Source organism: Pseudomonas sp. FG98 (genome assembly GCF_057808595.1).
The window spans coordinates 1-42,444 of sequence record NZ_JBMDIJ010000055.1 but is presented as its reverse complement, the minus strand read 5'-3'; the positions used below and the strand labels follow the sequence as shown (position 1 = coordinate 42,444).

Genomic DNA, 42,444 nt, shown 5'->3' with positions numbered 1-42,444 from the left:
GACCGCTAGCGCGGTCCATCGCAGCTAAAGCAGCTCCTACCTGGACCGCGTCGCACAAGTGTTTTGATAAGCCGGAAGATGTGTAGATACCCATGCCCTTCGCTTGTTGAAACGCGCCAATGCCGCGGCGAGCCCATCACTCAAACCGGCGAAATAGTCCCCAACGCCCCAATCACGATTGCCAGTGCCAGAAACCCGAACAGAAAAATCGCCATCTTGCCCATCACTGCCTCCGCTTGCCGAGAATCGCGGCCTCACCGAAACGGTGATCAGCCGCCCAGACAACCCGGACCCGAAGCGCCCGCTCCGCCCTGGAGCCGTCTGCATGGGGCCTATTCTCGGCAAACGGCTGTTTGCATAACAGATTCAGAAAGCACAGAAAAATACGGATCAGATCAGAAGCGGAAGTGCCCCACCATCACATGCAACTGAGTGCTCAGGTGGCTCAGTTCGGTACTGGCCGCAGAGATCTCGGCGCTGGCCGTGGCCGATTCCTCGGCGGTCTCGCGGACCCGGGTCACGCTCTGGTTGATTTCCTCGGTCACCGCCGCTTGCTCTTCCGCGGCGGTGGCAATCAGTTCGCTCATCTGCTGGATATTCGAAACCTGGCGGGTGATGTGCTCCAGCGCCGTGCCGGTATCGCGCACGCCGGTCACCGAGGCATTGGTCTGCTCCAGGTTGGTCTGCATCATGCCGGTGCTTTCGTTGGCGATGTGCTGCAGCTTGATGATCAGTTGCTCGATCTCGCTGGACGAGGCCTGGGTGCGCTGGGCCAGGTTGCGCACCTCGTCGGCGACCACGGCGAAGCCGCGCCCCGCCTCACCGGCACGGGCGGCCTCGATGGCGGCGTTGAGGGCCAGCAGGTTGGTCTGCTCGGCCACCGCCTTGATCACATCGAGGATCGCGCCGATACGACCGCATTCCTGTTGCAGGCGGCCCAGCGACTCGGCGGAGATACCCACGCCATTGGCCATCGCCTCGATCTGGCGGATCGCCTGCTGGGACAGGGCCAACACGCTGGTCACCTCATGGTCGGCGCCCTTGGCGGCGCTGGCGGCCTCCTCGGAGTTGCGCGCCACTTCCTGCACCGTGGCAGCGATCTCGTTCATCGCCGTGGCGACCATATCGGTTTCGTTGCGCTGGCTGTCGATGCCTTCGCGGGTGCTGCTGGTGATCGCAGCCAGTTGCGAAGCCGAGGCAGCCAGTTGCTGCGAGCCGCAACCGATTTGCGAAATCACCTCGCGCAGGCTGGTATTCATGGTGTTCAGCGCGCGCAGCAGCACGCCCAATTCATCGCTGCGCTCGACCTTGATATCCACGGTCAGGTCGCCGCCGGCGATACGCTGCGCGGCCTGTACCGCCTGGCGCAGCGGAAAGACGATCTGCCGACTGATCAGCAAGGCGACGACTATGCCGCACAGGATCGCCACCAGGCTGATCACCGCCAGCAGCATATGGGTGCTCTTCACCTGCTCCGCCGCACGCTCTTCCTCGGCGTAGTAGAGGGTATTGGCACCATCCTGCAATTGCGACAGCAACTGGTTGGCGGCGCTCAGTTCGGCCGCCGAGCGTGCCTGCTCGCGGGCTTTGCCGTAACGCTCGAGGTCGGCCTGGAGCTTCTGCGCGGCGGCCAGGTCCTGGGCCGGCCAGCGGCCTTCACGGGCGTCCAGCACCAGTTGATCGAAACCTTCCTTGAGCTTGGCATGGTGCTCCTGGTGCAGGGCCTGGTGCTGGGCATCGCCGCCCAGGGCCAGGTTGTAGTTGGCCTCGCGGGTAAACACGATCTCGTCGAACAGGCCGCTGATAAAGCTGATGCGCTTCAGCGAAGCACTGCTGTTCTGCAAGCCGAAGCCGCCGAGTAACGACAGCAGCAAGGCTAAAGACAACAGCAGGCCGAAGCCGAGGCCCAGTTTGCGGGTAACGCTGAGGTTCTTCAGCGTGAATGCCTGTGACATACCTTTCTCCAACCTGTGAGTTCGCCCTGGCCGGGCCGCAGGTGACGGTGACCGATCAGTGTTCTGTCTTGACGCCGCAGCCATCGGGGAGCGGAACCCGTGCGAACGGCACGGGCCCTGGTGCACAGGAGTGTTCCGGAGGGGGTTCACGCGCTGGGCATCCATGCGGTTCCCCAAGGGCGGGAAACCTCTTTTTGCCCGGGCTTCCAATGCCCGGCATTACCCTACTTATAGTAAGGAAATGGTAACATCCGCAAACGATTGATCTCAATATGACACTATTGTCTGTTCGCGGCTATTCATCGCGTCAACGTGGGCATGAAAATGTCGGATTGAGCCCCAGCGGCAGAGCTGCATGGCGCCTGCAGATCGATCCACCGCCAAGGAAGGAACAATGAGCGAGAACCGAAAAGAACTTATCGATCAAGGCATTATGCAAACCCGCAACCTCGCCGAATGCCTTGCCGTAGACCAGCGGACATTGGCCGCGAGCATTGCCCCGCAGCTCGACGGGACACTGGGCAAGGCCCTTGTGGAGGCTGCCCAGGCCAGTCATTCACTGGGTATCTCGAAAAAAGTTGCAACAATTGGCCAGGCATTGGGCCAATGGCTGGAGGCCGCTTCGCCGCAGTCCCGGGACCAACAGCACAACCTGCTGTTCAATCATGCTTCCGATACCGTACGCGGCTGGTCTGCCTTCGCCAACGCCTGGACGCTGCGCGACGATGGCGTCGAGTCAGCCGTGCAAAGCCAGTTGCGCTTCGCCACCGATAGTCACTTCGGCGTACGCGAATGGGCCTGGCTGGCCCTGCGCCCGCAACTGGCGGGCGACCTGCCCCACAGCCTCGCCCTGTTGCAACGCCACAGTACCTCCAGCGACCCGCTGGTGCGCCGCTTCTGCATCGAGATCCTGCGCCCGCGCGGAGTCTGGTGCGAACACATCGCCCGCCTCAAAAGCGAACCGGAGATTGCCGAAGGGCTGCTGGTGCCGCTACTGGCGGAAGCCGAAAAATACCCCCAGGACTCGCTGGCCAACTGGCTCAACGACGCCAGCAAGACCCGCCCCGACTGGGTCGTCCGGCTATTCCAGCGTTATCCGCCGGCGTGCAAGGCATCGAAGCGCATCTACACCCGCGCTACCCGCAGCCTGCCCGCGACTGCCTAGGCGGTGGCGAGACAATGCAGCAAGTGTTCGAGCAACTGCGGGCGCCACAGCGGATCATCCAGCATGCGCGCCAGCAACCCCTTGTGCGGCGCGTCCGGCACCACCAGCAGCGCCCGCGATTCTGCATTGACTGCCGAATCGTACAGGCGCTGGGGAATCTCCAGCGGAATCACCTCGTCCGCCCCGGCCGCGATCACCAGCAGACGCCCGCGGAAACGCCCGAGCATGCCCCAGGCATCGCTGCCGTCCCAACTGCGTGGCTGGCGGATCCGTTGCGAGAATGCGGGACCGAACGGCACCCCGTAGACCTCGGCGTGATAGATGCCCGGCACCACCAGAACCAGGCCACGCGGGGCGAAACGCTCGGCCAGACGCACCGCGTTGTAGGCGCCCATGCTCGCGCCGATGATCGCGGTCGGCGTGCGCGACGCCTCGATCACTGCACGGGCCTGCTCTTCGCGATCGCGCAGCGAGGAGCCGGCCATGACCCCACCGGTACTGCCGTGACCGATGCAGTCGAAGGCGGTGGAACCAATGCCGTGCTGCCAGAGCTGATCGCGCAGTCCGGAGAAGACACCAAGATGCCCCTCTCCACCGCCATGGATCGCCAGCAAGTGGCAGTCGCCTGCGCCGGGACGGTGATCGACATGCAGCCGCCGTCCTGCGTAATGAACATCCGGGGTCATGTGAAACGACGAGGAATCAATCGCCCCCGCCCCCTCACTCCACAACCCCCACCGGATAAACAAACGCATTCACATCATAAAAAGGCGTCCGCTGATAAAACCAGTTCAACCGCGCCTTCGGATCCGCCGCAAACCCGGCATCGTCCTTCAACTTCCTGTCGAACTCCGCCCGCAACCCCGCATCCTCCTCCAGCATCTTCCGCGCCATCGGCTCCATCACATATTCCTCCGGCTCCTCGGCCGCGATCAGGGTCGAGTTGAAGAAGCCCCAGGACCAGAACGAGTCCGGGCTTTCCGGGTGCAGCAGGTTGATCGCCAGTACGCCGAGCGGCTGATCGGTGTCGATCACCACCGACCCTGCCGGGAAGGTCTGCAAGCGCTGGAACGGCTTGCCCGTGCCGCTGACCAGCAGATGCCCTTCGTAGCCGGGGATTTCGTTGCTTTGCGTCCGGTCCGGCTCGAAACCGCCCGCCACCTTGACGTTGTCCATGCGGTACAGCTGCACCGCCACCGCCGTCGGTTTGTCGAGGGTACGCATGGCAATGCCATGGGCCTTGAGGCGGGCGATCACCTCGCGCCATTGCGCCGGGACGATGTACTGCTTCGGCCGCTTGACCACCAGGTCCGGCTCGGTGTTGCCGGTCACCGGTACTTCGAGGGTTTTCGGCTGGTTGCTCCAGACGATGGTCTTCGCCCCGGTGATCGGCGAGGTTTCGTAGCGGTAGTCGCCCACGGTGAAGGGCACGGTTTCCGGCTTGCCGGGTTTCCAGGTGAGGACGACGTCCTGCTGCGCGGCGAGCCGGACGCGGTCCTTGTCGATGGCGGCGCGTAGCGAGTCGGCCTGCTCGCCTATGACCTGGAACATCGCCTTGAGCATCACGTAGTTGCCCAGCACCTGGGTGCGGTACGGGTGCAGGGCGTGCTGTTCGATGAGGATCGAGGGGACGTTGCGGATATCGCCGTACTGGTTGGAAAAGCGCGCCAGGTCAGTGCGGTATGGGTAGTAGCCCTGGGTCGGGTCCTGGTTGTCGTTGAAGCTGATGCATTCATGCACCACATGCCCCTCGCCTTGCAGCGCCTGGTACACCGGTGCACGCATGACCTGGTCCATCCAGGCGCTGCTGGCCGGCGACCAGCCATTGCCGTTATGACAGTAGGAACTGTCATACGGGTACATGGCGCCGTCGGTGGAGTGGGTGTCGGCGAAGAAGCTCAGTTCGTAGTGGTTGAACACCCAGGCGACATTGCGGATCTCGGCGCTGTCGAGCTTGGTGAAGTCGCGGTTGAGGTTGTAGTTCAGGCCGTTGACCCGCCAGCCGGCGATGTCCGGACCGTTCTGGTTAATCCGGCCGTAAGCGCTGCGGCGCACATCGCCGTCGATGTTCAAGGTCGGGATGAAGAGGATATTGACCCGCTCCAGCAACGCGGCCAGGGGCTTGTCGCCTGCGGTCATGTCGCGCAGCAGCATGAACATGGCGTCCTTGCCGTTGGACTCTCCGGGGTGGATCTCGGCCTCGACAAAAATCGTCGGTTTGCCGCTCTTCTTCAGGCCTTCCGGAGACTTGTCGGCAGACAGCGAAACCACCGCCAGCATCATCGGGTAGCCTTCGGCGCTCTTCTCGGGCAATTCACTCAGTGCCACCTTGCCGCCCGAAGCGGCGGCCAGCTTGCGCAGCCAGGCGCGGGTTTCTTCGTAGGTGCTGGTGTGCTTGAAGTCGCTGGCCTCAGCCACGGTGATCAACGGGTTGTCGGCCTTGGCGATATAGCGCGTGCTGCTGATCTGCTGCTCGAACATCGGCGGCAGGATGCGCTGCTTGGCCGCCTGCGGGTAGCCGCTGTCGTCGATATAGGCCGGGGCCGAGGGCAAGGCAGCCAGCGCGGCGGGGCTGGCACCCAGCAGCAACGCGGCAAAAAAACGGTTCGAATGCTTCATGGGGAGTCCTTTCTCGCACAGGAACTGGCAACCTTAGAACACATTGCCAAAGGTTACGAGGGACGGATCAGCCATGTTGCACAACCTGTTCGAGGGCATCGCCGAGGCGGCGCTGGAAGAGCGTTTCGATGACCTGCTCAAGCGCCCGGGGCTGCGTATCGAGCGCATCGTATCCACCGGGCAGTGCAGTCCGGAGGGGTTCTGGTATGACCAGGCGGAGGGGGAATTCGTGCTGGTGCTGAGTGGCTCGGCGGGCTTGCGCCTGGAGCATGAGGCCGAGGTGCGGGTGCTGGGGCCGGGGGATTTTCTGGATATTCCGGCGGGATGCAAGCATCGGGTGGAGTGGACCGAGGCTGGCCAGCCAACGGTGTGGCTGGCAGTGTTTTATGCAATGAATTGAAGGGCCTCATCGCTGGCAAGCCAGCTCCCACAAAGATCGCATGCGCCGCGAAACCTGTGGGAGCTGGCTTGCCAGCGATGAGGCCCCAGAGAGCAAAACAGCTCTCAGACCGCCCGCAACATCCCCCGATCCACGATGAAGTCGATCAAGGTCTGCAACCCATGCCCGGTTTTCAGATTGGTGAAGGCCCACGGCCGCTCCGGCCGCATGCGCCGGGTGTCACTTTCCATCACTTCCAGCGAGGCGCCGACATAGGGCGCCAGGTCGATCTTGTTGATCACCAGGAAGTCCGATTTGGTGATCCCCGGCCCGCCCTTGCGCGGGATCTTCTCGCCTTCGGCGACATCGATGACGTAGACGGTGAGGTCGGCCAGTTCCGGGCTGAAGGTGGCGCTGAGGTTGTCGCCGCCGCTCTCGACGAAGATCACTTCCAGGTTGCCGAACTTGCGCGCCAGCTCTTCCACCGCCGCCAGGTTCATCGAGGCGTCCTCGCGGATCGCGGTGTGCGGGCAACCGCCGGTTTCCACGCCGACGATACGCTCGGGCTCCAGGGCGCCGGCCTCGGTGAGGATGCGCTGGTCTTCCTTGGTGTAGATGTCGTTGGTCACCACGGCGATTTCATAGTGGTCGCGCATGGCCTTGCACAGCGCTTCGAGCAGCGCGGTCTTGCCGGAACCGACCGGGCCGCCGACACCGACACGCAGTGGTTGCTTGTAGCTTTGCATAGGGAATTCCTCAGGATCGGAACAATCGGGTGTATTGGGTTTCGTGGCGCGCCGAGGCAATCGCCAGCAGCGGCAGGCCGCCGCCCAGTTCGTCATCGCTCAGCACAAGGGCGCGCTCCAGCACCGTGCACAAGTCTTCGGACAGGTCGCGCAGCAGGCTTTGCGCCGCCTGCTGACCGAACGGTACCAGCTTGACCCCGGCCATTACCGCGCCTTCCAGCCAGCTGAAACCATGGCCCAGCAACAGGTCGCGCAAGGGGATCTGCCAGTGCGCCGCCAGCCAGGCCATGCCGCCCAGTTGGGTCAGCTCCAGGCTGGCGCGCCACTGCGGCGCCTGGCCCAGTTGCCAGCCATCGAGCATGCGCGCCAGGGCCGCACCGCGCTGGCGTTCCTCGGTGCGCAGCTCGGCAGTTTCGCGGTTGGCCAGGAGAAAGCGGCTCCAGTGGGCGAAGGCCTCGGCATCGTCGGCCTCGCAGGCTTGATACAGACGCACCAGCAGCGGCCAGTCGAGATAGCCGAGGGTGTCGTCGATCTGCTGCCGCTGCCAGGCGCGAAAACCTTCGGCGCCCTTTACCCAGCCCGCCTCCACTGCCCATTCCAGGCCCTGCGAATAGGTGAATCCACCCACCGGCAAGCCCGGACTGGCCAGTTGCAACAGGCGCAACAGCTTCAGGTCACTGCTCATCAGCCCGCCACGATCAGCGCCGCGCCGGCCAGCAGGCCGCCGCCGAAGGCCTGCTGCAGGCGCTGGTGACGGCGCAGCAGGCAACCCACGGCAAAGCCGGCCAGCAGCAACAGGCCGCTGACGGTGACGAAGCCGGCGCTGAACAGCCAGAAGGCACCCGGGCTCGACTCGACGCCATGGGCCCAGCCATGGAACAGGGCGAATACCGGCATCAGCAGCGACAGCAGGAGCTGACGGCGTGGCAGAAGCATGGCCACGGCAGCCACCAGCAGCGAACCGAAGATCATCTGCTCCATGCCGATCACACCACCGAACAGATGACCGAACACCGCGCCAGCGAACATCGCCGCCAGGGTCAGGCCCGGCAGCACCAGATTGCGTCGGGTCAGCGCCGCCAGCACGCCGGTGCCCAACAGCATCAGCAGGTGGTCGAGACCGGTCAGCGGGTGCAGCAGACCGTCCTGCAGCGGGTTGGCATCGTGGCCGGGGTGGGCGAAGGCCGGCACGGCGACCAGCAGCAGGGCAAGGGCGAGAAACTTCTTCATGGAGGACTCCTTGTTGTAATTCACAGCGCCTGCGCAGGCAGGCGGACGAACAGATGATCGGAATGGTTATGGCTGTGCGGTGCGCTCTGGTAGGCACCGGCCTCGGGTTCGAACGGTGCTTGCTCGACCCGGACCTCCAGGCCGAAGCCGCGGACCATGTCGTCCAGCACATAGTCATGCTGGTAGCGCAGGAACCCCGCCTCGACCTGCAACGGCACATGGCGGTTGCCCAGGTGATAGGCACAACGGGCCAAGGCCAGCGGATCGTCGGAACGCACGGTGGAGACTTCCTCGGCAGCGGCGATCACGCGGACCACCTCGTCGCCGGCCTCGTCCGTCAGCAGCTCGCCGCCACGGATCAACTGGCCGCGCTCCAGCATCAGCCCGGCATCGCGGCCATCGTCGAGGGTGATGCGCACCCGGCTCTTGATCCGGACATCCAGGCTCAGGGTGGCGGTGGCCGTCGCGACGCCCTCGCCCACCTTGCGGGTCAACAGAATCATGGGATCTCCTTCTCAGAACAAAAAATAACGCTGGGCCATCGGCAGTACCGTGGCCGGCTCGCACACCAGCAGCTCGCCATCGGCGCGCACCTGGTAGGTCTGCGAATCCACTTCGATATTCGGCATCAGGCCGTTGTGCACCATGTCGCCCTTGCGTACCGTGCGGCAGCCATGGGCCAGGCCGATCAGGCTGCGCAGGCCGAGTTGCTGGTGCACACCGCGATCAAGCGCCTCGCGGGACAGGAAGGTCATCCGCGTGGCATGTCGCGCCTGGCCAAGGGCGCCGAACATCGGTCGGTAATGCACGGGCTGCGGGGTCGGGATCGAACCGTTGATATCACCCATGGGCGCAGTGGCGATCATCCCGCCCTTCACCACCAGGGCCGGTTTGACCCCGAAGAAGGCCGGCGACCACAGCACCAGGTCGGCCAGCTTGCCGGCCTCCAGCGAGCCCACCTCATGGGCGATGCCATGGGTCAGCGCCGGGTTGATGGTGTACTTGGCGATATAGCGCTTGACCCGGGTGTTGTCGCTGTACGAAGAGTCCCCGGCCAGCGGACCGCGACGCAATTTCATCTGGTGCGCTACCTGCCAGGTGCGCAGCACCACCTCGCCGACCCGGCCCATGGCCTGGGAGTCCGAGGACGTCATGGCGAAGGCACCGAGGTCGTGGAGGATGTCCTCGGCGGCGATGGTCTCGCGGCGGATGCGCGATTCGGCGAAGGCCACGTCCTCGGCGATGCTGGTGTCCAGGTGATGGCAGACCATCAGCATGTCGAGGTGCTCGTCCACGGTGTTCACCGTGTACGGCAAAGTCGGGTTGGTGGAGGACGGCAGCACGTTGGCGAAGCTCGCCGCGCGGATGATGTCCGGCGCATGGCCGCCACCCGCGCCCTCGGTGTGGAAGGTATGGATGGTGCGATCGCCGATGGCCGCCAGGGTGTCCTCGATGCAGCCGGACTCGTTGAGGGTGTCGGTGTGGATCGCCACCTGCACGTCCATTTCCTCGGCCACGCCCAGGCAGCAATCGATGGCCGCCGGGGTCGAGCCCCAGTCCTCGTGCAGCTTGAGGCCCACCGCACCGGCAGCGATCTGCTCGCGCAGGGCCTCGGGTTGCGAGGCGTTGCCCTTGCCCAGCAGGCCGATATTGATCGGCAGCTCATCGGCGGCCTGGAGCATGCGCGCCAGGTACCAGGGGCCGGAAGTGCAAGTGGTGGCGTTGGTGCCGGTGGCCGGCCCGGTGCCGCCGCCGATGAAGGTGGTGATGCCGGAGGTCAGCGCTTCTTCCACCTGCTGCGGGCAGATGAAGTGGATATGCGAGTCGATGCCGCCGGCGGTGACGATCTTGCCTTCGGCGGCGATCACCTCGGTGCCCGGGCCCACCGGCAGGGTCACGCCGGGCTGCACGTCGGGGTTGCCGGCCTTGCCGATGCCGAAGATGCGTCCGTCCTTGACCCCGATATCGGCCTTGACGATGCCCCAGTGATCGATGATCAGCGCGTTGGTCAGCACCAGGTCCATGGCTTCGGCGGCGAGCATCTGGCCCTGGCCCATGCCATCGCGGATCACCTTGCCGCCACCGAACTTCACTTCCTCACCGTAAATGGTGAAGTCCTTCTCCACTTCCACCCACAGCTCGGTGTCGGCCAGGCGCACGCGGTCGCCGACGGTGGGGCCGAACATGTCGGCATAGGCCCGACGGGAAATCCGGCTCATGCGCCCACCTCCAGCTTGCCCATGACCTTGCCCTGGAAGCCGTAGACCTCACGCTTGCCGGCGTAGGCCACCAGGGTCACGCTGCGCGACTGGCCGGGCTCGAAGCGCACGGCGGTGCCGGCGGGAATGTCCAGGCGATAGCCGCGGGCGGCCTCGCGCTCGAACACCAGGCAGTCGTTGACTTCGTAGAAGTGGTAGTGCGAGCCGACCTGTACCGGGCGGTCACCGTGGTTGGCGACGCTGACGCTGATGGTCTCGCGGCCGGCATTCAGTTCGATATCGCCGCTGGCGGCGACCTGTACTTCTCCGGGAATCATCCTGCACTCCTAGACGATAGGGTCATGGACGGTGACCAGCTTGGTCCCGTCGGGAAAGGTCGCTTCGACCTGGACGTCGTGGATCATCTCCGCCACGCCTTCCATCACCTCGTCGCGGCCCAGTACCTCGCGACCGAGGTTCATCAGCTCGGCGACGGTGCGGCCATCACGGGCCCCCTCCATCACTGCCGCGCTGATCAGCGCCACCGCTTCCGGGTAGTTGAGCTTCAGGCCGCGGTCCCGACGGCGCTCGGCGAGCAGCGCGGCGGTGAACAGCAGCAGTTTGTCTTTCTCTCTCGGGGTCAGCTCCATGGTCGCTCTCTCAGGTGGCCCAGATCCGCGGCGGGCACGGTGCCAGGCCGGTAATGGCCGGACGCAGTGCACACCACAGGCGCATCAGTGTGGATTGAAGGCGTTGGTTGTCGTGGTCCAGCAAGCGGACCACCAGCAGTTGGCCGAGCAGGGTCGCCCCGGCCGGTACAGGAAGGTGCTCGATAAGGGTGCGCGCCTGCTCCAGCAGCTCCGGGGTGGCGGGCGCGGCGCAGAAGGTCGCTTGCAGCGGATAGCCGCCGAGCTTGTCCAGGCTGGCGCCGTCGACCCGCAGGCGCTCCTGCAGGCCCGGATCGTCAGGCATATCGACTTGCAGGCGGCTGTCGACGGCACCATGGCTGAAGCGCTCGTTCATCACCGGACGACCCAGGCACAAGGTCTCCCAGGCCAGCAATCGAGCACCAGGCGCCAGGCTGAAGCGGTTTTCCAGACGGGCGCGGGCACCGGGGAAGCAGATATTGCCGTGGGGCAGCCACTCCAGAGTGCTGCCCTCGGCCAGATGGAAATGCTGCTTGAGCAACGACACCGGGCCGGCGCTGCGATAGAACTTGGTCGCCCCGGGCATGGTCAGCAGTGCATGGCTGCCGGGTTCCAGGTGCACGTCGAGGGTCAGGCGGTCACCGCCGACCACGCCACCGGGCGGGTGCAATACATAGACATGACAGGGTGCACCTTCCGGATAAAAAGGCCGCTGCACCAAAAGAGGTCCGAAATGACGTCGCGCACCAATACAGGTCTTCCCGCCACGCTCGACAAAACGCAACTTCAGCTCGGCGCTCCAGCCCGTGGTGGTGTCCACGGGCGGAAGCTGTTCGGGTAGGGACATTCCAGCGCTTCCGGCAAACGCCGCGTTTACTGGCTCGGAACAAGCATTTCCGGGCCTTCGCGGCTGATGAAGAACCTCTGCGCGGCCTGGTTATGAGCGGCGTTGCGCAGAGCTGATCGATCGATCAGCAATCGTTGGAAGCTGTAAAAGCATATTGCGGGCCAGAATGGCGCATGTAGGGGATTTCCTGCGCGAGAAGTGCACCGGTATGGACAACTGCCACTGAGGCCGACTGCCGTTCACCGGGAAATTCCCCACCACGAAAGATGGCTCCTACAATTATTGACGCCTTTTCCTACATCCCTTTTCCCCCTTCTTATCTATAAAACGTCCCCGTTGCGAAAGCTGTATGCATCCTCACAAGCCGCTGCACTAACTGCATCCGTGAGTGTCCGTTCATTAGTCGTGTGTCCGTCACGGCCCACCACGAGGGATTCATTCATGTTCGACATCATCAGGAAGCACTGGCTATTCCTCATGCCGCTGCTTGTCTTCGCCACCTATTACCTGCCGCAGAACGTGATCGGCTTTGCCCGTTATCCGCTCGAGCCGGTCATGACCCTGTTCATCGCCCTGCTGACCAGCGCCCTCAGCTTCATCCTTGCCTATCGCTGGCTGCCGGTGGCCTGGGCCGACCGGCTCGCGGCAGCGCTAAACCTGCCACGGCGCCCCGACCTGATCATGGCGTTCATCGTCGTCCTCTACGTGCTGACGCTCTGGGCAGTGTGCAGCGCCGCAGAACGGGTGCCCTTGCTCGCCGCATTGCAGGGAGCCAGTGCCGAGCAACTGGCCCACTATCGCAACACCTTCATGCGCGGCCAGACCGGCAATGCCGGCCTGGTCAACTACAGCTTCGCCATCCTCAGCCAAGCGCTGATGCCGCTGCTCATCGCTCACGCCTGGTGGCACGGAAAACGCTGGCGGTACCTGGTGCTGGTGCTGTTCATCCTTGGCACCTCACTGTCGCTGTCCAAGGCGGCACTTCTATGTGTTTGCGTGCCCTTGATGGCAGTCTGGCTGATGCGCGGCAAATGGATGAACCTGGCCACCACCGCACTGTTCTTTGTCCTGAGCGTCGCCATGATGTACGTGCTGGCCAGTGGCAGGATCGCCACCTTTTATCCAGTCGAGGCGCCGGCGAATACCCCCATGGCACTGATGCCCGTCGCCGCCCTCGAGGTCAACTATCCCGTGCCGATGTTTCCCACGAACGCCGCGTCGCAACCGCTGCATCATTGGTTTTCGGTAATGCTGGTGCAGCAACAGAAGCAGAAGCAGGTGGTCGTGGAGCCTCCCGCAATGCTTTCCGACGTACCTGAGCAGTACAGTGTGTTCGGCCGTGACAGCCAGTTGGCCCTGATCGCCAACCGCATCCTGTGGATTCCCTACATCACCGCCGTAGATTGGTTCCGCTATCAACAGGAGAGACTGCACGGCGACTATGTGCTGGGGCGCTCGATTCGCCCGCTGGCCTGGGCCCTTGGCCTGAAGCATATCCACCTGGAACGGGAAGTGGCTGCACTGCAATGGGGCGGCGCAGGCGGCTCGACTTCCAACGCGGTGTTCTTCGCCGATGCCTGGCTGAACTGGGGTGTCTTCGGCGTCGTCCTGTACTCGATGCTGCTGGCGCTGACCATCAAGCTGATCAGCACCTCGGGCAATCCGCCCCTGGTCGCGGCCAGCGCCTTTCCGGTATGGATTGCCTGCTTCGCGGCATTACCGCCGGTGTACCTCAGCGGTGGACTCGGATTTCTGTTGGTGTTTGCGCTGCTTGCCCGTCGGCCTGTTGATACGGGGGCAGAAGGACGCCTGCCAGGAAAGCGCATCAAGGCTGCCTGACGCTTGTCTTGATTGTTGCCGCGCTCTGGAGATCGAGCGCCCGCGGGCCGCGTTCGATCTCAACGAAGAAACTTCGCCTGCGCCACCAGCCCCTCCACGTAAGCAGTTTGCGGACGATCAAGCACCTCGCCGCAGGCGCCCTGCTCGATGATCCTGCCGTCCTTGACCACCACGACCCGGTCGGCAATCGCCCTGACCACACCGAGGTCGTGGGTGACGAACACCAGGGTCATGCCCTCTGCCTGCAACTCGCGGAGCAAGGCGAGGATCGCCGCCTGCACCGAGACATCCAGCGCCGAGGTGACTTCATCGCAGATCAGCACATCAGGCTCGCACACCAGCGCCCGGGCAATCGCCACCCGCTGGCGTTCGCCGCCGGAGAGGTGATGGGGGTACTTCGTCGCCGTTTCCGCCGGCAACGCCACTCGCGCCAGCGTCGCCTCGATCCGCTCCCGGCAGGCCGCGCCCTTGAGACCGAAGAAGTGCTCCAGCGGTGCTTGCAGGCATTGGCCAACGGTCTGTCGCGGATTCAGTGCCCGATAGGGATTCTGGAAGATGTACTGGATCCGGTGCCGGGTCGCCGCCTCGCGCTTGCGCGCCACCAGGCTCAGTGGCTGGCCGTCGAACTGCAGCTGTCCGATACCACCCTCCCCCAGCCCGGCCAGGGTCCGCGCCAGGCTGGTCTTGCCCGAGCCCGACTCACCCACCACCGCCAGGCATTCACCGCGGTACACCTCAAGCGACAGGTCGAACAGCACCTGCCGGTCATAGCTCAGGTTCAGCCCACGCAACTCCAGCACCGGCGTGCGCGCTTGCTCGACCAGACGCGGCGGAGCCACCGGCTCCTCCGGCAAGGCGCTCAATTGCGGATGCAGACAGGCGACCTGCTGCACCCCGTCCAGTTCCTGCAACCCGGGTTCGATCGCGCTGCACGCCGCACTGCGCCGCGGGCAACGCGGGGCGAAGGCGCAACCCGCAGGCCGCTGCCCCGGTGCCGGCGCATGCCCGGCGATGGCTCGCAGCTCGCGCTGACGCCCGACTTCCGGAATCGCCGCCAGCAGCCCCAGGGTGTACGGATGCCCCGGCCGCTCGAACAAGCGCTCGCGGCTGGCGACCTCGACGATGCGCCCGGCGTACATCACCATCACCCGGTCCACCAGGTCCTTGATCACCCCCAGGTCGTGGGACACATAGACCGCCGCCACACCCTGCTCCTTGCACAGCCGGCGCACGGTTTGCAGGATGTGCGCGCGGGTGCCGACGTCCAGTGCGGTGGTCGGTTCGTCGAGGACGATCAGCCTGGGGCGCAATACGAACGCCAGGGCCAGCATCACCCGCTGTTGCTGCCCTCCGGAGAGCTGATGGGGAAAGCGCCGGAGGAACTCGCGGGCATCCGGCAGCCCGACATCCGCCAGGGTCTGCTGCAGACGCTGCTCCCGCGCCCTGCGATCCAGCCCCGGCTCATGGGCCTGCAAGGTTTCCAGCAACAGTTGGCCGATACGGATCGCCGGATTCAGGGCCAGCGCCGGATCCTGGGCGACATAGCCGATCAGTCCGCCCCGGGCCCGACGCAATGCATCGCCCTCCAGGGCCAGCAGGTCGGTGCCCGCCACCCGCACCCGCCCGCCATCGATCCGCGCGCCGCGTCGGGCGTGGGCGAGCAAGGCGGTGGCAAGGGTGGTCTTGCCGGAGCCGGACTCGCCGACCAGGCCGAGAATCTCCCCCGGCGCCAGGCTGAAATCGATGTGCTCGATGACATCGGCGCCGCTGTCCAGCGCCACCCGCAGGCCCTCGACCTGCAAGGCCACCGGGGTTGAAACCACGAATGCATTCATGAGCGCGCTCCCGCGCTGTACCGGGCAATGCCTTCGGCCAGCAGGTTGGTGCCATAGGCGAACACCGCGATCAGCAGCGCCGGGGCCAGCACGGCCCACGGCTGGATCAGCAGGCCGGCCTGGTTTTCATTGATCATCAGGCCCCAGTCCGCCGCCGGAGGGGCAACGCCGTAGCCAAGGAAACTCAAGCCCGAGAGCATGCCGATGCCCCAGGTGAGCATGTTGCCGAAATGCACCAGCAGCGGCGTCAGCACGTTGGGCAGAATCTCCCGCAGCAGAATGCGCGTGCGGGAAAAGCCCATCATCTGCGCCGCCTCGACGAACTCCTGGCTGGCCACCGACACCGCACTGCCGCGGGCCAGGCGAATCACCCCGGGAGTAAAGGCGATGGCCACCGTCAGCACGATCAGCCACGGCTGGCGGCCGAGCATGGAGACGATCAGCAGCACCAGGATCAGGTCGGGGAACGCCAGCCAGACATCCGCCAGCCAGGTGATCGCCTGGTCCAAGCGCTGGCGCGACAGCCCGGCGAGCATGCCCAGCACGCTGCCCACCAGCAGCGCCAGCGCCGCTGCCGCCACCGACATCCACAAAATCGACAGGCCACCGGCCAGCAGGCGCGACAGCACATCATGGCCGAGGAAGTCATGCCCCAGCGGCGCCCCGGCAGTGGGCGCGCCATACACCCCGCCGAGCATGTCGGTAGGCGCGTGGGGCGCCAGCCACGGGCCGAGCAGCGCCAGCAGCACCACTGCCAGGGTTACCAGGGCGCCACGGCGAATCGAAGGTTCACGCCAGAATCCTGCGCTGAACATAGTCACTCCTTATCAAGGGGCCTTGGCCGCCGGCCGCCGCCACCAGCTCTGGATTCCGCGTCGACTGCGCTGGATCAGGCCGGCCCGGCGTGCGGTGCGCAGCTTCGGGGTAAGCAATACGGTGAGCAGGTCGGCCAGCAGGTTGATCACCACCACGCCCAGGGTGATGACCAGCACCGCGCCCTGGATCAACGGCAGGTCGCGCATCTGGATCGCACTGTTGAGCAAGGTGCCGACCCCGGGGTAGCTGAACACCACCTCGGCCAGCAACGCGCCGCCGATCAGCACGCGCAGGGTCAGGGCCACGCCCTGGATCGCCGGCACCAGCGCATTGGGCAGGGTGTGGCGCCAAACGATGCGCCGTTCCGATATCCCACGCAGACGCGCCGCGCCGACATAGTCGGAATCCAGGGTCTCGATCATCGACGCGCGCACCAGCCGCGCCAGGTACGGCAGTGCCGACAGGCTCAGGGCTATCACCGGCAAGGCCAGGTAGTCCAGTTGGCGCCACAGCGGCCGGTCCGGGTCGATCAGCGAAACCGCCGGCAGCAGGTCGAAATGCGGCATGGAAAACAGCAGCACCAGGCCGATGGCGATCAGGTAGCCGGGGGTAGCCTTGAGCACGATCAGCGTGGCCAGGCCCCAGCGGTCCAGGCGCGAGTCGCGGCGCAGGGCCAGGCCGACACCAATCACCAGGGCCAACGGCAGCACCAGCAGCAAGACCCCGAGCAGCAGCGCCAGGGTGTTGCCGAAGCGGATCAGCAACAGCCCGGCTACCGGCTGCGCCGAATCCAGCGAGATACCGAGATCGCCGCGCAGCACCTGGGCCAGCCAGCCCAGGTACTGGACCAGGATCGGCCGGTCGAGGCCGAGTTGCTGGCGCAGGGTGAGGATGCTTTCCAGCGGCGCCTCGGGGCCGAGGATCACCCGGGCAGGGTCCGAGGGCAGCGCCTGGGTGGCGATGAACACCACCAGGCTGATGACCCAGGCGGTGAGCAGGCCGTAGCCCAGGCGCCCGACAAACCACGGCAGCCAGGCCGGCAAGCGGGAGGTGCGGATAGGCTCAGGCATGGTTCAACCACAGGCTGTCGAAGCGCCAGGAGGCGAAGGTGGTCTGTTCGCCGTGCAAGCCGCCGACCTTGTGCGAGGCGGCGTCGAGCACGTCGCTGAAGCCCCAGATCAGCAAGCCGCCGCGCTGGTGCTGGATGGTCTGGGCCTCGTGTACCAGCTCGCGGCGCCTGGCCAGGTCGGGCTGGGCCAGGGCCTGGGTGAACAGCTGGGAGAAACGCTCGTCGCGGAAGTTGCTGCGGTTGTAGATCGCCAGCGGCGCGTCGTTGTGCAAGCCGGTGGCGAGGAAGCCGCGGGCCGGCGTCGAGCACGGCGACATCAGCCACTGCTCTTTCTGCGGACCGTTGAACACCGAGGCGTCCACCGGGGTGACCTTGATCTCGATCCCGGCCTTCTTCGCTTGCTGGGCGAACACCAGCGCCGAGTTGACTTCGTTGGCGGTGGTGGTCAGCTCCAGGCGCAGGTCCGAGGCTCCGGCCTGGCGCAGCAGCGAGCGAGCCTGGTCGAGGTCGTACGGGCGCTGGGCGATGGCATGGTTGTAGGTCGGGTCGTTGGGCGAATACAGGTCGTTGGCGATTCGGCCAAAGCCATTCAGGCCACGGCCCACCAGTTCCTGGCGGTCCGCCAGCAGGCGGAAGGCCTGGCGCACCCGCTCGTCCTGGAACGGCGCCTTGGCGGTATTGAGGTTGAAGCCGGTGAACGAGGTGGTCGGCGACACCACCAGTTGCAGACGCGGATCAGCCTTGATCAGCGCACTGTGCTCGGCCTGGATGCCGCTGGCGACATCGATCTGCCCGGCACGCAAGGCCGCGACCCGCGACACCTGGTCCTTGAATTCGATGATTTCCAGCTCGTCGGCATAGGGCTGGTTGGGCTTGAAGTAGTTCTCGAAGCGGGTGAACAACGCCCGCTGGCCCGGCACGAAGCGCTTGAGCCGGTACGGCCCCGCTCCCACCGGATTGTTCGGATCGTAGTCGGTGGGCACGATGCCGCCGAAGGCGATCAGGGTTTCGTCGAGAGGGAAGAAGCTGCGGCCTTCCTTGAAGCGGATCTCGATGGTGCGCTCGTCCAGCTTGCGCAACGCCTGGCGGTCGATGGCGCCGACCAGCCCGGCATAGGGCGAAGCCAGTTTCGGATCGGTCAGGCGCAGGATCGAGAACAGCATGTCGTCTGAGGTGATGCTCTTGCCGTGGTGGAATTCCAGTCCCGGCTTGATGCGGATGGTCCAGGCGCTGGCGTCGGCGTTCGGCTCGGCGAACTCGGCCAGGCCCAGGCGCGTACTGACATCGTCGTTCCATTCCCAAAACTTGCTGTACAGCGCCCAGCCGCGAATGATCCCGCCGCCGGACGGCTTGTGCGCGTCGAGGTTGCCGGCCTGGTCGCCGTCGATGATGCCGACCCGCAGGCGACCGCCGCGCACCGGAGTGCCAGGCGCGACCGCCGCCCCGGCCACGGCGGCGGGTTCACCGCCGCCGCAGCCGCCAAGCAGGCTGGAGGCGAGGATCAGGCCACCACCGACGGCCAGGCTGTTGCCGAGAAACACCCGGCGGGAAAATTCGTTGGGCATGGGTACTTCCTTAGGCCGTTTCGGCGGCCGTGCGGGCCTTGAGGCGCGGAACCTCGAAGCCATGGTCCAGATCGAGCAGCGGGAACAGCAGGTCGGCGACCCGGTGCGCTTCATCGATCAGCGGGAAGCCGGACAGGATGAAGGCGCTGGTGCCCTGGGCCTCGTACTCGCGAATCCGCTCGGCCACCTGTTCGGCGCTGCCCACCAGGTAGGTGCCGGCGGCCGGGCCGAGCAGGTTGAAGCCGAACAGGCTGGGGCCGGTCCAGACGTTGGGGTAGATCTCCAGATCGCGGGCTTTCGGCAGGCGACCGGCGCGGATCGCCTCGACATTGGCCTGGATGCGCGGGTCGTCGCTGTGGAAGCTGTCCAGACTCTGGCCCGGCGGCAACTGCCGTTCGATGGCCGCGCGGGCGGTGGCCAGCGAGGTGTTGTCCAGCAGCTTCTGGGCGTGGGCCCAGGCTTCTTCCTCGGTCTCACGGACGATGATCTGCAAGCGCGTGCCGTAGGTCAGCTCGCGACCGATCTTCGCCGCTTCGGCGGCCACCTTGCGGAACTTGGCGCCGAGCTTCGGCGGGGTATCGGCGAAGCTCAGATAGACATCGAGCAACTGCACCGAATGGGCCACGCCCGGGTCCGAGGTACCGGCGCCCCACAGCGGCACCGCCAGGCGCCTCGGCGGATGCCAGCCCCCCAGCGGATGCCGTGCGGCCGCAGCCGGACGCGGCGCCAGCTTGACGAACTGGCCGTCGTAGCCCTCGGTGCTGCCGGCATAGATGGCCTGGAAGGCGCGCCAGTATTCGAGGCTGAACTGGTAACGCTCGTCGTGCGGGTAATGCACGCCAAGAGTCGCCAACCCGGCATCGCTACCGTTGACCACGTTGAACAGCAGGCGACCACCGGAGAACTCGTCGAAGGTCAGTGCCCACTTGGCCAGCACCGCCGGCGACACCTCGCCCGGATGCTGGGCGACCAGGAAGCGCAGGCGCTCGGTGGCGTCGATCAGCGCGGCGGCCACGGCCAGGCTCTCGTTGGGGCTGGTGCCCAGCAGCGAGCCGTAGAAACCGAGGCGGTCGGCATTTACCGCGATCTGCTTGAGGTGGTTGAAATCGGTCAGCCAGCGGCCCTGCTCTTCCCAGGGATACGGGCCATCGGGGCTGGTGAGGTACCAGAGAATCTTCACTGCCATGATCGAATGTCCTTATGCGCGCGGGCTGTCGTTCGGTGGCACCAGGCCCAGTTCACGGGCCTGGCCGAGCAGCTTGCTCATGGTCCATTGCTGGGTCAGCACGCCGGGGCCGTAGGGGCGCGAGCCACCCAGGGCTTCGGCGAGCAGTTGCAGTTGCGCGCCCTCCTCCAGCAGCAGGATGAATTCCGCAGTGGCCTGCAGGCCCTGGGTGCCCCACACGGTGGAGCCGCCGTTGGCTTCGAGAATGGCCGGGGTGAAAGGGTTTTCCGCGAGGCGGTCGAGAATGAAGTCGACCTCGTCCTGGCGCCGGTCGACATACACCGGCAGCTCGCGGGCCAGCTGGAAGCGCTGCACCGGCACGTAGCTGATCGGCAGGGTGCGCTGGGTCTGCGCCCAGGCGCCGAGGTACGGGCTGTGCACATGGGACACGGTGGTGATTTCCGGGCGCTGGACGAACAGCCGGGTATAGCGGTTCAGCCCGCCCTTGCCCTGGCCGTGCACCAGGTTGCCGGCGAAATCGCTGACCGTGGCCTTCAGCGGCTGGTCCTTCTTCCACGGCCCCGGGTAGTTGACCGAGACCAGCAGCTCGCGGCCCGGTACCCGTTCGATAAAGCCGACGGTGCCGTTGGCGGTGATGCTGTTGGTCTCGCGGTAGACGCGGAAGGCCTCGCCGGCCAGGTGGGTGACGTTGTCGACGAAGTCCTTGAGCTCGGCGTCGATCAGGTGTTCGGCGGTCAGTACGGTCATGTCAGAGGTCCTTGTCTTGGCTGCTGTTGGAGAAGCGCTGCGCCAGCAGTTCATGGGCGGCTTGCAGGGGGCGGTGATCGACCCAGTCGGTCAGGTCGAAGTCGGCTTCGAGGAAGCCATGCAGGTTGAGGAAGGTCTTCTGGATATCGAGGAAGGCCAGGCGCTGCTCGGACAGGTCCGGCGCCAGGGTGGTGTGGAAGTCGCCACGATAGGCCTCGTCGACACCCTCGGCACCGGCACGGGTCTCGTCCTGGAGGATGCGCAGCAGGCCGTCACGGTTGTCCCTGGCCCAGTCGGCGGCGCGCAGGGTCTGGGCGAGGAAGCGCACCACCAGGTCGAAATGCTCGTCGAGCAGGTTCTGGTGCACGGTGATCGGCCGTGGCGTGCCGTTGTTGATGCGGAAACGCGGCTCCAGCTGGTCGAGGTCGATGCCCACTTCCAGGCCCAGGCGGCGGGCGGCGTCGGCGGCGGAAGCGCCCTTGACGTAGACCGCGTCCACCTCGCCGCGCACCAGGTAGTCCAGGCCGGACCACAGGCGTTGCAGGCCCTGCTCGGGGGTCGGCGCGGCGGCCTGGTCGGCCAGCGCCACCTCCACCAGGGTCACATCATCGAAACCCAGGCCGACCGAAGCCAGCGCGCCCTTGTAGCCGTGCAGGCTCATGGCCCGGGCGATGCTGCCGGGACGGTTGTCGCCCCAGGCCGGCAAGGCCAGGCGCTTGCCCTTGAGGTCTTCGGGGCTGCGGATGCCGGAGCCGGGACGCACGAGGATGGTCTGCCATTCCTCGATCCAGGTCAGGCCGATCAGGCGGCTCGGCGAACCGGCGGCACGGGCGGCCAGGGCCGGCACGTTGCCGCCCTCGCGAAACAGACCGGGCAGTTGATGATCGTAGTGGTGATGGCCCAGTTGACGGGCCTCCTGCAGGGTCAGTACCGGCAGGCCGTCGGCGGCGAATTCCTCGCCGAGCCAGCCAAGGGTGTAGGCGATGCCGGACGCGGTCGGCACCGGGCAGCGGGTGAACCAGAGTTGCTCCAGGGGCGTTGCGACGGGCAACGGCAAGGTAGCGGCTAGGGACATGAGTGGGCTCCATCAGGGGATCGAACGGGCCGGGTGGCCTTTGCCAGGGCTATTGCAGCGCTCGTGCCAACTCATCAAGACATTGATTTCATTGGGTTTTATGCCGCTCAGCAGTCAGCGATTGCTGATCTGCCAACACCCACCCAGCGGGACTGCTGCTGCCCCAGCAACAACCGGCCGCGCATTGCTGCTGGAGCAGCAACAGGTACTGATGAAATTGCTGCAGGCCACGTCCGGCAAGGGCTGCAGCCCGATGGCATAGAACCTGCTCCAGGGCTGACACCTGATCATTCAAGGAAGCCTCACCGTGTCTACCCTGCCCCGCCGCCTGGAAAGCGAAGCCCAGGCCATCAGCGCCGCCCACCAGATCGCCGAAGAGATCGCCGCTCTCGCCGCCGACCCGCAACACAACCGCAGCCTGCCCCGGCGCCAGGCCCAGCTGCTGTCCGACAGTGGCATCACCGCCATCGGCATCCCCAAGGCCGATGGTGGCCTCGGCGCCTCGGTCGAGACCATCGTCGAAACCGTGCGGATCATCTCCCGTGCCGACGGCGGCGTCGGCCAGCTGTTGCAGATCCACAACGTGATGCTGCGCGGCGTACTCAACGGCTATCCGGATGAAGTGCGCCAGCGCCTGGTCACCGACGTGCTGGCCGGCAAGCGCCTGGGCAATGCCCTGGCCGAAGTCGGCGGCAAGAACAAGTTTGCCCTCAAGACCCGGGTCGAACGCCGCGACGATGGTGTGCTGGTGCTAAACGGCAGCAAGTTCTACTCCACCGGTTCCTACCTGGCCGAATGGATCTCCCTCACCGCCGCCAGCGATGACGGCGGCGCTGGCGTGCTGCTGCACCGCGACACCCCCGGCCTGACCCTGGAGGACGACTGGGACGCCTTCGGCCAGAACAATTCGGTCAGCGGCACCGTGCGCTTCGACAATATCGAACTCGACGAGCGCTATGTGCTGCGCCGCCAGGGCCCGATGAAACGCACCGGCCTGACCTTCCCGCAGATCCTCCACGCCGCCATCGACACCGGCATCGCCGCCGGCGCCCTGCAGGCCGGCATCGACTACCTCAACCAGCACGCCCGGCCGTGGGTCGAGAGCGAGGTGGAACGGGCCAGCGACGAGCCGCATATCATCCGTCAGATCGGCGAATACGCCGTGGCCCTGCGCGCCGCCGAGTCGCTGCTGCGCGATGCCGCGCGGGTCTTCGATGCCCATGAGCGCGACCCGGAAAACAAGGAGCTGCAGGACGAACTGATCCTCTCGGTGGCCACCGCCCGCGCCCACTCCGACGGCGCCTCGCTGAAGATCTCCAGCGATATCTTCTCCCTGCTCGGCGCCAGTTCGTCCCTGAGCAAGTGGAACCTCGACCGCTTCTGGCGCAACGCCCGGGTGCACACCACCCACGACCCGATCCGCTGGCGCCTGCACCATGTCGGCAACTACTACCTCAACGGCGTCGACCCGGGCGAATACACCGCGATCCTCACCGCCAAGCAAAAGGCCGGTGCCAGCCGCTAAGCCATCGCGCGGGCCGACCCGCGCGTTTTTTCGTCCTGTTTCGAGCCTTCCATGAGCCATCGACACCCGCTGCTGCGCAGCCTGGCGATCTACCGCGAGATGCCCTGGCGTTTCGCCCTGGTCGCCGGGCTGTTCGTTCTTATCAACCTGGGCCTGGTCTGGCAGCAATGGCTGATCGGCCACGCCCTCAATGACGTGACTGCCGGGGTCGCGGTGCGTCGCCTCGACGCTGGCGGCCTCGACGGCAGCGTCGCCTGGCGCTGGTTCTGGGCCATCCTCGGCGTTGCCCTGGCCCGCGCCGTGTTGCAGTACGCGGCATCCCTCGGCTCGCTGATCCTCGGCCAGGAACTGCTCACCCGCCTGCGCGAGCGCATCCTCGAACAGGTGCTGCGCCTGCACCTGGGCTACCACTGGCAGCACGGCATCGGCGAGATCGTCACCCGCACCACCCGCGACGCCGACAAGGTCCGCGATGCCCTGGTGAGCTTCTGGCGGCAACTGGTGGAAACCCCGCTGGTGGTGCTGGCCACGGTCGGCCTGCTCGGCTGGTATCACCCGCTGCTGGCCCTCGGGCCGCTGCTGCTGACCCTGCTCGGCCTGTACCTGTTCGTGTTGCAGACCGACCGCCTGGTCGAGCTGGACCGGGCGGTGGGCGCGGCCTACGACCGGGTCAACCAGGACCTGGCCGAAGGCATCGGCGCGGTGCGGGTGATCAAGTCGTTCGGCCTGCAACAGCAGCGCATCGACGGTTTCAGCGAGCAGGTCCGGCAGTTCACCGGGCTGGCACGGCAGGCCCTGGCCTGGGCCAGTTCGCGGATTCCCCTGCCCCAGGCGCTGGTCGCCCTGGGCCACGTATGGATCCTGATCGTCGGCGCGCAACTGGTCGCCGCCGGCAAGATCGGCATCGGCGAACTGGTCACTTCGCTGTTGATCGCCACCACCCTGGTGTTCCGTATCGAAGGCATTGGCCGGGTCATGCAGACCTTCGCCGATGCCCGCGCCAGTGCCGGGCGCATCTGGCAGTTGCTGGATGCCCCGACGCAGATCGAAAGCGGTCCGCGGCGCCTGCCCGCCGGGCCGCTGGGGCTGCAACTGGAAGAGGTGAATGTCAGCGCCCCCGGCAGCGAGCGCGACATCCTGCGCCAGTGTTCACTGCTGCTGGCTCCCGGCGAAGTGGTCGCCCTGGTCGGTGCCACCGGCACCGGCAAGAGCCTGCTGGCCAGCCTGCTGCCGCGACTGACCGATGCCGGCAGCGGTCGGGTGCTGATCGGCAACCACGAAGGCGGCTGGCAGGACGTGCGTGCCCTCGACCTCAAGGACCTGCGCCAGCGCGTCCACGTACTGCCCCAGGAAAGCTTCCTGTTCGCCGACACCCTGGCCGCCAACCTGCGCCTTGGCGCGCCCAATGCCAGCGACGCCGAACTGCTCGACGCCCTGCACCGCGCCGCCGCCGACGACATTCTCGAACGCCTGCCCCTGGGCCTGGACAGCCCGCTGGGCGATCGCGGCGTGACCCTCTCCGGGGGGCAGCGCCAGCGCCTGTGCCTGGCCCGCGCGCTGCTCGCAGCGCCGGGCCTGCTGTGCCTGGACGACGCCACCAGCGCCCTCGATGCCATCAGCGAACGCCATGTCCTCGACCACCTGCGCCGCCCCGGCGGCCCGACCCTGCTACTGATCGCCAGCAAGGCCACCACCGTCGAGCGTGCCGACCGCGTGCTGTTGCTGGACCAGGGCCGCATCGTCGACAGCGGCCCACACGCCGAGCTGCTGCGGCGCAACGCCGCCTACCGCGACCTGCTGGGGATCGAGCATGAGTAAGAACGCTGGCAATACCGCCATGAGCGATATCGAGATCGAGGAACGCCTGGCGAAAAAGGCCCTCGACCGCAGCATGCTGCAACGCCTGCTGCCGCTGCTGAGGCCGGTGCGCGGCCAGGTGGCCTGGGTAATCGTGCTGGAACTGGTGCTGGTGTTCACCGTGTTCCTGCGTCCGTGGTTCGTCCGCGAACTGCTCGACCACGGGCTGGTCCACGACGGCAACGCCTGGCTGCTCGACCTGCCGCTGGTGCTCTGGCTCGGTGCCGGGCTGGCGGCCAGCTGGCTGGGGCGGATCCTTCTCGGCGGGCTGTCGCAGTACATTGCCGGCAGCGCCGCCATCGCCGTGCTCAATCAACTGCGGGTGCGGGTATTTGCCCATGTCCAGGCGCTGAGCATCGGCTACTTCGACCGCACCCGTGCCGGGCGCATCCTGTCCCGCGCCGACCGCGACGTCGACGCCCTCGAACCGCTGCTGATCCAGGGCCCGCCGGAACTGCTTGGCGCCCTGCTGCGCTGCACCCTGGCGGCGCTGATGCTGTGGCTGATCACCCCGCTGTTCTTCTTCGCCCTGATCGGCAGCGTGCCGCTGCTGTTCCTCGCTACCTGGGCGTTCAAGCGCGTGGCCCAGCGCAACTGGGCGAAAGTTGCCGAGCAGCGCAGTCGCTTTACCGCGCATTTGGTAGAAAGCGTCGGCGGCGTGCGCCTGTTGCAGCAAAGTGGTCGTGAGGCGGACAACCAGCGGCGCTATCGTGGCCTGCTGGACGAGTTCAACAGCGCGCTGATCACCGGCAGCCTGCGTTCCGGCTGGTTCGCGCCGTTCACCGCGCTGCTGGCTGCCGGCGGCATGGCGGTGCTGGTGCTGGTGGGTGCCTACGCCCTGGCCGAAGGCACTGTGAGCGTCGGTCAGGTCGGCGAAAGCCTGTTCTACGTGATGCTGTTCCTCGGGCCCTTGCAGGAGCTGACCGATCTGTTCGAGCGCTATGCCACCGGCTCGGCCTCGGCGCAGCGGATCTTCCTGCTGCTGGATACCGCCCCGGAAATCCGCGATCCCGAGCGGCCGCTGCCGTTGCCACGGGTGCAGGGCGAGGTGCATTTCGACAAGGTGCACTTTGCCTACCAGGCCGATGCCGAACGGCCGGTGATCGACCATCTCGACCTGCGCATCCGCGCCGGCGAGGTACTGGCCATCGTCGGCCCGTCCGGACATGGCAAAAGCACCCTGGTGCAATTGCTGACGCGCTTCTACGAAGTCAACGAGGGTGCGGTGAAGCTGGACGGCGTGGATATCCGCCTGCTCAGCCAGGCCCAGTTGCGCAGGCATATCGGCGTGGTGCTGCAGGACAACGTGCTGTTCGCCGGCAGCATCCTCGACAACCTGCGCCTGGCCGCCCCCGGTGCCGACGATGACAGCCTGATCGCCGCAGCCCGGGAGCTGGGCGCGGACGAAGTGCTGGAACGCCTGCCGCACCAGTACGCGACCCAGGTCGGCAGCCTCGGCAGCCACCTCAGCCATGGCCAGCGGCAACTGGTGTGCCTGGTTCGCGCCTATCTGGCCAACCCTGCCGTGCTGGTGCTTGACGAAGCCACCTCAGCGGTCGACGTGCACACCGAACGACGCATCCAGCGCGCCTTGCGCCGCCTGTGCCAAGGGCGCACGGCAATCATCATTGCCCACCGCCTGGCGACCATCCGCGATGCCGACCGCATCGTGGTGATCCGCCAGGGCCGGGTACAGGAGCAAGGCAGTCACGGGCAACTGCTGGCGGCGGACGGGGCCTATGCGGCGCTGTATCGCAGCCATGACGCGTTGGCCGTGCATGAACAGTGATTGCTTGCGGGGTGCTGCTCAGGCAGCACCCCAGGGTGTCAGGACTGGCCTCATCGCTGGCAACGCCAGCTCCCACAAGGTTCGCGGCAATCCCATATTCCCGGCACGACGCGGACCCTGTGGGAGCTGGCGTTGCCAGCGATGAGGTCCGAGAGAACACCGTGGCACACAGGTTGCACCAACCCTTCCAACTGACCAAAGGACCCACCATGACCACCGAATTCTTCTGGCGTCTGCCCCTGGGCACCGACGGCCCGCAACTGACCACCGACAAGCACAACCGCGGCAGCTTCGCCCAGCAGCACGGGCATATCGCCCCGGGCCTGCTGGCCGACGGCAGCCCCGATGGCTTCACCTACATCGACTACATCGCCCAGGTGGCCAAGGCCGCCGAGCTGGCCGGCTTCGAAGGGGCCCTGCTGCCCACCGGCCCGGAGCCATGGATCGTCGCCGCCGCCCTGGCCCGGGAAACCCGGCGCCTGCGTTTCCTGGTCGCCTTCCAGGCCACCTGGACCCTGCCCGCCTACGCCGCGCAGCAGGCGGCGATCCTCCAGCACCTGAGCCACGGCCGCCTGGACTGGAACATCATCACCGGCGGCAACCCGGCCAGCCAGCGCGCTCAGGGCGATTTCCTCGAACACGACCAGCGCTACCGGCGCACCGGCGAATTCCTCGACATCATCGACGGCCTGTGGCGCAACGAGCGCTTCAGCTACGACGGCGACATCTACCGCCTGGAGAACGGCAGCCTGCCGCCGGGCCTGGGCAGTGAGCGCAAACCGGCGGTGTACTTCTCCGGGTTTTCCGACCCGGCCCTGGACGTGGCCGCGCGGCATGCCGATGTCTACCTGAACTGGGCCGAGCCGGTGGACAAGCTCAAGCCGCATATCGAGCGGGTCCGCGAACTGGCCGACAAAGAGGGACGCACAGTGCGCTTCGGCCTGCGCGTCGACCTGTTCGCCCGGGAAACCGAAGAGGCCGCCTGGCGCGACCTGCGGCGCCAGTTCGAGCGCCTGGAAGGCAAGCCGAGCGCGGTGTCCAGCGCCTTTACCCGGGCCAGCGACTCGGTCGGCGGCGCGCGGCAGACCGCTTACCACCAAAACATCCAGGATTTCGACGCACTGACCCTCGCCCCCAACCTCTGGGCCGGTTTCGCCAAGGCCAAGCCCGGCCCGACCGTGGGCCTGGTCGGCAGCCACCAGAACATCGCCGAGCGCCTGGCCGAATACCGCGAAGCCGGCTTCTCCACCTTCATCCTCGCCGGCAACCCGCACCTGGAAGAAGCCCTGCGCATCGGCCAGGAAGTCCTGCCGCTGCTGCGTCAGCCACCTGCACCCGCGCTGAAGGCCAGCGCCTGAATTCAAGGACCGGATTCCCCCATGAGCCAACCCCTCGACACCCTCTGGTACACCCACAGCCCGGTGCCCACCGGCCTCGGCATCGCCGTGCAGACCGGGCGCCTGGCCGAAGCCTTCGCCCCGCTGGGCACCTCGATCCAGTCACTGCGCGAGTCCAGCGAACGGGAAGTGCGTGAAGCCCACTACGACCACCACCTGCCCAACTCGGTGCGCCATGGCGGCAATATCCCGGCGATCTGGGCCTACTCGGCCGGGGTCGAGACCCGGGTGCTGGGTCTGAGCTGGGCAGATGAAGTGCAGTTGATCCTGACCACCGCCGAGAGCGGCGTGAAGACCGTGCGCGACCTGAAGAACCGCCGCTTCGGCCTGCCGAAATGGGCCAACGTGCAGATCGACTTCACCCGCGCCCAGGCCCTGCGCGGCCTGGAAAACGCCCTGCGCCTCGAAGGCCTGAACGTCGCCGACGTGGAACTGGTGGACTACCCCTACGGCGGCACCCACAGCGACGAGCAGGTCACCCATGTGCACGGTGCTGCCGTCTACCTCAGCGGCGCACGCATCAGCCGGCGCAACAACGAACTGATAGGCCTGCTGCGCGGCGACATCGACGCGATCTTCCTCAAGGGCGCCACGGCCTTGCAACTGGCCTACGAGCTGGGCCTGCACGTGGTGATCGACACCGGCTCGCACCCGGACCCGCTGATCCGCGCCAACAACGGCACGCCGCGCACCCTGACCGTGGATACCCACCTGCTCAACCACCACTTCGGCGCCTGCAAGCGCATCGTCGACGTGCTGCTGCGCACCGAGCAATGGGCCTGGGCCAACCCCGACGAAACCCGGCGCTACCTGGCCCGCGAGCTGAACACCAGCGAGTATTGGGTGGCAGCGGCCTACGGCGAGGACGCCCACCGGCGCCTGCGCACCACCCTCGACAGCCGCTCGATCGGCGCCCTGCAGGACTTCACCGATTTTCTCTACCGCTGGCAGTTCATCCCGCGGCATTTCGATGTGCGGGAATGGATCGATTTCAGTGTGCTGGAAGCGGTGATCGGATCGACGTCGCGGGTGGCGACCTGAGGCGGGATGTGTTGCGCTGCTAATGGCCTCATCGTCGGCAAGCCGGTTCAAGGGTTGGGACCAGTTTGCCGGCCTTGAAGAACCACACAAACTCCGGCGACAGGCGTACCATAGCGCCCTTCCGGCGAGCCCTTCTCGCCAGCCTCTGTCGCACAAGAAATCCCCATGCCTTTCGAACTCAGCGTTGACCTCACCACCCTTGCCATTCTCGCCCTGGTCGCCTTTGTCGCCGGTTTCATCGATGCCATCGCTGGCGGTGGCGGCCTGCTGACCACGCCCGCCCTGCTCACCGCCGGCATGCCACCGCACCTGGTCCTGGGCACCAACAAGCTCAGCTCCACATTCGGCTCGGCCACCGCCGGCTTTACCTATTACCGACGCAAGCTGTTCCATCCGGCGCAGTGGAAGCACGCACTGCTCGGCACCCTGATCGGCGCCCTGCTTGGTGCGGTGATTGCCCATTACTTGCCAGCCGAATGGCTGAACAAGATGCTGCCGGTGATCGTCTTCGCCTGCGGCGTCTACCTGCTGTTCGGCGGCACGCCCAAGGCACCGCTGGACGCCAATGTGCCGATCAAGAAGAAGTGGCAGTTCCCCCAGGGCTTCACCCTGGGCTTCTACGACGGCGTGGCCGGCCCCGGTACCGGCGCCTTCTGGACCGTCAGCACCCTGCTGATCTACCCCATCGACCTGGTCAAGGCCAGCGGCGTGGCGCGCAGCATGAACTTCGTCAGCAACGCGGCGGCGCTGACGGTGTTCATCTTCTCGGGACAGGTGGATTGGGCCGTAGGCCTGGCGATGGGTTCATCGTTGATGGTTGGCGCCTTCTTCGGCGCCCGAACCGCCATCAGCGGCGGTTCGAAGTTCATTCGCCCGGTGTTCATCACCGTGGTTCTGGCGCTGACCGTGCGCCTAGCGTGGCAGCACTGGTTCGGCCAGGCCTAGGCGACGCGCCACATACAGATCGATCAGGTAGCGGGCGATGGAGCGTCCGGCGGGCAGCGGCGGCAAGGCGTCGACGCGGAACCACTGGGCATCCTCGATCTCGTCCGGCTGCATGACGATTTCGCCGCCCGCGTACTCGGCATGGAAGCCCAGCATCATCGAATGCGGGAACGGCCAGCACTGGCTGCCGACGTACTGGATGTTCTGCACCTCCAGCGCCACCTCCTCGCGCACTTCGCGAACCAGGCAGTCTTCCGCCGACTCCCCCGGCTCGGCAAAGCCGGCCAGGGTGCTGTAGACCCCGGTGACGAAACGTGGCGAACGGGCCAGGAGAATCTCGTCGCCACGGGTGATCAGCACGATCATGCTTGGCGAGATGCGCGGGTAGCTGCGCAGGTCGCACGGCGCGCAGTACATCGCCCGCTCGCGCGGGATCTGGCTCATGGCCTGGCCGCAACTGCCGCAGAAGCGATGCTCGCGGGCCCAGGTGGAGATCTGCGCGGCGTAGCCGAGGATGGTGTAGGTATCGAAATCCCCCTCCAGCATGAACTGACGCAACCCCTGCCAACGGCAGCCAGGCAGCGCCTGGGTGCCGTGCAGTTCAATCAGGTAGACCGGCTGGCCATCGTAATGGCCGATGCCGTGCTCGAAGCGGATATCCGGCTCCTGGCGCTTGAACCAGTCGCGGGGGAACAGCGCGCCATTGGCGTCCAGCATGAAGCCTTCGCTGCTGCGCACGACCGCAAGGCCGCCGCCGACATTCGTATCCAGTACCGCAGTGGTCCAGCGCGCTGACATCTTCTGTTCCTTGACCTTGGCGGAGCGCCGTCGCGATCAGTCGGCGAACTCCGGCTTCTGTTTGCTCATATGGGCAGCCACGGCTACCCGCAGATCGTTGGATTGCAGCATGGCGGCGTTCCAGGTGGCGATGTACTCGAGCCCGTCGTCGATGCGGTGATCGCGCATGTAGCTGAGCATCTCCTTGGTGCCGGCCACGGCAATCGGGGATTTTCCCGCAATTTCGGCCGCGATGGCAAAGACTCCGTCGAGCAGCGCGGCGTGATCCTCGTAGCTGCGATTGACCAGGCCGATGCGCTGCGCCTCGTCGGCGCCGATGGTGCGACCGGTATAGGCCAGTTCCCGCAGCAGGCCGTCGCCGATGATACGCGGCAGACGTTGCAATGTGCCGACATCGGCGGCCATGCCCATGTCGATTTCCTTGATCGAGAATTGCGCATCGGCGGCCGCGTAGCGCATGTCGCAGGCGGCGATCAGGTCGATGGCACCGCCGATGCAGTAGCCCTGGATTGCCGCCAGCACCGGCTTGCGGCAGTTGTCCACGGCATTGAACGAGGCCTGCATCTCAAGGATCTTGCGCCGCAGCAGGCGGGCATTGCGGCCGACGTCCTTGCCCAGCTCGCTGGCCAGCGAGGCCAGCATCATCAGGTCGATGCCCGAGGAGAAGTGCTTGCCGGCACCGCTGATCACCACCACCCGCGCCTCGTCGGTGTCGTCGATCCACTGGAAGATCTCGACGATCTCGCGCCAGAACGCGGCGTTCATGGCGTTGATCTTGTCCGGGCGGTTGATCTGGACGTGGGCGATATGGTTCGACAGCTCGACCTTGAACGCGGTGTAGTCGGTCACGGCGACACTCCTTGAGCGGCGGATGTAGGAAGCTTCGGACTATATCGCAACCCCTGCACCGCGCTTGTGCCAAAAGCGGGACTGGCACAGTTGATCTTGCCTGGCACTTGCGGCACCGTGCGCAGGTCTTTGAATCATTAGGAAACATTTCATGCCCCGCTCTCTGCCCGGTGCGCTGGTCCACAACTTCCTTGGTCAGTCGCCGCGCTGGTACAAGGCCACGGTCTGCCTGTTCCTGCTACTCAATCCACTGCTGTTGGCGACCCTCGGCCCGGTGGTCACCGGCTGGGTACTGGTGGTGCAATTCATCTTCTTCCTCGGCATGGCCCTCAAGTGCTACCCGCTGATGCCCGGCGGCCTGCTGCTGGTGGAGGCACTGCTGCTGGGGATGACCACACCTCAAGCACTTTATGAAGAGCTGCAGCACAACTTCCCGGTGATCCTGCTGTTGATGTTCATGGTCGCCGGGATCTACTTCATGAAGGATCTGCTGCTGTTTTCCTTCTCGCGCATCTTGTTGGGAATACGCTCCAAGGCGCTGTTATCGCTGGCTTTCTGCTTTCTCTCAGCTTTCCTTTCGGCCTTCCTCGATGCGCTGACCGTGACGGCGGTGATCATCAGCGCGGCAGTGGGCTTCTACGGGGTCTACCACCGTGTCGCCTCCGGTAGCGATCCACGCGGCGAGGCGCAGATCGACATCGACCACCAGCTTCCCGAGCTGGCCCGCGAGGACCTCAACCACTTCCGCGCCTTCCTGCGCAGCCTGCTGATGCATGGTGCGGTGGGTACCGCGCTGGGCGGTGTCTGCACCCTGGTCGGCGAGCCGCAGAACCTGCTGATCGGCCATGAGATGGGCTGGCACTTCCAGGACTTCTTCTTCAAGGTCGCCCCGGTATCGCTGCCGGTGCTGGTGGCCGGCCTGGTCACCTGCGTACTGCTGGAGAAACTGCGCTGGTTCGGCTACGGCACCCTGCTGCCGGACAACGTGCGCCAGGTTCTGGCCGCCTACGCCGCCGAGGACGACGCCCAGCGCACCCCGCAGCAGCGCGCCAACCTGCTGGTGCAGGGCATCGCCGCGCTGATCCTGATCGTCTGCCTGGGACTGCATGTGGCCGAGGTCGGCCTGATCGGCCTGCTGGTGATCGTGCTGATCACCTCCTTCACCGGCATCACTGACGAACACCGCCTGGGCCGCGCCTTCCAGGACGCCATGCCGTTCACTTCGCTGCTGGTGGTGTTCTTCGCCGTGGTTGCGGTGATCCACCAGCAGCAGCTGTTCACCCCGCTGATCCAGTGGGTGCTGGCGCTGCCGGCGGAACAACAGCCGGGGATGCTGTTCATCGCCAACGGCCTGCTCTCGGCGATCAGCGACAACGTGTTCGTCGCCACCATCTACATCACCGAGGTGAAGCAGGCGTTCCTCAATGGCGCCATGAGCCGCGAGCATTTCGAAACCCTGGCGGTGGCGATCAATACCGGCACCAACCTGCCGAGCGTGGCGACGCCCAATGGCCAGGCGGCGTTCCTGTTCCTGCTGACTTCGGCGATCGCGCCGCTGGTGCGGCTGTCCTATGGGCGGATGGTGTGGATGGCATTGCCTTACACCGTGGTCATGGGTGGATTGGGCTGGTGGGCAGTCACTTACTGGCTGTGAAACCTTGAGGGCCCTATCGCCGGCAACGCCGGCTCCCACAAGGATCGGCGGTGCACGCGCAACCTGTGGGAGCCGGCGTTGTCGGCGATGAGGCCCTCACTGCCCCCGCAAATCCTCGAAGAACGCCTTCTTCCCATCCACCTGCTGCGAAGCCCTCGGCAGCGCCGCCTGCTCACCACCCGGCAACTCCACATGCCAATAGCAATAACGCACCGCCCGGGTGATCGCCACATAGGCCAACCGCAGTACCTCCTCCTTCTGCGCCGTATCGAACGCCTCCGGATCTCCATCCTTGCCCAGTCCGGCCAGGCGATACACCTGGTTCTTGTACGGCGAGCGGGTCACGTACTGGCAATCGCCGAGCATGAACACCGCATCCGCCTGCAAGCCCTTGGCGCTGTGATAGGTCAGCTGCTTCAGCCGGCGCTGACCGTGAGGCAAGCTCGAATCAACATTAACTATCGATTGAATTTCTTTTGAAATCATCTGCTTATCGATACTTTTTCGAAACAGGATCATGACCGAGTCACCCCGGTTGTAGTGCTCGATCACCTGCTGCGCCAAGGCCGTCTCGTCGCGCTCCTGCACCTGCACCGGCCAGCGCTCCTCAGCCACCGGTCCTACGGCCTTGGCCTTCTTGCCGGCAATCGACGGCGCCGACCTGACGATATGCTCCGCCGCATCGATGATGTGCTGATGGCTGCGGTAGTTGTCGGTGAGCATCACCCGGGTGTTCGAAGGCGCGACAAAGGCCTTGCCGAACTCCATGAAGTACTTCGGCGAGCTGCCGCGCCAGCCATAGATCGATTGCCAGTCATCACCCACGCAGAGCAGCGAGGAGTGCTGCGCCGCACGACCGATGTGCATGTCCGAGCCGCGCCGGCGGATCTCGCGCAGGCTGGCGCGGATCCACGAGACGATCTGCGGCGAGACATCCTGGAACTCGTCGATCATCAGGTGCGCCAGCGGCCGCAGCAGCGGGTCGGGCAGCAGACGCAGGTTCTCCGGGTTGTTCTCGCCGAACAGGGCGAACATGCGGTTGTAGGTCATCACCGGCGGCGACTGGTCGAGCAGATGCTCCTCCAGGGCTTTCCAGTACAGGCTCAGGGCCTCGAAGAACAGCGCATCGTTGTCACCCTGCGGGAAGCTCATGCCCTTCACCGCAACGCTGACATCCAGCCCGAGGTTCTCGATAAAACCCGCCGCCGTGACAAAGGCATCCAGCAGCGGCACGGCGGCCAGTTCACCCTTGACCTTGTAGTCGAAGCCCGGACCAGCCACCGCATCCCCAGCCAGCGATGCGATCAGCCGCCGTGCCGAAGCATAATTTTCCAGCCAGATCACAGGCTTGGAGCAGAAAGCTTGAAACAGGGTGCGCTTGATCACCCACTCCGCCCACACCGGCAGCTTGGCTCCGGGGCGCTTGTATTGCTGGTTTTCACCGGGATCGAAGCCGAGCACCACCCAGGCATCCAGCTCGGCGATATGGCCGTGGAAATGGAAGCGGCTACCGTTGATCTCGACGGTCTCGCGGCTCGGTTCGATGCCCTTGATCGGCCAGGCCCCGGCCCTGAACCAGAGGTCCTCGATGGTGTCGCACAGTTCCTCGTCGCGACTGGCGGACAACTGGGTCACGGCAACGCGCTTCTGCACGTCCGGGTGATCCTTCTCCAGGGCCTTGAGCTGCACCGCCTCGCGGCGCAGGCCGGCGATCAGCTCGGCAAAGCGCGGGCTGGCCCGCAGCAGGTCGCGGTAACAGAGGTTGAGCTGCTGGCGCTGGGCATCGTTGAGGCGCAGGTCGAACGGATTGCTCTCGGCATCCGCCTCGGCACCGGCCGGCAGTTCGCTGCCGAGGGTCTCGAAGGCACGCACCTGGCTGAACCCCGGCAGGCTGCGCACCAGCGGCAGGATCCGCGAATGGAAGGTACGCACCAGCTCCCGCGCCTGCACCGGGCTGAGGGGCACCTGCCACTGGCCGAACACCTGCAACAGGCGAGCGATGAAGTCCTTGCGCGACTCGCGGGTGAAGGTCACCACGGTCATGGCGTCCAGCTCGAAGCCGAGGTAATGGCGCAACAGCAGGATGCGCAGCACCAGCGACGTCGACTTGCCCGCCCCGGCGCCGGCGATCACGCAGGTGGACGGGGTCTCGCTGAAGATCATCTTCCACTGCGCCGCGCTGGGCTGGGCATGGGCCGGCAGGTACTGGGCGACATCGGCCTTGAAGCGCTTCTTCAGTTCCGCCGTCAGCGGCAGGCGCCAGTCGTCGAACAGGCTGTCGTCGACGCCAGGTACGGCGTGTTCCTCGGCGCGGGTATCGCGGATCACCAGAATCTGGCGGCCAGCCTCGTAGCCGACGGCATGCCCCTCATCGAAACCCTCGCGCAGGCCCTCGGCATGGCCGGTGCGCTGGCCGGTGGCATGACCGAGGAACCAGGAGTCCCGATGCTGCGCGCGCAGGCGGTTCAAGCCGCGACCGAGCAGGCGCGCGGTCAGGCGCCTGAGCCATGGAAGCTGGGCGGGCGGGGTAAGGTCCTGGGGTTGCGGGGGAAGCTTGTCTGACACACCGACTCCGGCTGGAAAATCACATAAGCCGGAAGTTTTACCCCATTCGGGGGCGATGGGACAGTGGCGATTGTCTGGAAAATCAGGGAATTAGCCAAGAGACTGGAGAATTTGCATGCAATCTCTGTGGGAGCGGGTTTACCCGCGATTACGATGGTCGGATCACCGACGCCATCGCGGGTAAACCCGCTCCCACAGGGTCCGCGCCGCTCTTAGACCTGTGCTCTGCGCGACAGCGCAGCCTGAAAGGCTGGGCGGACTCCCACAAGGGCTCCGGCGATCAGGCGATCGCCTTGTCCACCAGTTCCTGCGCCTCAGCCACCAGACGCTGCAGGTGCGCATCGTCGATAAAGCTCTCGGCGTAGATCTTGTAGATGTCCTCGGTGCCCGACGGCCGCGCGGCGAACCAGCCGTTGGCGGTCATGACCTTGAGGCCGCCAATGGCCTGGTCGTTGCCCGGCGCGTGGCTGAGGATCTGCTGGATCGGCTCGCCGGCCAGTTCGGTGGATTTCACCTGCTCCGGTGCCAGCTTGCTGAGCAGGGCCTTCTGCTGCGGGTTGGCCTTGGCCTCGACGCGGGTGGCAAACGGCTCGCCCAGCTCGGCGGTCAGCGCTTCATAAGCCTGCGCCGGATTGCGTCCGGTGCGGGCAGTCATTTCAGCGGCCAGCAAGGCCGGGATCAGGCCGTCCTTGTCGGTGGCCCAAACGCTGCCGTCCAGACGCAGGAAGGACGCGCCAGCGCTCTCCTCGCCGCCAAAGCCCAGGGAGCCGTCGAACAGGCCGTCGGCGAAGAACTTGAAGCCCACCGGCACTTCGTACAGGCGACGGCCCAGGCGCGCGGTAACGCGGTCGATCAGGCCGCTGCTGACCACGGTCTTGCCCACGGCGGCATCGGCGCGCCATTGCGGACGGTTCTGGAACAGGTAGTCGATGGCCACCGCCAGATAGTTGTTCGGCGCCAGCAGCCCGGACGGGGTGACGATGCCATGGCGGTCATGGTCGGGGTCGCAGGCGAAGGCCACGTCGAAGCGCTCGCGCAGGCCGATCAGGCCCTGCATGGCGTAAGGAGAGGACGGGTCCATGCGGATCTGGCCGTCCCAGTCCACCGACATGAAGCGGAAGGTCGGGTCGACCGCGTCGTTGACCACTTCCAGGTTGAGCTTGTAGTGCTCGGCAATGGCCGACCAGTAGCGCACCCCGGCGCCGCCCAGCGGATCCACGCCCAGGCGCAGGTTGGCGCTGCGAATCACGTCGAAGTCGATGACATTGACCAGGTCGGCGACGTAGGTCGAAACATAGTCATGGCGGTGCGTGGTGGAAGCCTTGAGCGCCTGCTCGTAGGGCATGCGCTTGACGCCCTTGAGGCCTTCGCCCAGCAGTTCGTTGGCCTTGGCTTCGATCCACTTGGTCACATGGCTGTCGGCCGGGCCGCCATTGGGCGGGTTGTACTTGAAGCCACCGCTTTGTGGCGGGTTGTGCGACGGAGTGATGACGATACCGTCGGCCAGGCCGCTGCTGCGGCCACGGTTATGGCAGAGGATGGCGTGGGACACAGCCGGGGTCGGGGTGTACTCGTCGTCCTTCGACAGCATCACTTCGACGCCGTTGGCCGCCAGCACTTCCAGGGCGCTGGCCAGGGCCGGGGTCGACAGGGCGTGGGTGTCGGCGCCGATGTACAGCGGACCGTCGATGCCCTGGGCCTGGCGATACAGGCAGATGGCCTGGCTGATGGCGAGGACGTGGTGCTCGTTGAAACTCAGGTCCAGGGAACTGCCGCGATGACCGGAGGTACCGAAGGCGACGCGTTGGGTCGCGACCGCAGCATCCGGCTGGCCGGTGTAGTAGGCGGTCAACAGGCGCGGGATATCGACCAGGATGGCGGCCGGGGCCGGCTTGCCCGCCAGAGGACTGAGCTTCATGCAAAACCTCAAGAATGGAATATCAGGTGATGAAAACACGACAGTTTACTGGCACTTGGACTGTCTGGCGATGTGGAAAATTCCTGCGTCCGATTAATTGATTTCTGGCGCCCACCAGGAAGGAAACATACGGCGCACACGGGCTTCGGCGAAGCGGTCGTCGATCAGCAGCACCGTGCCGCGATCCTCGGTTCCGCGGATGACCCGACCTGCCGCCTGGATCACCTTGCGCACGCCGGGATAGAGGTAGGTGTAGTCGAAGCCGGCACTGAACAAGGCGCCCATGCGCTGCTTGAGCTGTTCGTTGACCGGATTGACCTGGGGCAACCCGAGCGTGGCGATAAAGGCGCCGATCAGGCGGCTGCCCGGCAAGTCCACCCCTTCGGCGAAGGCCCCGCCCAGTACGGCGAAACCGACGCCCTGGCCGTCCTCGACGAAGCGCGCGAGAAACGCTTCGCGCTGCGCCTCGTCCATGCCCGCCGACTGCACCCATTGGTCAATCGCCGGATAACGCTCGGTCAGCAGCGCGGACACCTGTTGCAGGTAGTCGAAGCTGCTGAAGAACGCCAGGTAGTTGCCCGGCTGCCGGCGATACTGCGCGGCGATCAGTTCGACGATGGGCTCCAGGGATGCATGGCGATGCTGGAAACGCGTGGATACCTCGCTGACGATACGCACCCGCAATTGCTCGGCGACAAAGGGCGACTGCACCTCCAGCCAGGCGGTGTCGGCGGGCATGCCCAGCAGGTCGGCATAAAAGTGCCGTGGATTGAGGGTCGCGGAAAACAGCGTGACGCTGCGCGCCGCCGCCATGCGCGGACCGACCAGCGGGGCCGGCACCACATTGCGCAGGCACAGGGTCGCCAGGCGCTTGCGCCCTGCCCCGCGCAGGCTGATATCGAAGAGGAAATGCTCGTCGAACACCTCGCCCAGGCGGACGAACTGCAAGGCCTGGAAAAAGAACTGCAACAAGGCCGGATCCACCGCCTGCGGGGTACGGTTCATCAGCTCCTGAATCAGGCCGACCACCCGCAACAGCGCCTTGATAAAGGCCGCCGGCAGTTCATTGCTGGCCTGGTACGGCGCGACCTGCTCCTTGTACAGCCGGTTCCACTCCCGATTCAGCCCTTGCAAGGCACTGGCCATGCCCGCCGGCGGCTGGCGGCGCAGGGCCTGCAGGTGAAACTGGTCGAGGCTGGCGCTGTACATCTGCCGCGCCCGCTCCACCAGGTTGTGCGCCTCGTCCACCGCCACGGCCAGGCGCCATTGATCGGCCTGGGCCAGGGCGAAGAGCAAGGCGTTCTGGTCGAAGTAGTAGTTGTAGTCAGCCACCAGCACATCGACCCAGCGCGCCAGCTCCTGGGCCAGGTAATAGGGACAGACCTGATGGGCCAGGGCCAGTTCGCGAACCCGGGCCTTGTCCAGCAGCGGCACCTGCATCGCTGCGGCCCGGGCGGCCGGCAGGCGGTCGTAGAAACCCTTGGCCAAGGGACAGGCCTCGCCATGACAGGCGGTGCCGGGGTATTCGCAGGCCTTGTCGCGGGCGACCAGTTCCAGGCTGTGCAGGGCCAGCTCCGGGCGGGTCTGCATGACCTGGCGCAAGGCATCGAGGGCCAGGCCGCGTCCCGGCGTCTTGGCGGTGAGGAACAGGATCTTGTCCAGCGGCTGCCGGGCCATGGCCTTGAGCAAGGGAAACAGGGTGCCGAGGGTCTTGCCGATGCCGGTGGTGGCCTGGGCCATCAGGCAGCGCCCGGTACTGACCGCCTTGTACACGGTTTCCGCCAGTTCGCGCTGGCCCTTGCGAAAGGACGGCCAGGGAAAGCCAAGGTCAGCCAGGCCGGCGTCGCGCTGGGCCAGCCTGTGCGCCTGGGCCTCGGCCCACTGCATGAAGCATTGGCACTGCTCGACGAAGAACGCCTCCAGCTCGGCCGCGCTGGCCGTGCATTCGAAACGGGTTTCCTCCTCGCTGTCGACATCGAGGTAGACCAGCGCCAGGTTGATCTCGGCCAGCCCGCGCTGCTGGCACAGCAGCCAGCCGTAGACCCGGGCCTGGGCCCAGTGCAGTTGCCGGTGATTGTCCGGCTGGCTGGCCAGGTCACCGCGGTGGGTCTTGATCTCTTCCAGGCAGTTGCTCGCGGGCCGGTAGCCATCGGCGCGGCCACGCACCTCCAGCTCGCCGAAGCGCCCGCTGAGAGCCACTTCGGCCTCATAGCCCTCGCCCCGCCGCGCCACCACCCGGCGGTGCCCGGCGATACCCTCCTGGGCGGTCGGCGACGGGGTAAAGCGCAGGTCGAGGTCGCCGACCTTGGCGGTGAACTCGCAGAGGCTGCGCACCGCGACCTTGTAGCTCATGCCTCGGCCCATTGCACATGGCAGACATCCACCGGCAGGCCGTGGGTGCCGCAGAAGTCGAGCCAACGCAGCTGGTTGTCCTGCAGGCGGTCCCCCGGCCCTTTCACTTCGATCATCCGGTAGCGTTTTTCTTCGGGCCAGAACTGGATCAGGTCAGGCATGCCGGCACGGTTGGCCTGGATATCCTCCAGCAGGCGCAGGAAACACTGCTTCAGATGCGCCGCCGGCAGGCAGTCGATGGCCAGCTCCAGCAACTCCGGGCTGAGCAGGTCCCAATAAACGAAGGGCGATTGCAGGCCATGCTTGGCGGCATAGGTATCGCGCAGGGTCTGGCGGTAGCGGCCATCGTCCAGTTGCCCCAGGCAGTCGGCGAACAGTTCGCTGCGGCGACCATGGAAGCCGGCGTCCAGCAGGTCCTGCGGGCCGCTCTGGAACGGGTGGAAGAAGGCGCCGGGCAAGGGCGCGAAGATCGCCGGCCAGCAGAGCAGGCCGAACAGGCTGTTGAACAGGGTGTTCTCGACGTAGTGCACCGGGGCCTGCGGCAGGGCGAAATGCTCAGCCACCGCACGCTCGACGCCGAGAGCGGACCATTCGACCGGCAGCGCCAGGTCGAGCCGGCTGATGGCCTGGGCCTTGCGTCGTGGCTGCGGCGGGCCGCCGAGCTTGCGTTGCAGACGCGGGACGATGCGCCCCAGCGCCTGGGCTTCGGCGGCGTTGCCGGGATTTCCGGCGGCCTGCATGGCGAGATCGAGGGCCTGCTGGTACTGGCCGCTGTGCTCTAGCACGCGGATATGCCGCTCGCGGGCCTGGGGGTGGCAGCAGTTGGTGTAGATCGCCAGCGCCCGGTCCCAGTCGCCGCCCCGCTCGCACAGGTAGGCGAGCTGATAGAGCAACTTGGCCCGACGCCGTTGCAGCCAGGGGTTGTCGCTGTCCAGGCCGTCGAGGCGGGCCAGCAGCAGATCGATATCGACTTCGCCCTCCAGTTGCTCGGCGCAGGCATGCAGGGCCAGGCACAACTCGATATCGCCGCGCTCGCGCAAGGCGCGCGAGTCGGCGCTGAACGGCACCTGCTCATAGCGCAGCAGGCCGAGGTCGGCGAGGACGAATTCCGACCAGTCCTGGTACAGGTTGCCGAAAAACAGCAGGCGCAGCCGATCACAGACCGCCTGCTGACGCAGGGCGTAGATCGGCTCGACGCACTCCGGCCACCACTCGCGCAGCGGCCGCGGCTCGGCAAAGTGCGCGCTCAGTTGTTCGAACAGCTCGTGCTTGGCAGCTTTCGGGCGGCTCAGGTGGGCGGCGAAACACCGGCCGATCTCGTCCTTGAGCAGCAACTGGAACAGCTCGTCGAGGGCCAGTGGTGCCTCGGCATCGACCCAACCCAACTCCAGCAGCGGCGCCATGGCCTGCACCGTCGGACCGATCTCGGCGTAATCCAGCCGACGCGCGCGGAACAGCACGCCCTTGCGCATCACCATGCGCACCAGCAGGGCCTGGCTGGGCTGGGGCAGGCGCACGAAGCCTTCGATGAAGTCGCGCTCCCCGGCGTCCAGCAGATCGCCGTAGCGCAGGTGCAGCCAGTCCAGCACCTGGCGGAAGTTGTGCAGGTAGTAGAAGGGGTCGTTACGGGAATCGGCGATCACGGGCAGGCATTACCAGGGGAAACGAGCACTGGTTATACATACAGATACGCTACCAAGGCAACCACCGTGGATCGGATGCCGGGCGGACACGCTTTTGCAGGGAGTATGAGTGCCATGGCTTCGAGGTTGACTCAGCCTCCTGTGGGAGCGGCTGTTAGCCGCGATTGGGCGCGAAGCGGCCATAAAACCGGTG

Annotated in this window: 34 protein-coding genes; 10 read left to right on the top strand and 24 right to left on the bottom strand. The window is 65.9% G+C overall.

Annotation, left to right across the window (positions count from 1 at the left end; translation table 11 throughout):
• Positions 1 to 395: 395 nt before the first annotated feature.
• Entirely contained in the window at positions 396 to 1,454 is a 1,059-nt protein-coding gene (locus ACODSK_RS23975) for a methyl-accepting chemotaxis protein (protein WP_489019577.1), read from the bottom strand.
• Positions 1,455 to 2,349: 895 nt separating this feature from the next.
• Here ACODSK_RS23975 and ACODSK_RS23970 point away from each other — a divergent pair.
• Positions 2,350 to 3,120, top strand: coding sequence for a hypothetical protein (locus ACODSK_RS23970; protein WP_489019576.1), 771 nt, complete (start codon positions 2,350 to 2,352; stop codon positions 3,118 to 3,120).
• On the opposite strand, the gene ACODSK_RS23965 is transcribed toward ACODSK_RS23970, so the two are convergent.
• Positions 3,117 to 3,806, bottom strand: a complete 690-nt coding sequence (locus ACODSK_RS23965; protein ID WP_489019575.1) for an alpha/beta hydrolase — start codon at positions 3,804 to 3,806, stop codon at positions 3,117 to 3,119. The genes ACODSK_RS23970 and ACODSK_RS23965 overlap by 4 nt on opposite strands.
• A gap of 34 nt (positions 3,807 to 3,840) precedes the next feature.
• Positions 3,841 to 5,739 (bottom strand): M14 family metallopeptidase, encoded by a 1,899-nt coding sequence (locus tag ACODSK_RS23960; protein WP_489019574.1) that lies wholly within the window; start codon positions 5,737 to 5,739, stop codon positions 3,841 to 3,843.
• Positions 5,740 to 5,812: 73 nt separating this feature from the next.
• Here ACODSK_RS23960 and ACODSK_RS23955 point away from each other — a divergent pair, with 73 nt between their 5' ends.
• Positions 5,813 to 6,139: a cupin domain-containing protein gene (locus tag ACODSK_RS23955; protein WP_489019573.1), complete on the top strand. Its 327-nt coding sequence runs from the start codon at positions 5,813 to 5,815 to the stop codon at positions 6,137 to 6,139.
• Positions 6,140 to 6,243: 104 nt separating this feature from the next.
• On the opposite strand, the gene ureG is transcribed toward ACODSK_RS23955, so the two are convergent.
• Genes ureG through ACODSK_RS23915 form a run of 8 tightly spaced genes read right to left on the bottom strand, consistent with a single transcriptional unit; the run spans position 6,244 to position 11,786 of the window.
• A complete protein-coding gene (gene ureG, locus ACODSK_RS23950) occupies positions 6,244 to 6,864 on the bottom strand; it encodes an urease accessory protein UreG (protein WP_489019572.1) in 621 nt (206 codons plus the stop codon).
• A gap of 10 nt (positions 6,865 to 6,874) precedes the next feature.
• Positions 6,875 to 7,549 (bottom strand): urease accessory protein UreF, encoded by a 675-nt coding sequence (locus ACODSK_RS23945; protein ID WP_489019571.1) that lies wholly within the window; start codon positions 7,547 to 7,549, stop codon positions 6,875 to 6,877.
• Positions 7,549 to 8,094, bottom strand: a complete 546-nt coding sequence (locus ACODSK_RS23940) for a HupE/UreJ family protein (RefSeq protein ID WP_489019570.1) — start codon at positions 8,092 to 8,094, stop codon at positions 7,549 to 7,551. Before ACODSK_RS23940 ends, ACODSK_RS23945 begins: the two co-directional genes overlap by 1 nt.
• A 20-nt stretch (positions 8,095 to 8,114) precedes the next feature.
• Positions 8,115 to 8,597 (bottom strand): urease accessory protein UreE, encoded by a 483-nt coding sequence (ureE, locus tag ACODSK_RS23935; RefSeq protein WP_489019569.1) that lies wholly within the window; start codon positions 8,595 to 8,597, stop codon positions 8,115 to 8,117.
• A gap of 12 nt (positions 8,598 to 8,609) precedes the next feature.
• Positions 8,610 to 10,313 (bottom strand): urease subunit alpha, encoded by a 1,704-nt coding sequence (gene ureC / locus ACODSK_RS23930; RefSeq protein WP_489019568.1) that lies wholly within the window; start codon positions 10,311 to 10,313, stop codon positions 8,610 to 8,612.
• Positions 10,310 to 10,630 (bottom strand): urease subunit beta, encoded by a 321-nt coding sequence (locus ACODSK_RS23925; RefSeq protein WP_489019567.1) that lies wholly within the window; start codon positions 10,628 to 10,630, stop codon positions 10,310 to 10,312. Before ACODSK_RS23925 ends, ureC begins: the two co-directional genes overlap by 4 nt.
• A gap of 9 nt (positions 10,631 to 10,639) precedes the next feature.
• Positions 10,640 to 10,942 (bottom strand): urease subunit gamma, encoded by a 303-nt coding sequence (locus ACODSK_RS23920; protein ID WP_075802402.1) that lies wholly within the window; start codon positions 10,940 to 10,942, stop codon positions 10,640 to 10,642.
• Positions 10,943 to 10,952: 10 nt separating this feature from the next.
• The gene (locus ACODSK_RS23915) at positions 10,953 to 11,786 is read right to left on the bottom strand and encodes an urease accessory protein UreD (RefSeq protein WP_489019566.1); all 834 of its coding nucleotides are present in this window, start codon (positions 11,784 to 11,786) and stop codon (positions 10,953 to 10,955) included.
• A gap of 384 nt (positions 11,787 to 12,170) precedes the next feature.
• Here ACODSK_RS23915 and ACODSK_RS23910 point away from each other — a divergent pair, with 384 nt between their 5' ends.
• Positions 12,171 to 13,625, top strand: a complete 1,455-nt coding sequence (locus ACODSK_RS23910; protein ID WP_489019565.1) for a hypothetical protein — start codon at positions 12,171 to 12,173, stop codon at positions 13,623 to 13,625.
• Positions 13,626 to 13,684: 59 nt separating this feature from the next.
• On the opposite strand, the gene ACODSK_RS23905 is transcribed toward ACODSK_RS23910, so the two are convergent.
• From ACODSK_RS23905 to ACODSK_RS23875, 7 genes are read right to left on the bottom strand one after another with little or no spacing between them, the layout of a single operon-like run.
• Entirely contained in the window at positions 13,685 to 15,460 is a 1,776-nt protein-coding gene (locus ACODSK_RS23905; RefSeq protein ID WP_489019564.1) for a dipeptide ABC transporter ATP-binding protein, read from the bottom strand.
• Entirely contained in the window at positions 15,457 to 16,275 is an 819-nt protein-coding gene (locus ACODSK_RS23900) for an ABC transporter permease (RefSeq protein ID WP_489019563.1), read from the bottom strand. Before ACODSK_RS23900 ends, ACODSK_RS23905 begins: the two co-directional genes overlap by 4 nt.
• Before the next feature lie 12 nt (positions 16,276 to 16,287).
• Positions 16,288 to 17,346, bottom strand: coding sequence for an ABC transporter permease (locus ACODSK_RS23895; RefSeq protein ID WP_489019562.1), 1,059 nt, complete (start codon positions 17,344 to 17,346; stop codon positions 16,288 to 16,290).
• Positions 17,339 to 18,910, bottom strand: coding sequence for an ABC transporter substrate-binding protein (locus tag ACODSK_RS23890; protein ID WP_489019561.1), 1,572 nt, complete (start codon positions 18,908 to 18,910; stop codon positions 17,339 to 17,341). Before ACODSK_RS23890 ends, ACODSK_RS23895 begins: the two co-directional genes overlap by 8 nt.
• A gap of 10 nt (positions 18,911 to 18,920) precedes the next feature.
• Complete coding sequence (locus ACODSK_RS23885; RefSeq protein WP_489019560.1) at positions 18,921 to 20,096, bottom strand: LLM class flavin-dependent oxidoreductase; 1,176 nt, start codon at positions 20,094 to 20,096, stop codon at positions 18,921 to 18,923.
• 12 nt (positions 20,097 to 20,108) lie between these two features.
• Positions 20,109 to 20,843, bottom strand: coding sequence for a class II aldolase/adducin family protein (locus tag ACODSK_RS23880; RefSeq protein WP_489019559.1), 735 nt, complete (start codon positions 20,841 to 20,843; stop codon positions 20,109 to 20,111).
• A gap of 1 nt (position 20,844) precedes the next feature.
• Positions 20,845 to 21,918 (bottom strand): ABC transporter substrate-binding protein, encoded by a 1,074-nt coding sequence (locus ACODSK_RS23875; protein WP_489019558.1) that lies wholly within the window; start codon positions 21,916 to 21,918, stop codon positions 20,845 to 20,847.
• A 307-nt stretch (positions 21,919 to 22,225) separates the two neighbouring features.
• Between ACODSK_RS23875 and ACODSK_RS23870 the strand changes: the two genes are divergently transcribed.
• The 6 genes from ACODSK_RS23870 to ACODSK_RS23845 all read left to right on the top strand — a co-directional run bounded on the left by ACODSK_RS23870 (position 22,226) and on the right by ACODSK_RS23845 (position 30,472).
• Positions 22,226 to 23,443, top strand: a complete 1,218-nt coding sequence (locus ACODSK_RS23870; protein ID WP_489019557.1) for an acyl-CoA dehydrogenase family protein — start codon at positions 22,226 to 22,228, stop codon at positions 23,441 to 23,443.
• A gap of 51 nt (positions 23,444 to 23,494) precedes the next feature.
• Positions 23,495 to 25,261, top strand: coding sequence for an ABC transporter ATP-binding protein (locus ACODSK_RS23865; protein ID WP_489019556.1), 1,767 nt, complete (start codon positions 23,495 to 23,497; stop codon positions 25,259 to 25,261).
• Complete coding sequence (locus ACODSK_RS23860; protein WP_489019555.1) at positions 25,254 to 27,089, top strand: ABC transporter ATP-binding protein; 1,836 nt, start codon at positions 25,254 to 25,256, stop codon at positions 27,087 to 27,089. The genes ACODSK_RS23865 and ACODSK_RS23860 overlap by 8 nt, the downstream gene beginning before the upstream one ends.
• Before the next feature lie 209 nt (positions 27,090 to 27,298).
• Positions 27,299 to 28,447, top strand: coding sequence for an LLM class flavin-dependent oxidoreductase (locus ACODSK_RS23855; RefSeq protein WP_489019554.1), 1,149 nt, complete (start codon positions 27,299 to 27,301; stop codon positions 28,445 to 28,447).
• A 21-nt stretch (positions 28,448 to 28,468) separates the two neighbouring features.
• Positions 28,469 to 29,527, top strand: coding sequence for an ABC transporter substrate-binding protein (locus ACODSK_RS23850; protein WP_489019553.1), 1,059 nt, complete (start codon positions 28,469 to 28,471; stop codon positions 29,525 to 29,527).
• Positions 29,528 to 29,692: 165 nt separating this feature from the next.
• On the top strand, positions 29,693 to 30,472 hold the full coding sequence (locus tag ACODSK_RS23845) for a TSUP family transporter (RefSeq protein ID WP_489019552.1): 780 nt from the start codon (positions 29,693 to 29,695) through the stop codon (positions 30,470 to 30,472).
• On the opposite strand, the gene nudC is transcribed toward ACODSK_RS23845, so the two are convergent.
• Together nudC and ACODSK_RS23835 are read right to left on the bottom strand one after the other, a co-directional pair.
• Positions 30,440 to 31,270 (bottom strand): NAD(+) diphosphatase, encoded by an 831-nt coding sequence (nudC, locus tag ACODSK_RS23840; RefSeq protein WP_489019551.1) that lies wholly within the window; start codon positions 31,268 to 31,270, stop codon positions 30,440 to 30,442. The genes ACODSK_RS23845 and nudC overlap by 33 nt on opposite strands.
• Positions 31,271 to 31,306: 36 nt before the next feature.
• Positions 31,307 to 32,119: a crotonase/enoyl-CoA hydratase family protein gene (locus tag ACODSK_RS23835; protein ID WP_489019550.1), complete on the bottom strand. Its 813-nt coding sequence runs from the start codon at positions 32,117 to 32,119 to the stop codon at positions 31,307 to 31,309.
• A 151-nt stretch (positions 32,120 to 32,270) separates the two neighbouring features.
• On the opposite strand from ACODSK_RS23835, the gene nhaB reads away from it, so the two are divergent.
• Entirely contained in the window at positions 32,271 to 33,773 is a 1,503-nt protein-coding gene (gene nhaB, locus ACODSK_RS23830) for a sodium/proton antiporter NhaB (protein ID WP_489019549.1), read from the top strand.
• A gap of 96 nt (positions 33,774 to 33,869) precedes the next feature.
• Here nhaB and ACODSK_RS23825 read toward each other — a convergent pair whose 3' ends face one another.
• From ACODSK_RS23825 to ACODSK_RS23810, 4 genes are all read right to left on the bottom strand, one after another.
• Positions 33,870 to 36,338 (bottom strand): UvrD-helicase domain-containing protein, encoded by a 2,469-nt coding sequence (locus ACODSK_RS23825; RefSeq protein ID WP_489019548.1) that lies wholly within the window; start codon positions 36,336 to 36,338, stop codon positions 33,870 to 33,872.
• Between the two features lie 280 nt (positions 36,339 to 36,618).
• Positions 36,619 to 38,256: a phosphoglucomutase (alpha-D-glucose-1,6-bisphosphate-dependent) gene (gene pgm / locus ACODSK_RS23820; RefSeq protein WP_489019547.1), complete on the bottom strand. Its 1,638-nt coding sequence runs from the start codon at positions 38,254 to 38,256 to the stop codon at positions 36,619 to 36,621.
• Positions 38,257 to 38,349: 93 nt separating this feature from the next.
• Complete coding sequence (locus ACODSK_RS23815) at positions 38,350 to 40,608, bottom strand: ATP-dependent DNA helicase (RefSeq protein ID WP_489019546.1); 2,259 nt, start codon at positions 40,606 to 40,608, stop codon at positions 38,350 to 38,352.
• Positions 40,605 to 42,251: a VRR-NUC domain-containing protein gene (locus ACODSK_RS23810; RefSeq protein WP_489019545.1), complete on the bottom strand. Its 1,647-nt coding sequence runs from the start codon at positions 42,249 to 42,251 to the stop codon at positions 40,605 to 40,607. Before ACODSK_RS23810 ends, ACODSK_RS23815 begins: the two co-directional genes overlap by 4 nt.
• Positions 42,252 to 42,444 lie beyond the last annotated feature (193 nt).

Bases quoted from the DNA above. Each gene is read 5' to 3' on its own strand.
- ACODSK_RS23975 (WP_489019577.1), bottom strand. From the start codon at position 1,454: ATGCTGCTGGCGGTGATCAGCCTGGTGGCGATCCTGTGCGGCATAGTC.
- ACODSK_RS23970 (WP_489019576.1), top strand. From the start codon at position 2,350: ATGAGCGAGAACCGAAAAGAACTTATCGATCAAGGCATTATGCAAACC.
- ACODSK_RS23965 (WP_489019575.1), bottom strand. From the start codon at position 3,806: ATGACCCCGGATGTTCATTACGCAGGACGGCGGCTGCATGTCGATCAC.
- ACODSK_RS23960 (WP_489019574.1), bottom strand. From the start codon at position 5,739: ATGAAGCATTCGAACCGTTTTTTTGCCGCGTTGCTGCTGGGTGCCAGC.
- ACODSK_RS23955 (WP_489019573.1), top strand. From the start codon at position 5,813: ATGTTGCACAACCTGTTCGAGGGCATCGCCGAGGCGGCGCTGGAAGAG.
- ureG (WP_489019572.1), bottom strand. From the start codon at position 6,864: ATGCAAAGCTACAAGCAACCACTGCGTGTCGGTGTCGGCGGCCCGGTC.
- ACODSK_RS23945 (WP_489019571.1), bottom strand. From the start codon at position 7,549: ATGAGCAGTGACCTGAAGCTGTTGCGCCTGTTGCAACTGGCCAGTCCG.
- ACODSK_RS23940 (WP_489019570.1), bottom strand. From the start codon at position 8,094: ATGAAGAAGTTTCTCGCCCTTGCCCTGCTGCTGGTCGCCGTGCCGGCC.
- ureE (WP_489019569.1), bottom strand. From the start codon at position 8,597: ATGATTCTGTTGACCCGCAAGGTGGGCGAGGGCGTCGCGACGGCCACC.
- ureC (WP_489019568.1), bottom strand. From the start codon at position 10,313: ATGAGCCGGATTTCCCGTCGGGCCTATGCCGACATGTTCGGCCCCACC.
- ACODSK_RS23925 (WP_489019567.1), bottom strand. From the start codon at position 10,630: ATGATTCCCGGAGAAGTACAGGTCGCCGCCAGCGGCGATATCGAACTG.
- ACODSK_RS23920 (WP_075802402.1), bottom strand. From the start codon at position 10,942: ATGGAGCTGACCCCGAGAGAGAAAGACAAACTGCTGCTGTTCACCGCC.
- ACODSK_RS23915 (WP_489019566.1), bottom strand. From the start codon at position 11,786: ATGTCCCTACCCGAACAGCTTCCGCCCGTGGACACCACCACGGGCTGG.
- ACODSK_RS23905 (WP_489019564.1), bottom strand. From the start codon at position 15,460: ATGAATGCATTCGTGGTTTCAACCCCGGTGGCCTTGCAGGTCGAGGGC.
- ACODSK_RS23900 (WP_489019563.1), bottom strand. From the start codon at position 16,275: ATGTTCAGCGCAGGATTCTGGCGTGAACCTTCGATTCGCCGTGGCGCC.
- ACODSK_RS23895 (WP_489019562.1), bottom strand. From the start codon at position 17,346: ATGCCTGAGCCTATCCGCACCTCCCGCTTGCCGGCCTGGCTGCCGTGG.
- ACODSK_RS23890 (WP_489019561.1), bottom strand. From the start codon at position 18,910: ATGCCCAACGAATTTTCCCGCCGGGTGTTTCTCGGCAACAGCCTGGCC.
- ACODSK_RS23885 (WP_489019560.1), bottom strand. From the start codon at position 20,096: ATGGCAGTGAAGATTCTCTGGTACCTCACCAGCCCCGATGGCCCGTAT.
- ACODSK_RS23880 (WP_489019559.1), bottom strand. From the start codon at position 20,843: ATGACCGTACTGACCGCCGAACACCTGATCGACGCCGAGCTCAAGGAC.
- ACODSK_RS23875 (WP_489019558.1), bottom strand. From the start codon at position 21,918: ATGTCCCTAGCCGCTACCTTGCCGTTGCCCGTCGCAACGCCCCTGGAG.
- ACODSK_RS23865 (WP_489019556.1), top strand. From the start codon at position 23,495: ATGAGCCATCGACACCCGCTGCTGCGCAGCCTGGCGATCTACCGCGAG.
- ACODSK_RS23860 (WP_489019555.1), top strand. From the start codon at position 25,254: ATGAGTAAGAACGCTGGCAATACCGCCATGAGCGATATCGAGATCGAG.
- ACODSK_RS23855 (WP_489019554.1), top strand. From the start codon at position 27,299: ATGACCACCGAATTCTTCTGGCGTCTGCCCCTGGGCACCGACGGCCCG.
- ACODSK_RS23850 (WP_489019553.1), top strand. From the start codon at position 28,469: ATGAGCCAACCCCTCGACACCCTCTGGTACACCCACAGCCCGGTGCCC.
- ACODSK_RS23845 (WP_489019552.1), top strand. From the start codon at position 29,693: ATGCCTTTCGAACTCAGCGTTGACCTCACCACCCTTGCCATTCTCGCC.
- nudC (WP_489019551.1), bottom strand. From the start codon at position 31,270: ATGTCAGCGCGCTGGACCACTGCGGTACTGGATACGAATGTCGGCGGC.
- nhaB (WP_489019549.1), top strand. From the start codon at position 32,271: ATGCCCCGCTCTCTGCCCGGTGCGCTGGTCCACAACTTCCTTGGTCAG.
- pgm (WP_489019547.1), bottom strand. From the start codon at position 38,256: ATGAAGCTCAGTCCTCTGGCGGGCAAGCCGGCCCCGGCCGCCATCCTG.
- ACODSK_RS23815 (WP_489019546.1), bottom strand. From the start codon at position 40,608: ATGAGCTACAAGGTCGCGGTGCGCAGCCTCTGCGAGTTCACCGCCAAG.